Genomic DNA, 44642 nt, shown 5'->3' on the forward strand with positions numbered 1-44642 from the left:
TACGGGCATGGAAAGAACTGAATCCGGAAGGGAGCATCAACATACGGGATGTAGGCACCTCCCACATTCCCCATCTTGAGCAGGAAGTACTTGAGAAATTTTATACTTCCAGGGATACTTCAGACCGCCTAAAATTGTCTAATCAGTTGATAGCAGAATTATTCGGGTGTGATGAAATCCTTATCACAGTGCCTACGTATAATTTTGGTATTCCCTCCTCGCTAAAAGCGTACTTCGACCTGGTGTTGCGCACGGGTAAAACTTTCAGATACGACGAGGACAAAGCAATCGGCTTGCTTCAGAATAAAAAAGCATACATTCTCTCCGCTAAGGGGGAACCTAAATCAGATATGCCCAATCTAGTGGAAATGCATCTGCAGCAGATATTGAATTTTATTGGCATTAGGGAAATTTACTATTATTCATTGGACGGAACGGATGATAAAGAATCTGTCAAACAACAACTAAACCATCAAAAAGAATTATTTACGAACATCTTAAACAAATAAAAATGGAACAGGCAGAAAAAGCAATCGAAGCATTTGTAAAAGCTGGCGACAATCGTGATGTAGCAGCATTGGAAAGTATATTACATCAAAGCTTTCAGAATATACAGGATGGTTTTTTCGATGAGAAGGGAATTTTTATATTCTCAAAATCTGACTATATCGAACTCATCCGCACCAAGCGATTCGGAGGAAGCACAAGGAGCTTGATCATAAACAGCATAAAGCAATCCGACCATATGGCTATCGCACACACGACGTTGGAAAGTGAATCTCTTATCTTTCATTCATTGATAATATCTATTCGAGATAATGGGCATTGGAAAATATTAAATAACACACCTACAATCGAAGTAAAATAAAGAATAGCTGTGACTAGAATTTCTGTCCTCATTTTTAAATAAATAGCAAGTAGAGTTTTAAAAGCAGTCAAAATTACATTATTGGTAATAGGGGCTTCCGAAAGTATTGCTTTTTGGAAGTCCCGAATTTTAATATCTTAAATAAAAATGCTAGTTAATCAATCATTATAACAGAAGCGGCGGAGTTAAACATCTTATTCCGTCATCATACATATAAATGAATGGATAAATTTTACAACGAAACTTTGTATGAACTTGAAATAGCAATCACTTTATAGGTATGCTTATACTTTCTTCGGTGGAAGATCGAACGCAATGGCTTCATGCTCAAAATGCCCATTGTGTGCACCATCGCAAAACGGTTTGTTTTTTGAAAGCCCGCAACGACAAATCGAAAGTACCGTTCTACCTTGCAATCCGTAGGCATCCCCATTTCTATCTACTATTTCAAAATCGCCTTCTATCTTTACCGATCCGTTATTGTTTATTGTAAGTTTTGTTTTCGACATGTTAATTGTAATTATTCTGTTTTTCACAATAATAGCACAATGAAATGAATACTTCATGATTTCACTTCTATTTAGAAACGTTCCTTTTAACGATACCACGAAACTATCGTTTTTATCAACGACATATTCATTCCAGTAAAAATTATCACACTTTAATCACCTCAAAACTTATAGAAAAGAGGTCGGGTTTAGTACCAAAGAGATCACAAAAAGCTCATGCCCGGCTTACATCAACCTCTTTTAATCTAAACAAAAGGCATATTCTTTTTGCGCAGCCAATAAAAGCGCTGCGGCACTTCCTATCCAAACCGAATAATCGAGCGGTGCTTTCGGTCCCAAGGAGATTGTCATAGAGGCGGCAAAAACCAGTAATAGCAGGCTGCTTCCGTATGCGGCTATTTTAATTTTATATCCCACAATCAACATCAACGGAAAGAGTATCTCCAATCCTGTAGCAACATAGGCAGACAACGTACTCAGTACCTCCGGTAAGAAAAATGTTAACTTTCTGGTATAGGCTTCAAAATTAGCCATACTGCCCCAGGATGAATACTCCGCTGCCCAACATCCAAACCTATCTGCTACTGCGGAAAGCATTGTTATCGAAAGTGCCAATCTCAGAAATAATTGCGGAAATTTATGGGATACATTCATCATCGTTTCAATATTTAATCTAACACTAATTTAGCACTTTTCGTGCACTAAAAAATTGAACTGGTTCAAGATAATATGCAAAGAACACTGGCATGATTGTAGCTCTATCATTAAACAATATAGACAGGTTAAACAGCCAATGAACGACCAAACTCCAGCAATTTTCTTAGGTTCGAAAAGATCGTCCCTGGCCTCTGTAAAAAACAATATGAGGATATATTTACTTTTTCTTTTTTGCATCGGCAGTGCGTATGCACAGCCGGGGGGACAGATCACCGTAGGCTTTGCAGATCGCTATGATAGCCTTCCTACCCTAGATTTTAAGCCGGCAGCAGCAGATCGCTATGAAAAGCTCAGTGCTGCACCTCCCCTTGTACAAACAGGAGTTACCCTCAAAAAGAACGAGATCACTGTTCCCACAGCGCAAGGCGGCATTCTATTAAAACCTTATGACGATCAATCGCAGGGGGATGGATTCCGTGGATGGGAATATAAAGGCTACCTACCGATACCAAAGATGCATGCACTTGTTAGCCAACACGTATCAGAACATTTGGGATTTAGCGATATGGTGCTCTTGGACAGTATCTCGGCCACACGTTATGTCATTGCTTCAATCGGCGATGGTGCCGTTGAAGTGCCTATTCCATCCCCAAAAGGTCAATTTTTAGTTTATTATTACAATTATGTATACGAGCGCAATAGCTGTTTCGTCGGAGTTCTCCGCATAGCTGAGCCCAATAATTCGGCAGAGTTTCGCTTGGCCGAGCTGATGAGCTTTCAGACCAAAGACTGGGCCGTAAAAGATATCCGATGGATCGACGACCATTCTTTTATTGTAAAAGCCTATACGGTACAGAGAACAAGTACTAGTGAGAGAAAACAATACGCTTATTACCTAGCGAAGATTAACATCTAACCCATCCTCCATCCTATGCACCGACTATTACTATTTATCCTACTGGCGCAGATAGCCTGTCAGTCGCCCCAAAAAGAGGTACCGCAAGCCAAAGATTCCGTCACAACAGTCACAACAGATACCGTCCATTCTGTAGACAGCACGAGCGTGTCCAAATCCGATGACAGGGCTCTCGATATTATGCTGGCAGAGGATATCCGATTCAACGGTCAGTTGAAAAGGTTCTTCACAATGAGCGATTTTGAAAAAGTGTTTGGTACCCCCGATAGTGTTAAGCTGTTGCAAGACGAGGCTCCCTGTATCACGATTTTTGATACCGAAGCTCCCGATGACAAGTACCTGTACAAAGACGGTTCCCGCTTTGAAACGCACCAACAGCAAGTGGCCGTAGATGAATTCTGGTTCACCAACGACAATTACATCAGCTATAAGGGCATTCGAATAGATGGAAACACCACGGTCAATGCTATTAAAACGCTATTTCCGGATGCAGTAATGGGCAAGATAAACGAATACAGAGAAGGAGAATTGCAGTTAATGATACTAAAGGAAGATAAAGATGGAATTTCTGATGGACATATCAAGCTATTTTTTAAAGACGATAAAGTATATTTTATGCATTGGTGGTTTCCCTGTTAAAGCAATTACTGGTTTCATCAACACAGTTTATAGGCTTCAGGACAGCAGGCTTTTCAAAGCACTTCCTTTCAAATAGCATACATCCTTAACTTTCTAATATTTTCTGCGCCGCATCTAAAGTAGCCTTGTCCCGGGCTAAACATTTTAATAAGTTGCTCTCATTTTGAATAAGAATGATCGAATCCATTTCCTTACCGATCCATAGTTTATTCGGATACGAGAAGGGGTTCAGGAATTGGTTCCAATGTTCTTTAATTGGGACGTACAACCCATATCCCCAGATTTGCATCTCCAACTTGTCAACCGCCTGTTGCCATAGCCAGTCCACGTATTCCGTCAGTAATAAGGTCGAGATATCGAACTCATACGATTCCCAATTGTCTTTTACTTTGATTTGAGGAATAAAATCCGCGGCATTATTTACTTCATCCCTTTTCGCTCTAAATAGATCAGCACTTCGGGTATTGATAATAAATTCGACGCTATCATCCACCTCTTCTACCAGCAAGAAAAAGGGAAACACCTTCCCCGGAATAGCACCAGTGAAAGGTTTGAAACAATTTAACCAGTTTTTATTCCTTTCGTCATTTTCTTCCATGTCCAGATCGAAAAGCGTTTGGTATATCGTTGTCAACTTTATTTCCAATTCCCTGTTGGTCATATTCCTTGTAGCTATAGTTATAGGGTGTTTTCTATATCCTTAACACGTTTAAACACTTGGTGTTCGATAGAGTGGTTACTGGCTTTTATTTCCTTTCCGTTTTCATCCCAGTCGACCTGTCTTACTTTCAAGTGCAATTTGCCTTTAATGATTTGCAACTCTACGTAATCGTTCTCATGTTGCTTCGCCGGTATAACCAACAGCTCCCCTTTTGGTATTGCCCGCAGGGTACGCGCAGGAGCCATACCGTTGCCGATGTCCGTAAAAAACGCGTAATCCTTGCCTTCTTCAAACCGGATACGTACCGTATTGGTACCATATTTTTGATTGTACTGCCAGATACCTTCAAATGCTTTGCGCACAGCTAAAGGCATACGGTCTGTTTGTGCGACCGCAAAAGTACTTATTAGCACCATCCATAAACAAAATAAGGGCTTCATGATGTCTCGTTATTTTTCATGCAGCTCATACCCCAATGCACCCGACGGACATCGATCAATCTGTTCGATCAACTCCCTGGTAGAGGCCTGATCGGCTGTTATCCAAGGCTTTTCTCGAGGATGATACACTTTGGGGAGCGATTTGACGCAAACACCGGCGTGTATACATTTTGACGGTGTCCACAAGACCGTAATCTCTTCATTGGCAGTATATTTTTTAGTTTCTCCCATGACTGAAAATTTTAAAATGGACAACTTTATACTTTACTATAGAAAGTTACGAATTGTTCGCTTTAGAACAAAAATAAATCCTGAAAACCATCTCGATTAGGTATCACGTAGATCTACATCTCTTTTTTTTCCTTGTCTTTCTTAAAGATAAAATAGACCGTCATTAGGAAAGTTAAAATATATATGACCGCCAATGCAGGCTTTTCAAAGGTTAACGTTTTAAAATCAAATTCCTTGAAGATAGTTCCGCCTAAAACTATAGCAATTATAATCATCGGAAAAGAGTATACTTTTTTCGTGTCCATAAATCTAATAACTTGGTTATATGTAGACGCGAATTTATAAATTTATATTTGAATAAATGGAACGGTAATTGGTCTAAAGCACAGGTAAAAAATAGCTAACACATATGAACCTTTACGTATCATTTATCATCCTATTATTCGCGTTATGCTCCTGCGAGAAACCAGAAAAAGTAGATCTATCCACCTTTAAATTGAATGAATCCATCTATGGGTTATATAATGCAACCGATACCGCACTCATCGGCGTAGAAACCATTGAATATCCTTACGATCTTATTTTAGAAATCAAGAACCCGGGCAAGTATAGTTATGAGGGTATAGACCTCGGACAAAATCGAGTCCTATTTTTGATCAATTCCGAATCCCTGAAGACCGATAGCATAACCCGTTTCGGCGGGGCTCATTACGATATGTCCGTCATAGCCAGCGACCGTAAGCCGCTCCAAGAAAAGTTAATGTCCTACAGAGCCGACACTACAATATACGGCGTACGTATAGAAATGGAAAGTGAAGAACTCCAATCGACCCTGCTCAGCAAGCTAGAAACCAAATACGGCAAGGGCACCAAAAATCCAAATACAGATAACGGGTTATACTGGAATATCAAAGCCGACAACAAGTTCATTTTCTTTGCCCCGGATTACCACAGGTTGATCATTCTCAACAATACTCATCTGTCTAAGACCTGTTATTGGGACAGTTTCAATGGGATGATCGATATGGGCGGCTGCGATCAGGAAAAATACCTGCAGTCACTGGTTCGAAATGCGACCAAACCCGAAGACGTTAAAAACAAACCACAGATAAAAATCGATAAAAATTGGAACATCAACGGCTTAGTTGTTGGGACCTCCACCGAGGAAGACTTTACGAAGTCTACCTTACATACGGGCTCCGAACGAATGGAAGAATACGACGGGACGACAGCTGCACCAAAAGAAATATATTATCAGAATAAATACCATGATATCTTTTTCTTTTTCTCGCCTAGCAAATCCAATCCTGAAAATCTTAAAGAAAACAGTCTACAAGGGTATTCCATATCAGATTTCAAGAAGGTAAATGTTACCTTTGACAATCAATTAAAGCCAGGAATAAAGCGCGCAGACGCCATCAAACTGTTTGATCAGACAAAAATCCTAAATTATCAGGATCTTAAAATATCAAATTTCTTAGAGATAGATCATGCCCCTTATAAGATTACACTGACGTTTGATGAGAAGGATCAGATTTCGGGTATATTTTTTACAAAAAAAGAATAACTGCAATCCGTCTTTGCGAGAGGGAAGTTTTTTAGCAAACACAAAGGAGGTTCGATGACAGGATACGTCATTCCGCAAAAGCGGGACAGGCTCTCGCAGAGTCCCGAGTTTACCTCGGGAACCTTGTGGAGGACCTGTTCCGATACATCGGAAGGTCTACAAACTGTATAGGATTAATATATAGCTTTTAGATTATCTACGATGAGCCCTTCGGGGTTCCTCCACTTCGGTCGGAATGACGACATAGTTTGTAAACGGAGCTTGCGAGCTCACCGTAGGTAATCTGTCATTGGTAGGATCAGCCAGTAGGCGGAGACGAAGCAATCTTAAAAACGGCTGTACGATATAGGACTTATAGATCGGTTTGCTACGCATCTGCCTTCGGCGGTCGTAGCCTCGCGATGACGGTAAGCTGTTATCTTACTCGGAATGATCTAGTCCGTATTAGTCCTCCATATTCAATTTCCAGATCGATTTAATCTTTTTTGCTTCTACCGTAAACTCAAAAAAGAGCTTTTTATTTTCCCGAATGGTATTAAAGAAGTCCTCCTGCGTTTGCATCTCTTCGGTAAAATATTTGAAATCTTCCGACAGATCAAATCTTTGATCCACAACCGATACGCCTCCCACATCAAAGATAAACTTTTCCCGTTCGTTCAGCCCATTTTCATCACTGATCGAGGCCACTCCCATTTGTATATCCGCACAGTTAAATAGTAAACTTCTTTCCTTTCCCTCTTCCGTTAAACGCACATTCGTTACAAATATAATGCTGTCTTTTTCCATAGTTTTCTCGCAGGCACAGGCGCTTGTTTGTTGCTTAGTCTTATTCGGAGAACCACCTCCCTTACAGGCAAAAAATGTCAACAAGAGACCAGTATAAATTACAGTCTTCATAAACTAGAGATTCATTGGTGTTCAGACCAGTGTGTCAAATTCAACGTCAGCATAGCGTTTTTGGTATATCAATGGATCTATTCTTCCTCCCGACGCTAATGCGGCTAGCATTTCCCGCTGAAATACCACTTCTTTTTCGAGCAACTGATTCCAGTATTCCGGTTCTTCCGAAAAATTCTCGTAATAATCCAATGTGTTGATCATATCGAGAAACAGTTGTACTACCCCTTCCGTTGTGTTATTATCATCAATAGCATGATCAAAGGCATTTAATATATAAATCGGTATCTGCTCTAACTCCTCATAATCATCCGCATATTCGTCCAGCTCTTCCGTTCTTTTGACCATGATTTCTTTGTACCAGCATGTCGTTCCATTACGAATATCATCCAACAATTTGTCTTTATCTATAGGCGTATGCATATACGCTTCGATCACTGCGAGCGCTTCCGGCAGTTGGAAATAGAATTCCAGAGCTAGGAGTTTTAAGAACTTCTGCTGTTCAGCAGACAGTTTTACAAAACCGGTCTGTAAATCTTCGGTATGCCGGTGTATGTGTTGTACAATATCCATATCATTGCTATTTATGTGATATTTTTTCATCACTTATGATTACATGGTTACTATACGAACTAAGTTAATCCATTTTCAGTAGACATTATCAAAAAACTTACAATTGCTCTAAATTTGGTATTAGGTTTACCCCCAATAATTTTCCCTCTGATCGCGATAAATGCTTTCCACCTTTAAGGAATACAGGTCGAACTCCATCACGATAGAACAGTTTAGGGTTTATACGTCTGTCCTCCATAGTTATTATAATATCTCTTTTAGCACTAGCCCCGTTATCGCTATACAGTGTGAGCTTATACATTTTTTTCATAGAATGCTATCTTTAAAATTTAGATTATCCCCTTTTTAATCGGTATTGATAGCAACAAAATTAATGCATACGCCGTATTTTAAACTGGTAATAATAGCGCATTTATCAGTTAATAACACGCATAAATGGCATTTTTAGCGCACTATTGGGTAGTTGATACAATTATGCAAACAAAAATACACTTCTTAGCCAGCTCATTTATACCTCAATTAATATCTTTCGATATCCACTCCTTTGACCTGCTGCTGCGAGGGCGAGTAGCCAAATTGCTTCTTAAATACTTTAGCAAAATTAGCAGGATCATCATAACCTATAGCCCAAGCAACATCAGCAACGCGAGTACCCGATTCGAGCAAACCTTTTGCATAATTCATCTTAATGGTCCGGATAAACTCAGCCGGAGTTTTGTTGATAAGTGCTTTTAATTTACGCGTGATTTGGCTAGAGCTCAGACAGGCCACATTTGCGAGAAATTCGACATTCACCTGCTTACTTTCCTGATTCTCATGAATAGCCGCAACCAATTTTTCGATAAAATCTTTATCTTGTTTAGAGATACTTTTTTCCTCATCCTCCAGTAATACATCCTTATCACTATCCTTTATCAGTAAAGAAGTATAGTAGATCCTGAGTCTTTCTTTAAAAGCAAGGCGATTATGTACCCTAAGCCTTAATTCTGCAACAGAAAATGGTTTAAAGATATAATCATCGGCACCAAGATACAACCCATCTTCCTTTTTCGACTGATCTTTGATTGCTGTAAGCAATAGTACTGGAATATGAGATGTAGCTGCTGATTCTTTGACTGCCTTACAGAAGTCCAATCCGTCCATCCGAGGCATTCTGATATCACTTATTATTATATCGGGAAGCACAGCATTTGCCATTCTTAACGCGACCTCGCCATCAGCAGCCTCTAAAAAATGATAGGAATCCCCGAGCGATTCCTTTATAAATGTACGTATCTCTTCGTGATCGTCTACGAGCAGGACCACAGGCTGATCCATAGTACTTGCAACATCATTAAGGTTGCGCTGCATGGCAGGTTCCTGAGTTGTCGATATCCGCGAAAGTTCTGAAAATGCAGGCATTACTTCTTTCTTCTCTTCGACAGAAGTACTTCCTTCCGCCAACCAGACGTGGAATATTGTCTTACCGTCGGTTTGGCTCTCCACCTCGACACGACCACCATGGTAGTTCGCCAACTCTTTTACTAAGGAAAGTCCTATACCAAACCCTTTGAAAGAGGCCTCTCCCGGCAATTGATAGAATCGATCAAATATTTTGGATAGGTATTCATCGGCAATACCACTTCCGGTATTAGCCACCCAAATATGCAATAACTGGCATTCAAAATCTAAACCTACCTCAATTTCTCCTGTTCGGGGTGTATGTTTTAAAGCGTTCGATAGCAAATTGTACATGATGGCGGTTACAGCCTGCCGCGAATAGACAAACTGCTGACCCGCATACTCTCCAGCTGGTTTGGAGAATAAACTCTTAAGCTTAACCCCGCACCTATCCGCTTCCGATTCAAAACTTGTTACCTCCATCCTGATCAACTGGACGACTTCTCCCCGTTCGTAATGGAGGCTATAGTAACCGTCATCCATTTTTGAAAGTTCCAGTAACTGATCCACCAATTCCAACAAATGGGCACCATTCTTACTGATTTCGGCATACCTTGATTTATCGGCTGTACTCTTTTCGTCGGCCATCAATAATTCAATATGCCCATTTATTAGTGTTAATGGCGTACGAAATTCGTGTGATATATTGGCTAAAAATCTGGATTTCATCTCCTGATTGTTTATTGCTGCCTTCTTTTTCACTTTCTCTAAAGCAATTTTATGCTTCGAGCGTGCCGAAAGATAGCGCCACGATACCAAAGCAAAAAGAAGAGCCGATACAGCCAAAGCCCAAGCGACGTTACGCTGCAGCTGTCTATTTCTAGATGTTTCAATTGTTTTAGCAATTTGGTTTTCATATTCGTACTTCAATACAATCTTTTCAGCATTCTGCTTTTCTATACTGTCACGATACATGTAATACTTTTGTGTATTTAGATAGGCGTCTCGAAAGTTACCCAATGCGCTATCTATCTTCGCTAGTGCCTTATAAGAAATCAAATACGCCGATTTATCTGCAGTACGTGCGTTGAGCAAGATTGCAGACTCGATCCATTTGCTAGCAAGATTGTATTGTGTCAAATCCCCATATATACGACCTATCCAATTGGTAACAGTTATCCTATTTGATATATTCTGCGTGACCATAGGCTTATCTACCATAGATAAGAACTTCGCTAAGGCCGCTTTCTTGTCGCCCAACTCATAATCTATTTCAGCAAGCTGTTTGTAGGGGGTAAAAAAGCTCAAACCTGAGCTATCTACTGCTGCATATATCTTTATTGCTTGTTCACAATATTGCTTAGCTACCTCAAAATCCCTCTTCTTTCGTGCCACATTCCCCAAATTCGTATACGATTGTGCCACCCCCGACTGATTGCCCTCCCGTATATATGCGTTCAACGAGTTTGTATAAATATCTTTTGCTTTGTCGATGTTGTTAATCTCTGTGTAAACATGGCCAATCAGATTACTTGTCCATATCATGCCATCCTTATTTTGTATCCTCTTATAAAGCTCTCTCGCTTCGTAAAAAAGAGAAATGGCCTTACTAAAATTGGAAAATTCATAATGGATCAACCCCAAATTGGCACTTGTCCGTGCCATTCCCCAATAATTGTCTGTTTTTTTGTAAGCGTAATAAGCCTCATCCCAATAATCGAGCGCTCTTAGATAATCGTCCTGATGATAATAAAGATGAGCAATATTATCAGCCGAGTTTGCCACACCATAAGGATCAGCTTTTCTTCTTCGGATATCCAACGCCATTTCATGATTCAATAATGCAGCTTTTTGATCCTCTTTAGTCGTATATATATGTCCAAGTTGATCATAGGCCTCTGCTTCCGACAGCGGTACGTTTATCTTTCTGGCTAGCTGCAGCATTATTTTCAGATGCTCCACAGCTTTTTCCATTTCGCCTTTTTCTCGATACATATGAACAAAGTTTTCATAAGATTTTAAGAGACCGAACATATTACCGTCTCGTTCTGCCATCACTTTTGCTCTTGTAGTTATAGTTGTAGCAGAATCGTAACTTCGAATATGTACGTAGCGACGCGCAATTTCATTGAGCAACAAAACCTTATTGTGCTTATCCGCACTGCTTCTTAATAAGATGCGTAAGGAATCGATTTCTGAATACTGTAGTTTCTGACCATAAGCTTCTTTATCAAGAGACAGTATGATCATAAATACCAAGGCCGAAATACTATAAAAGGAATTTAAAACAAACATCAAAATTTAAAAACGGAATAACTTTATAGATTGCCATTAACCTCTGCAATCGGCTTAAGATATTGCTTTTATTTCGAATATTTACTCCTATTAGGGGGGACAATTTAGGGACAAATGAACAAAAGAGGCTTTAAACGCGCTCCGTATCACCGGAACGCGTTCTGATTTTAGTTAACTCCTCCTTACTTTCACCGCATTACCCCATCCACAATTAACAATTAACCATCAATAGTCAATTCCACATCCCTTCTCTTTACGGCTTCGATCAATAGCTTATAAATCCGGACGTAAGCCGATTTGGATTTTCGCAATTCGAAATCATCTTCCTGGTACACGAAAGAATCCCCGACTAATAGGCACCCCGCAGTATCTCCAAAATTGTTACCAATATGGATGTACACGTACTTAAAGTTTGGAATCCCCACTATTTCGATCATCCCCTGATGGAAAGTAGGGAATCGCCTCGTATAGCGGGCATGCATAGCCCCCAGCTTTCGAAGCCCAAGCCTATAGGATCCGGCAGGGATCGCTGTCGCACCCCAGATTTTGACATCCCGAACCGTATCCTCCAAGCCATAGCAGCAGAATACACCGTCCACGAAGATTTCAGATAAGGTGCTGTTCGCCCCCCGTTTTTCAGAACGTTTGACCAAAACCCTCATCTCTCCCTACCTCCATCCCCTTGTTCACTTGTTAACTCGTTAACTCGATCACCTTCCTCACTTCCTTCACCTTTCTCACCCAACTCACTTCTATCACCTCCATCACCCTCTTCATCTCCATCAATTGTCTTCTCCATCACCTTCTCTATGATCCCTAAACCGATAGCCACATATTTCAGGATCAGTAAAGCCTGACCCGGCAATTTCACAGGAGCCATTAATACCAATTGTACCGCCCCACTTATTTTTTTGATTATTTTGTTCATGATATTTTAAGTTATATGGTTACAGAGGTTACAAGGCTATGGAAGTTAAGATACCTCATAACGATGTAACCCCATTTTACCAAGAATCAAACTTGATCAGCTCCTACCCATCTTTCCTTCACACCCAAGAATCAAACTGGAGCTAATAAAGCCTTAGGAATAATGCGAAGCTTTGTTCCAGCTTTTGTGCTCTATTTGATTCGCACCTACTCTTATTCCCTTCACACCCCAGAATCAAACTTGAGCTAATAAAGCCTTAGGAATAATGCGCAGCTTTGTTCCAGCTTTTGTGCTCTATTTGATTCGCTCTTTATCTGGCTCTCAAACTCACTACCTCACTCCAATCGCCTGCTCCCTTCTTATTGACCGCCCGTACGCGCAGTTTATAGGTGACATCCCGCACAACCGGTGCAAACACATTCCCGCGGGTAGACCCCGTTCGGTAACTATCCTTCCAGACGGGATTACCCTGTTCATCATCGGCATCGGCGACCTGATACTCGTAGAGCAGCGCGTTGGGCACTTTATCAAAGGCCACTTTAAGCTGATCCTGTTGCAGGCCATCCATCAGCGCTGCATTCAGCACCTTGGCGGGCAGTGGCGTACTGACCGGATCCACTTCCAGGATCAGCCCCGAGCTCAACAAAGCCGACCGTGTACCGTCGCTCACCTGATTGACATAGAATGCGATCTTGCGCAGCATATCGCACACCTCCTTTTTGGAGTCGTTCTTTTGCGCAATCTCTACGAGGCTGCCCCCACGGCTGGCCTTCTGCCAGCGGCTCTTGTAAAGCTCAGCTCCTGTCTTCAGGTCAGCAATAGCTACCGGTAGGTCGGTGAATAGCGTATGTCCTTCCATACAGTCTACCACCTTACCGATTAGGGTACTGAACTCATCGTCTTTCAGTCCCGAATAGTCTAAAACTACTTTCTTCTTTCTCATTTTGTTCGATTTAAATGTTTACCATTCTCCGTTGTAATGCACTTCCGGACGAACATTACATGGGCAAACATAAGGGCGGATCAAAAGGAGGTCAAGAAATGGGACAAGACGGGACAAGCTCGGACAACAACTGTCCGAGTGTTCAAGAAAAACTTATTTTAAAACGACCTTTTAGGAAAAAAATAAAGATTGACAGGATAAGACAGATAACCCCAGAGATGAAGTTATACAAGCTTGAATAAGACGCCCTCTATTAGTTGAAATACGCTTTACTTAATTTTCATAATGCCAATCCGGGAATTATAAAAGTATTTTGGGTTGCTGTTTATCCGATAACATTCGCTACCTAAAGTCTTGAACCGTTGTCCATCCAGTTCGTAGTAAAAGATCTCCTGATAACTGGGTAGTCGTCCATTCGTCCATTTATAAACGATGCTTTCATCAAATTCGGGCAGCGCAGTTTTTAAATCTTCCACCTTTTGGTCTATCGCTGTAAATCCATTCTGGATTGTTGTGCTATCGGCTCGCTCTTTGACCGCATAAGTAGGCGCAAAGTACAGCATATTGTTTAAAAGCAGATGCTGGTTTTTATCGGCCAATATCTCCGAAGTCGAAGGTACTGTATCCAAGATATACGTTTTACCCGTATAGATATTCTTAAGCTGGAATTCATTCTTTATGGTGCTGATCCCCATACTTTTTTCTCCTTCCTCCGTCGCAACCTCCTGAACAACATGAAGTTGCTTTTTCGAATAATACAGCGAGTCGTTCCACATCCGTAGCGTATGCATGAGGGTCGAATCTATCTCCTCGACCACGTCAACTTTATTTGCGGCTATCAATTCGTCCAAAGTAGCCACATCGGGATGTTGATCTTCTTTGGGAGCAAAAGAGCAGGAAGAAATCGATAGGATAACGAATAACAGCGGAAAGGAAGAAATGATTTTTTTCATCGTTGGTTTATGGGGTTACGCTATACCTAAGATAATCCATTTTTAGCAGAGATCCGCAAAAAATTTACAATTGCCAAAAATATAGTATCTTAGGGTATCAAAATTTAAGCGGCAAAATGAATTGGGAAAACAATAAAAATCACGAAAAATATTCACATTGCTAATAGATGAAAGAATACAGGCCTATCTTTACAACCAACGATCTGACAACAGCGGAGAAATGGCGCAGGTTAAGAAAGTTTATTGAAAATTGGTATGATTTCGAAATACCCAATACCACGTATCAAAGCCAATGGATAGCACTTAAAAATTCGTTACCTTTTGCATTACCTCCATTTGCTGAACGATTTTTTAGCCTTGCCCATCAACTTCAAGATGTGGAGCACATATATCCTTATAGCGGACAAAAAACCAATAAATTTTCAAGCATTTTCAGGGATTGTCTTGATATTTCATTCCTCGAAAAACACGATGCTTTATCGCTATTAATTCAAGCGGAACAAGACACCTATTGGGCCATTAAAAGAATCGATTTTGAAGAAGAAAATCCACCAGTATATTCCTATTTCTTAAATTATGACGATGATACCGGGGATTTTGAACTGTACGGGACACCATATCCGTCCGTAACGTCATTTGTGCTAAAGCACATGCTTCTATATCTCCATAACTGCAGCAGTTTTGGCGTACAAATCGAAAATGTAGACCGGTTTAAAGAAAAAATCAAGTCCAGTTTTAAAAATCATATCATTTATGATGGAATAGAATTATTTGAAGACGAAAATTTGATCGCATTTATCGATGAGGACCTATTTGACGAAGGTAATTATTACTTCCGTTTACACTTGAAAGATAATCGAGAGATTGAAAGTTTACCTGAAGAAATCATCCACATCTTGAAAACTAGAAATGGAGGCTGGACTTCGAACAGATTTAATGGATACTGAAACCAATCCTACCCTACTTTGCAACGCTACAGACTTTGAGCAAATGACAATCAAGCAGATAGGCAAGACAAACCATCTTAACATCACAGATTCTATTAACAATGGATGCAAAACAATTATTTAGATTTTTTCACAGTAAATATGAGCTAACAAATTGGCTTAATGAGAATGGCGTATTAGCCCAAAGCGACGGCGATGTAAAATGGTTTTATTGTGGCATTAACGACGATTTTAAAGTGGAGCTTGTTGATCAAACGATACAAAATTTCTTTTCTGAAGATGAAATTTACTTATGCATTTCGTCAAGCAAAAGTTCAATGGTTTCTAAATCAAACGTAACTGCAGAAATTGCTAAAAATCTGCACAAGAAAGAAATCGGATTAATGGATAGTTCATTTACAAAAATGATGTTTTTCAATTCGTATGGCACATTTAAAAGTGGTGTGATCAGAGAATTTCCAGAAACATCTTCAAGACCTAATGGCCACCTTTTAAATGTAGCGTTTTTCGCAAACATTATGGATGAAAACACCAGCAAAGTTGCTAAAGCAATTAACAAGCATTTTGATCATTTTGAAAAAGCATTACACAAAGATTATGGCGGTGTGATGGAATATCTTTGGATAGATTTAGAGCTGGTTGAAAGTCACAAACCTTTTCCTTTCCGCTTTCAAAAGAGGGTAAGCAATCGTTCTTCCTACACCGAAATGTATTCCTATAATGTTGGTCATTACAGTATTCATCCAGATTATGAAAAATTGAAAGGCTTATCAACAGATGAAGAAATTTGCGCCTATGTATTTGATTTGCTGTATCAGTCCACTCAAATTTTAGCGGATAAACAAAAGAAACTAGGAGACTTTGATGCGACTAAATTCCGATTGGATTTTCTAGCGGCAAAAACTGCCATCGATAGTTTGTAATCGATAGCTATTCCTATCAAATAAATCGGCTTGAAAATTGCATGATCATTCAGTGTGCACCAATTGTAATATATTAGGGTATCAAAATCTAAGAGCAAAACAAATACATTGTTTATATGAAGAGAATCACCATATCGCTAGCGAAACTCAATAGAATAGCCAATAATTTAATCACATTTTATAAGAGCCAGTTTAACAGTCCTGAGGAAGAATATCAGGCCAATAAAAATGCAAAAGAACAGGTCGGACAATTAATCATCCACGTGAAGCGTGAGCTTGGATTATCCCGCGCAGCGCAACAGCAGGTCGTCAACGAAGCATTGATGTTATTGGCAAAAAGTACCGGCTGTGCAGAAGACGAACAGATAGCAGAAAATATGTTAGACAAGCTGCACCTCCAATCGAAAGTTATTGACCAGCAAGATCTTGACCGCTATTATGCATACAAGCAAAGCCGCTGGGATTAGATCGAAACAGGCACTTTTTGGAACCGGGATATTCCTTATCAAGACAGCATATAGTACATAATTGGATGGCCCTGCAGGATTAGATAGCAATATATGTCGTATGGTAGCCATAGAATGACGACAGCAAATCCCTTTCGCTTAAAGAGCGGCGGGTGCGCATAAGCCTTCAAGTGGAAAACCGCAAAAAGGGTTCGGTTATACCCGACAACCGCTCCCCTATGGTCAGCCCAAAGTATCCTCTTCTGCAAATGTTCCCTGCTTAAAAAGAAAAGCAGATCCGATACCGCAGGACGAAGCCTATCCCCGTTATAAACCGCTTGAGCATCTGCCATCCCTACAGCAACTTTGAGAAAGAAAAGTCTTCTTGTTTAATCAAGACTTCTCTACTTCGTAAAAAGTGTATCCAGACTGCCCAAACAAACCGCCTCCCCAAGGATTGATCATTGCCAACAGTGAAAAGGCAATCTGGAAAACCGACTGCAAATAACTACCCAGCTATCCTAAGGATCCACCGATCTTTTCTTCCGTTCCCATAATTTACTATACACCCATCCCCCTTTCCCCATGCGCTCGGCTTCGACCCCAAGCCAGTCCACCTCTGTTTTGAGGTATACAGGCCTCCCCCCTATTTTACCCGATCGCTGCAGCAGCTTTTTATCGATAGAACGGTAAAAGGTAGAACGCGCCACATCGAGCGCCCGCAGTACATAGGCAATAGGCACACACTCGGGTGGCTCGGGGAGCTGCGGCTGTATAGTCCATTCCGGAAATAGGCGTTTTAAAAGATTGATTAGTTGGTGTAGATCGTCTGTTGCGATGGTATGGATATCGTTGCGTTCGATCAGCAGCGATAGATGTTCGCCTATAGACAGGTCTTTGGATTCCTGCTCGTTAAATGAAGCGAGGATCAGTTCTTTAATATGTTGAAGGTGTTTTAAGATTAAAAATTTTGGCATTTTGTTTTTCATAGGGCAGGACATTGGGCAGTCCGATCGTGCATCAGCACGACCCCAAAAAGCTGCAAGGTAAATGATGCAGACAAAACCAATTAACCTCTTCTTAAACGGATAAATACAAGAGGCGACATTTAAATATAGTAAAAAAACTCTATATTAAATAGCTATTTAACACATCACTAAATCTTCACTTGAAAGCTTTACTTGCGGCTTATGGAGACTTTCAACAGCTGTTTTAACTTTTATAGCATCATCAGATGACAAAAAAACAGGAATTAAAGAATTCATTTCAATTTTTAACAATCTTCCGATAATAACAAGATCTCTTAGCGTAAAAGGTTTGATGCCGTTCATAAGTTCGGACATATGGGTTTTACTTTTATGTCCCAAGATCACCCCTAAATTCTCTTGTGTCAGATCCAAAGATTTAAGCTTTTTTCTGATGATATCCTTACGATTCGCTATAAATTGACGTTCAAATTCGGCGATTTTCCCAGCTTTTTCACTTTCCAATAATTGATCAGTGCTGATTACATCCACGTCATTCCATTCGCTGTTTTCGAAATCTACAATCAACTGGCGAAGTTTACTCCTTAGCTTTTTCAAATGGGGATTTTCCTTTGCCATTAAACGCAACTTTCGATCGGCTATCATTGCGCGCTCGTAATCCAACTCACTATTTAATTTTCCACTCTCCACTAACTTCTCTATATCAAAATGTGTTTTCATTGCTGTTATTTTATATACTCCCGCTGCCTTAACCACTTTTCAATGGTTGCTTTATTATTTTTGAAGATTGCTTCGTATTCTTGGTGAGTCCCTGCCCACACAATTGAAGCCAATCCCTCTTCATCAAGTTCAATCAATATTAATGTGCGATGAATATTTATATCAAAGAAATAGAACCCATCATTGTGTACACAATCTGCATCTCTGCGAAGCTCCATCAACTCTCTAATACCCTCACCACCAGCAGGATCAAAACTTTCAAGTTCTTCAATCAGTCGATCAATTTCGGCACCTAATTTCTTATTACCAATATTCTTTTTTTTCAACTTCATCAAAGTTGACTTACCTATGATCTCCATAGCATTATATTTACAAATATAATCATAAGTTCGGATTATAACCGAACTTTATAAAAAAAATAACTGATTTAACATTCCGCAAGAACAACTGTTCCTGCTGTTATCTTAGAGCTAGCCTTTACCATTAATCCTTCTCGATTGTCGTTCGTAAATTGGTTTATTACTATAAAAATAACAAAAAACTATATCCTATACAAATGCCTACCCCTGCACCAACAGCTTCTCCAAAAATGCCTTTCTAAAATTAGTACCGATCTTCAATTGCACCCCATTCTGCATGTTTACGGTGTTGCCGTCTACATGGTCGATATGCTCGATATGGATCACATACGACTGGTGGATACGGCAGAACTTAGTCGCAGGCAATGTCTTCAACAGTTTACGGAGCGAACTGTGGACCAGGAGGAACTTATCCGTATCGTAAATAACCCGCACATAGTTGCCCATACTTTCTATGTATTCAATATCCCGGATAGCGACCCGGATTATCCTCCCCCCTGTGGCTTCCTTGATAAAAATAAAAGTTATTTCCTGCATACCCCTAATACCCACAAGATGGGGAAAGTAGTGAGTTAGGCCGATCTGAAAAGGGGCAGATCTTTAGCTAAGCCCCAGCAGTAAGCCCCCCAGCACAACCGGCAAAAACTCGGGATTATTCAATAGCTGGGATTTGATATATTGATTCCCACGGGTGATGTAGCTATTTATCGTATTGTGCGATATCCCCAACTGCTCGGCGATCTCTTTATAGCTGTAGCCATCGATCTTATGCAGGCGGTATACCTCACGCTGCTTGGCCGGCATCTTATCCAATAGCCTATTTAACAGCTCCTCGTGTTCTTTTTGGTATATTTTGGATTCGATGTTGTTGTAGCCCTCCTCTAGGATCGGCAGCATGTGTGCTCGGTAAGTCCGATCATAAGCCGCTTTACGGAATAGTTTGTACGTATTATTGGTTGCTATTTTATACAGATAGGCCTTGAAAGACTGGTCCGGGTCGACTGCGTGCCGATTGGTCCATACCGCCATAAAGGTATCCTGCAGCACCTCATCGGCCAGCTCTGTAGATTTGAGCATATACATCAGATGTGCCATAATCACCATAGAATACTGGTTATACAGCTCCGTAAAAGCCTTATCATCTCCTTCTTGCAATCGCAACAGCAGCTCACGCTCTGATATTTTAAGGCTGGTTATCACAATAATCTATCTTGGACTTAAGTTCACAATTGGGTTATATACAAATATAAAAATAACAAATCGTCATTCAAACTGCAAACATAAGGAGCGTAAATGACTAAATTCTATACAACAATACAAGCAAATGAATAAATCAACTAAAATATTTTGATAGATGAAGTTTTTTATATAATCAGTTAAATCAATATTAAGACAGGTTTTCTATATCATCCTGATCTTTAGGTCGATTACTTTTCTTTTTAGCGGCAATGAGTTGATCTTTATGAAGCGTTCTAATCGATAAATCGTCGTCTTCGAAAACAATTGATTGATTATAATTGTTTGTAAAATCTAGTCCTTTAACTTTAACCATGATATCTATTGCGACAGGTGGTACACCAAAAGTAAATACATCCCAAGAAGGGTGGGATAAAAAGTTTTCCTCTGTCATATCAAATACTGGCATTCCAAATTCTAAGAAAGCAGCCTTAAGTCTATTGTAATTAGTTTGAGTTCGCTCAACCCAAATATCCATATCACCTGTAGTCCGTGAATATCCGTGTAAGATCACCGCAAAACCACCTACAAGAATATACCTAACCTGACACTTATTCAAGCACGATAAAAAATCTCTAAAATCTTCATTAAAAATATTGCCCATGCTTAACTTCTTGTTGAAGCAGAAAACTTAGATTTATCCATTCTAGGAGGATTATCAAACGGAAAATTAAAAGCTATACTATTCAAATAATATGCAACTTTTAACCTTTCCTTCCAATCTAATTTCGAATAGTATCCCCTATGATCAGATGCTTCTCTGGCAGTTTGCCCTTTAAACGCCGTTCTATCTAACCTGAATTTGTCCATATTCAAAGTTAAGCATTTCCATTTTCTTTTAAAAATTTCAAGTTTTGCAATGAAATCATGTCGTGATAGCATCTCTTAAACAGCATCTCCAAATAATAGTGTTTTTCACACAAGAAAAAATTAAAGAAAAAATTGCGTAGTCAAATAGCTTCATTTATATTTGTAGTCAAATGACTTCATAAATGAATTTAAGACGAGACGTGTTTCAAGCCATTGCAGACCCCACAAGACGGGCTATCCTGCTCTTGGTTACTTCGCAGGCGATGACTGCCGGTGCCATCGCGGCCAATTTTGATACCGCAAGACCGACCGTTTCCAAACACCTGCAGATCCTTACCGAATGCGAACTGCTTAAGCAGCAGCAAAACGGCCGGGAAATATATTATCACCTCAATGCAGACAAGATGAAAGAGGTAGCCGACTTTATCGAACCCTTCCGAAAAATGTGGGACGACCGGTTTAATAAACTGGAAGCCGTCATGAAGAACTATCAAAACAAGAAATAAAATGGAGCACAAAACAAAAGTCACTGCCGAAGATGGCAAACAGGACATCCTAATTACAAGAGAATTTGACCTTCCCTTAGAATTGCTTTTTAAAGCCTACGAAGAGCCCGAGCTTTTTGAACAGTGGATGGGAACCAAGGTGCTGAAAATGGAAAACAAAAAGCACGGCTCCTATGCCTTTGAAACTTCGCATGATGGTAACGTCGTTTTTAGTGCCAATGGAACCATACAGGAATTTATCCCGAATCAAAAGATCACCCGGACCTTTGAAATGGAAAATACGGGTTTTCCCGTTCAGCTCGAATTTTTGGAATTTGAAAGCCTAACGGACGAAAGAAGTAAACTGACCATGCACATCGTCTTTAAATCCCCGGCGTTCCGCAATCAGTTGATGCAGATGCCATTTGCACAGGGGCTGAATATGGCGCACGACAGACTACAAACAATCCTAGACCAACTAAAATAACGAATTATGCAAAAGCGCAACAAAATCATTTATTGGATTACCACTATTTTCCTTGCCGTGGGGATGACCGCAGGCGGTGTACAGCAAACTTTTCAAATCGGTGGTTACAATGAAATCGTCACAGGATTAGGGTATCCCTTATACCTCTTAACCATATTGGGCATCTGGAAAATTTTAGGCGTGATCGTTCTACTTGTTCCGAGACTCCCTTTACTCAAAGAATGGGCTTATGCCGGTTTTTTCTTTGCTATGTCAGGGGCGTTCATCTCCCATCTAGCGGTTGGACAATCCTTCGCAGAGGCTGTTCCTTCTTTAATTTTACTGGTGGTGACCGTTTTGTCCTGGTATTTTAGACCGAATGACCGTAAAGTTTCAATCAAACAGTTATAGCATCCGTACCTTTAATTAAGCACCTATATAGTATTCCATCTCCAAGTAGCGAATGATGCACTCAAGTAACAAACAAAAGTAGACAGTACGGCTACTTTGTCAACTTATATTATTTACTTTGTAACGGTCGTAACTGTTACGGCCGTTACAAAGTATAGTGCGTTATTAAATTCATGGAACAGGAAATAGTCAGGGACAATTTTAGCATCCGTAAACTGCAGGAGAGCGAAGCGCTTCTCTACAAATCCATACGATTAGAAGGGCTACTAGCCGAGCCCGATTTATTTCGCCCCAACAATCCGCCCGAAGCTGACCTTACGGACGAAGAATGGAAAAAGAAGGTCTCGACCCCTAGATTTGTGTTCGGTCTTTTCTGCAATGGGGCGATAATCGGCATGACCAGTTTCTTGTTAACGAATGAAGATGAAGCTTACCTCGGCCAATCTTATATCAAAAAAGAATTTAGAGGATTAGGTCTATCTTCCCTCCTTTATGACATCAGATTTAGCTGGGCGGATAAGCTCGGTTTAAAACGGTTGACGATCAGTCATAAGGCGACCAATACCATTTCCAGATCAGCCATCCAGCGCGCTGGATTTGTCTACACCCACACCGAGACCATTACTTGGCTCGATGGAACAACCGGCGACTCGCTGCTTTATGCATTGGACTTACAACAATAAAGGCTAGGGCAACATAACTTCTGTAGCGTCAAGCAGTTCATATAAGGTTCTTCTTAACCACTGGTCTGCATGTCGAGAGATCTGTAATAGATAGCCTCAGCCACATGTGCGAGTTCAATCTTTTCGCTGTCTGCAATATCGGCGATAGTCCGTGCTACTTTCAAAATACGATCGTGCGCTCTACTGGACAACCCATATTTCTGCATATGACCATATAGCAGTTTGCGTGCAGAATCATCCAACGTACAGATCTCCCTCACCAAGCGACTAGACATCTGCGCATTGGTAAATACACCGGGGCAGTCTACAAAGCGAACCTTTTGACGATCCCGCGCAGCGACAACACCTTTACGGAGTTCTTCAGAACACAGACCTTTATCTGCTCTTTCCATATCAAAAAAAGAGATCTGCTCCACAGCTAGCTGTATATCGATTCGATCTAAAAGCGGCCCCGATACTTTATTCATAAATTGATTTTTATATCGACTCGGCCCCGTGTATGGGTTCATCGCTGCGACCAACATAAAGTTGGCAGGAAAAGTCAGGGTCATCCGGGCTCGTCCAATCTGGATCTTTCGATCCTCCAAAGGCTGGCGCATGACGTCCAGTACAGACCGCCTAAACTCACCGAGTTCATCCAAAAATAACACCCCGTTGTGTGCCAGGGAAATCTCTCCGGGCTGCGGAATACTCCCCCCACCCACCAGCGCCACATTACTAATGGTATGATGTGGCGAACGGAATGGACGTTGGCTGATCAGCCCATTCAGTATATACGGATTATCCGACACACTGTAAATGCGTGTAGTCTCCAAGGCCTCCCCAATACTGAGCGGAGGTAAGATTCCAGGCAGGCGTTTGGCAAGCATCGTTTTACCAGCACCGGGAGGCCCTATCATCAAAATATTATGGCCACCTGCGGCAGCAACCTGCATCGCACGCTTGGCCCCTTCCTGCCCTTTAACATCGGCAAAATCCAGCTCAGATATCCTTTGATTTTTATAAAATTCATCCCGCGTATATATACAGACAGGTTCTATGACATGTGTTGATTGATTAAAAAACTGCACCACCTCCCGCAAATTCTTAACCCCATACACTTTTAGTTTGGACACCATGCCTGCTTCAGATTCATTCTGTTTACTGACCAACATTCCCAGAAAATCATCTTCCCTCGCTCTGATCGCCATAGGTAAGGTACCTTTGACAGGGAGTATCGATCCATCCAGCGCCAGTTCGCCCATCATAAGATACGCTGCAAGTTGCTCTGGTCTATTAATCTGTCCCGAAGCCGCCAATATAGCCACTGCGATAGGTAAGTCAAACCCTGCTCCTGTCTTACGGATATCCGCTGGCGCGAGGTTAATAACGATACGTCTTCTGGGCATCCGCAACCCAATACTGGATATCGCCATTTCAATACGATGTAGACTTTCCTTCACCACATTATCGGCCAACCCTACCAAGGTATAGTGGGTACCTGTAGTGATACTGACTTCGATTGTAATTGGAAATGCTTCCACCCCGTGAACTGCGCTTCCGAATGTTTTAACGAGCATAATGATCTTTGTTGGTCTATGGAGCAAAGCTATGGAGATACCCTGTTTCGAGCTGCAAATTAAACGGATACATACGTTTATAAACGTTTAATTACTTTCATATTTTTTTGTTACTTCCGTGAAAATGTTGCGTTTATATATAAATAGAATTATGTTAGTAATTGAAACACCAAGCTATGGAACGTTATTGCCTACATTGTAACACGGTATTACATGGCCGAGCCGACAAGAAATTCTGTGATGATTCCTGCCGTAGTACCTATTATTTTGAAAGTGGACGAACTGAAAAGGATATCGTACGCACGACCAATGCCGTTCTAAAAAAGAACCGACAGATTCTAAAAGACTTAACCCCCAACGGCAAAGTTAAGGTAGCTATGCATAAACTAACGGAACAGGGTTTTAACTTTGATTTTTTCACCGGCATTTACGAAACGAACAAGGGTGATCGTTATTACTATTGCTATGATATGGGATATCTTATTCTTAGTGAAAAGCTTATACTTTTGGTAACCAAAGATGGGTACAACAACTAAACATCCCCCCTACCCGCGTAGAAGAATTCGGCATGTAAAATATTGGAATTGAACAGGTATTGCATAATATACATGATTAATTTCTACTGCTAAATTCAGCAATATTGTGTTCAAAAGCATTCCCTTATACGTTTATAAACGTTTATTTACGCATATTAAAGAACTGTTATTCTGTTAATTGCATATTCTTGAAACGTAAACATTTCTAAATCGAATTATTAGGAACGATATTACCGCAGATGAAAAGCAACAGGCTTTACGTATTTCAAGAGCTTTACAAGTATTCTTTAATGAAAACCCAGGCTCCCCCACGTTATGATCTACTGATGACTATGATATACTCGTTAAAACGGGGCTTGTAAAAAAAAACCGACATCAAGGTGTCAAATTCAAACTAATAACCAACACAGGGGAAGCCGACAACCTGAAACCCAGAGTAGGCAAAAAACTAAATTTTAGCTTTTTAATCTATAAAAGCACCAAACATCATGAAATCACGTAGAATTACTCTAGTAGTTGCAGCAATTGCACTAGGTACGTTTAAACCTTTCTCTTTTGCTCCGGCGAATACCGAAGCAAAGTTTACCTTACAAGATTTTTATGTAAATACAGACGGATCAATTGGTGCTCCGTAGATCTGAGCATATACATCAGATGCTCCATAATAACCATTGAATACTGGTTATATAGATTCGTAAAAGCCTTATCGTCAACGTCACGAAGTTTTAATAGCAACTCGCTCGGGTATTTTAGAGCCGGTAATCAAAATAATCTATTTTTAATGGTTCGTGTACAAAACAATCATTTCTTTATCAGCGACGGTACCATTCCCATTATTTACAAGGGAAGTACTAATAATTGGATCGCTAGTAAGTATATGGAGGAAAAGGTCTATTTCTCGTTATTACAACCAATAGAAAATAATAAGTTTTTATTTCGAAGCCAACGTGCTGCGAACGGTGAAAATGTATTAGGGAAATTGAATATTAAAGACAGTACAACCTTTGAACTGTATGAGGATGCATTACAAAAACAGATCGACGGTGTGTTTGACACCGACGGACAACTAGTTACCGACTCTAAAACCAACCAAGGGGTTTATACCTATTACTATCGCAACCAGTATATGGTTTATCAAGCACAAAACAACAACTTTTCAACGGGAAAAACAATAGATACCACTACCCTTGCGAAGATTGAGATAACCACTTTAGCAAATGGTGAAAAAAAGATGGGCGCACCACCGCATAAAGTCAATTCGAAAACACACGCATACGATGGTCTGCTTTATATAAAATCGGAACTTATGGGTAAAAACGAACCACAAAGCATGTGGAAACAAGCAAGCATCATTGACGTGTATGGATATAACAAAAACGAGTATAAATACAGTTTTTACGCGTACGACCATAAAAAAGACAAAATCAAAGAGTTCGCAATAAATAATAACTATTTCTTTGGGCTTATCGGTAATTCCCTAGCAAGATATGTAATAAACAAATGAAAATTTATAGTTGATTGAGGCAGCAGATAAACGCCGGACTCATGCAGGGGCAAATTGTTTCCGGTTCTGCTTCCTTTTCTAAAATAATCATAACAATAAAAATCTATTGGCCGATAGCAGGGTAACGGTTGAAAACCTGTACAAAAGAGTAGACCACCAACTTAATTAATAATTAATATTATGAAAACAAATTTCAAAAAAGCCATCATGCCACTTGCAGTAGTGGTGTTGGGCGCAGCAGCAGCATTTGCAACAAATGCAGCAAAACAGAGTAACAAAGCAGGTGCTACCATGTGGGGCTTTCATTATGACAATACGAAACCAGTAGGACAAAGATGTGTGTCTTTAGAGGTTGACTGTAATCCTTTTGAAGGTGAAATATGTACTATAGCCGGTAAAACTTATTATCAATCACCTATCGAGGTCGGAGGACTGCAATGTTCTTTTGAACTACGTAAGAACTAGTAAAAAAGGGGCTGCTTATTGCAGCCCTTATTTTATCCAATCAGGTAATTTTTCATTTTTTAGGTGATAATCGAAATAAGACCTGATTTTTCTACTAACATCCAGTCTGTTATGAGTCTTCAAAATTTCATGTTTTTCTCCAGAATAAAAAATCAGATTTACATCTTTTCCCAAACGTTTCAGTGCATTGAACATATACATGCTTTGTTCCCAATTTACGGTATAGTCTTCCTTGCCACTGATGAGCAGTAATGGTGTTACTATACTCTTTGCATGATAGATCGGTGAATTAGCAATATAGTTTTCTGGTATTTCAAAGAAACTCTTTGCCATTCTGATCTGCTGCGATTCCGCCCGCCATATTTCAGGTCTTTGTGCTTCTTTACTATAAACAAAATACCTATTAACCAAATCAGAAACCCCAGCACTTGAAACAGCAGCCTTAAAACGATCGGTCTGAGTAATGATAAAGTTTGTCTGATAACCTCCAAAAGAATGTCCTATTATTCCTATGTGTTTCTGATCAATTGGAAACCTTGTAGCAAGTTCTTCCAATACATCATTTACAGATTTTAAAGCTGATTTACCGGGATTACCTACTTCATAAAATATATCGGGTTCTATCACGAAGTAACCCGCATCTGTATATTCCCTAAAGTTAATGGTGGTAGAATTTATTACAAAAGGTGATATATATCTATGCTGAGCAGGATATTTTTTTTCATAGATATTTACTATAGCAGGATATTTCTGCTTCGCAGAATAATTCTTAGGAAACCTTAAAATAGCACCACGAAGCTCCCCCTGCGTATTCTTCCAGCTGAAATACTCAGACATTACGTGTGATACATCCTCATCCCAACTGTTACTCTGATAGATTTTTTTTTCCTGCCTTTTCACCAGATCAAAGATGTATAGTGCCGGAGGTTGTGAAGCTTTTTGTTTAATGTACGTAATAAAATTTCCGTTCCTTAAGATATTGCTGTATTCGGCTTTATCTTCTAAAAGTGTTTCAGTTCCTTTTCCGGGCTTCCATAATGAAATTCCCTGTGTGGTATACATATCTGAAGTCCATTTCAACACCAGCCCATCCTTATTCTTAATTTCATTTACAGGGTACCAAGACCATTGCTTGGTAACAGATGTATAGTTAGATTTATCTATTCTATAACGTCGTTCCTCTTCCAGACCGTTAGTATCCCTATGTAATTTACCGGTTACAGTATTAAAGATCCATAAATCATGGGTATCGCTAAACAAAAGCTCGTTTTTACTATAAACTATGGGAACTCCGCTTAAAGCATCAGAAGTAAATTTGTAGAACTCGCTCTGATCATCATAAAATCTACCGCTTGATCCCAAATTTATATGCTGTCTGGTTTGGTCTTTATCATTGAAGTAATACCAGTTATTATTATAAAAATATACCAGAAAAGAAAATCCTTTAAAACTAAATACCGACCGGTTGTTTCCATTAAATCTACCTACAAAAGTACCGGGTTTATCTGCATAATCATATTTATAAACGCTGATATCCGGAAACAGCTTTGTCTGGTCATTGTTTCCAAATACTTCGTAACCGTAAACCTGATCATGCTCGTCAATCTTGAATTCCATCCAACTATTTTTACGATAGTAAGAAATCCACAAATTGTTTTTCAGGTCAGCTATGGCAAGTTGTGCAGGAGCCTGTTTTTTGTATTGTAACAACGGTACTTGTTCTTTAAGCGAGCCATACCAGATCTCTGCATCTGAAGTAGCAGTGGAATCTGTCTCAATAATTGGTTTTACACTTAAAGCGATGCGATCATTTCCTACCAATCGTGCTCTATAGAACAGCGTATCTAAAACAGTATTATCTGAACTATCATAGAGATCACGATTAAATACCTCTGATACACCTTCAATATCAACCTTGAATACCTTCAACTTTTTTTTATGAGTTGCCAGCAGGTACCAATTCAAATCTTTTTCCGGAAGCAAGATCTTTTTAAAATGTAATCCTGTACTATCTAGTGCAGCAACTGTGTTAAGTCTGCCTGTTTTTATGCTGAACACACCAAACTGTCCTTGATTGTTCAAAAAAAACAGTGTATTGTCTGATTGCCTGTAGTCATATAGTTCAACATCTTGAATAATTCGCTCCTTGCCGGACTTCAATTTTTTAACAACTACTACTTTTCGTTCTAAATCATCAAAAACCAATTCGTCTGTTTCAGAAATATAACCAATTAGCCGAGTATTGTGGAGTGTATCAACGCTTTTAAGGGTAAAGTTTACAATGTAACACTTTTTCCGCGGTCTACTCTCCAATATTGCAAACCTACTATTAAGAATCGTTTCATGTGCAATTTCACTAAAACTGTAGGTCTGTCGGTTACGGAGATCTTGAACAATAAACGTATCCCGTCCTTCAACAAACGACGAGAATCCTACTACAGATCCCGAAGCATCCAACTTCTTGTTACCAAGCTCTTCAAAGCTACCGGTTGTCTGCACCTGCCCCCATACGGGGCAGGACGCAAAAACCAACAAACTAACAATATATGAGAAAAGTATTTTCATGGAAATATAATTAGTAACCCGCATTCTGAGGCAATAGATTCGGATTAAGGGTTATTTCATTTTCAGGTAGCGGGTACATAATAAAATGCTGCTGCCAGCGAGGTTTTACTACCATAAGGTCTGAGAGCCTGTTTAGACGCTTCAAGTCATAAAAGCGATGACCAAATTCACAAAAAAACTCCATCCTTCTTTCCTTTAATATAGCATCTACTCCTTGTTGTACATTACCAAAATCCAGATCATCTAGCCCTGCCCTGCTTCGAATCACATTAAGCATTTCGCTTCCGTTCTGTAAATCTCCCTGCATCACAGCTGCTTCGGCAGCGATGAGATACATTTCCTCTAAGCGCAGTATCACTGAATACTCTTCAGAGGTTGCTGATGATCCCCGTACCTGATATTTGAATGCATGTGCATAACCTTCCGTTTCACCTACGTCTTGTACCCACTTTTGCCTGCGTTTGTCAGCAGGTTCAAAAGCATCAAGCAGTGATGGGTGTAACCTAAAAAACGGTGCTGGTACAGCTGTGAATATATGGTAAAAAGCTTCAAAGGTATTGAACCCGGGCATTGTAGGTTTAAGCTGCCATATAGCGCTTCTGCTTTCCTTTTTAAATACAACTTCCAATGGTTCAACCTTATAGTTCCCGTTAGCTATTACTAATTGTGCATAGGTACGAGCTTTTTCCCAGTTACCAGTATACAGGTGCATGCGTGCTAAAAGAGCATGAACCGTGCTTTGATTAATCCTGATCCTTTCAGGTCCCGGATACAGCATTATTAACAGCTTTTCTGCTTCTTCCAGATCAAGAACAGAGAGGTTCATAACTTCTGCTACTGACTGTTTACCAATTTTCGCATTTACCTTATAATTGGTAGACGATACAAAAGGCACATTACCAAAAGTCTGTGTCAGGTAAAAATGCATCAGTCCCCGTATGGCAAGTGCTTCACCTCTGAGCTGACTTCGGAGGTTTTCGGAAATTCCCGTAGAATTTTCCAGCGATTCCAGTATATTGTTAACTATGTAAATCTGTTTATATGTTTTATTCCATAACTGTCTTACCGCATTACTGCTGCTGGTTACAGAACCTTCGTAAAAATTCTTAAAATCTGTATTACTCCCAATAGTTGCTTCCAATTCGTCAGTATAGCATCCTGAAAGAATAGGATTTGAAGTTAGCATACTGCCGAAAAAACCATCTTCACCCAGCAGAATATAGGCACTGTTAACGGCTGCCACTGCCGTTTTTTCATCATTAAACGTCTGAACGGCATCCACCTGATCTTTTGGTGTATCTACCTCCAGAAAATCACTGCAGCCTGTAAAAAGTATACATAACGCAGCTATTAAAGTCATATTTTTTTTCATGAGACGCTTTTTAAAAATTAATATTTAATCCAAGTGCTATGGTTCTTAATGCTGGCAGATGCCCTGTTGCGGTTTCTGGATCGCTCCCTGTATAAGAAGTAAAAGTAAGCAGGTTATAAGCCTGCAAATAAGTTGATACCCTTACATTGCTTTTAACCAGTTCGGTAAAGTCATAATTCACTTGGAGTGATTTCAACCTAAGAAAAGATGCATCTGCAATAACCCCATCGCTCATCATAAAATTGTTGAATGCCTGTGTAGCTGCTCCGTTTGATTCAGTGGCAGGCTGCTGATAGAAAGCATCGGGATTTTCAGGAGAGAAATAATTTCCATCAATGCTTCTCTGGTTTATAGCAACACCCATCATCGCATGGCTCTGCTCAGGTGTATATGCTTTTTGTATAACAAATTGCCAAAGCATGTCCAGAGACCATTTATTAAGCCTTATCTGGTTACTGATTCCACCAAAAAGCGTTGGTGCAATATTTACAACTGTAGTACGATCGTTTACATCAATTTTGCCATCATTATTTACATCATCAAATTCATACAGTCCTGTTTCTTTATTCACACCCAGCAGACGGTACACTTTGCGGATACTGGTGGGTTGCCCGACTTCATACCTGTTGGCATAGGTGGATTCTTCCAGATTAGGAAAAGCGATTAGCTTATTTTTAGGAAGGCTCACGTTTACATCCGTTTTCCATGTAAAACCATCTTTTTCGATATTGACCGACCTCATTGTGAATTCCCAACCCCTATTTTCTACAGTGGCAGCAAGATTAGCCTGTAATGTACTGAAACCTGTTGTTCCCGGTAATGGTACACCAACCAGCTGGTTTGAAGATCGGTTACGGTACCATGCCGCTGAAGCTGCGATTCTTCCATTAAACAACTCCAGTTCCATAGCCGCTTCCAGCTTTTTATTGGTTTCCCAGCTGAAGTCAGGATTGTAGAGACGTAACGGATCCAAGGCTATCTGTCCGTCATATTTGTAGTTTGCCAGACCAAGCGTATTCAAGTACTGGTAATCGCCAATCAGATCACTACCCGATGTTCCATAACTTGCGCGCAGTTTTCCGAAACTTAACCAAGAACTGTTTTCAAAGAATTTTTCTCTGCTGAACAGCCATGCACCTCCAGCAGCGGCAAAATTCCCGAAGCGGTTATTTGCCCCGAAACGACTGGAACCATCTCTACGTCCCGTTATATTTACATAATATCTGTCATGCAGATTGTAATTAATCCTACCAAAAACCGCATTATACCTGTAAACAGTTTCTGTATCGTTGGTAATGCTCTGTATAGCTGCGCTTTTGATATTCATTATAAAATCGTTAGATATAAAGTTGCTTGCCTGAATTCCGAAATGGGTCTGTTTACGTTCCTCGAAGGTACTTCCTGTCAAAAATTCCCACTTTGAATTTTCAGAATATATAGAGTAATTCGCCGTTGGCTCAATGATCCAGTTATTTCGATTAAATTTTGATAACCTAACAGAAGAATTTTCACTTGTCATTCCCAATGCGGGGTTCATAACTGTTGAGGGCAACGTTCTTACTTCATTCACACCTGCATTGGTGATTCCGCCCTGTATACTTAAAATCAATTTACTAAAAGGTTTATACGAAAGTTTAACCAGACTGGTTAATTCGTCTGTATCCGACAAATATTTGGAATTTAGTTTAGCCAGCGGATTTTCAAAGGTGTTGTTTTCCCAATTAAGGTTTCCGTTTTCATCGTAAAGTGCAGGGGCGTTTGGTGCGAGATAGACAGCTGTAGCCAAATCTGATGCCATGAGATTATTTTTCTGCATGTTCTTTTGAATATTTCCCTGAAAATTAAACCTGCTGTCTTTAGACTGGTGGTTCACATTAAGTAAAAAGTTTGTACGCTTGTAGCCAAAGTCACCCGGAAATACCGTCCCGTCCTTTCTGTGCGAACCACTCATAAGGTAGGTGGTCTGCCCAGATCCGCCAGCAATAGAAAACTGCGTGTTTTGCGAGACCGCCTTACCTCCTATAAATTCCTTCTGCCAATCGGTATACCTGTTTGGATCCCATGTACCGTTGACATCGTAAGCATTGGCTGGATAATCTGTAATAGCGTCATTTTTATAAGCGTCACGACGCATCTTTAAATATTCTTCGGTATGCATAAGGTTCATGAATCTTGCAACCGTACTTACCGAGGTTACAGTTTGTACAGAAAACGTTGTTTTATCAGAACTTCCTTTCTTGGTAGTAATCAACACCACCCCGTTGGAACCTCGCGATCCATATATCGCGGTAGCATCTGCATCTTTCAGTACTTCGATACTTTCAATATCGTTTGGATTAATACCGTTCAAGGGACTTACATTACCTGAAGGCAGAATACCTCCCGAAATACTAAAATTTGATACAGATTGTGCTACATATGGTACGCCGTCAACGATATACAGGGGCGCATTTCCCTCGGTACGTAAACTGTTACGCCCCCTGATCTGTATATCGAAGCCGCCGCCGGGGGTACCGCTGCTCTGCGTAATGTTCACCCCTGCCATACGTCCCTGCATTGCGGCCAGCGGGTTGGCAACTGGTTGTTGACCAATTTCCTTACTGGTGATCTTTGAAATGCTTCCGGTGCGTTCTTTGTCTTTCACGCTGTAGTAACCGGCGTTCAGCAAGACTTCATCCATCTCAGATGAGCTTAAATTCATCGTTATCGTACCCAGATCACCATTGCCTGCGATTTCTTTGCTACTATAGCCTATATAACTAATCAGTAATTTAACTGGTCCACCTTGATGTTTTATTTCAAACTCACCAGCTTCATTGGTCATGACAATTATTTCTGACCCATGCACTCTGACGGTCGCCCCAACGAGTCTCTCTCCTTTTTCATTGACGACTTTTCCTCGAATAGGCTGCTGCTGCTCTTCTAAAGTCCTAGTTTCATTGTTTACCTGAATTTTTGAAGTTTTTGATTTCATGCGTATCACAATGGATTTGTCTTCTATCTCGAAGTCCAGCCCCTGTGGACCCAGTAGCCTATGTAAGGCTTCGTCTAGAGATGCATTTTTAATATTTACCGTCATGGGTTTCGTCTTTTGTAGCAGGTCGGTCTCATAGAGCACGATATGTCCGGTCTGCTTACGGATTTCGGTAAATGCCTTTTTAAGACTCAAACTTTGATGTTGCAGCGTGATGCGTTGCGCATAACTGGAGGCACTAACCTGTGCCAAAAACACCGTAAGAAGTAGCGTGGTTAACTTCATCATGAGGCAGATTTTTTTAATGCAATAGCTGTAGCTGCTATTGCTAAATAGATCAATAATTTTCATAAATTTGATTTGTTTTGATTTTTGCAATAGCTGCCTCTCTTCGAAAATTGTCAGCCCTTGCAAATGCGTTAAGTTTCTTTAGGAACTTGTGTCAAGACTTTAAAACCATTCCGGCATTTGTCGGGATGGTTATTATTACTTAGCTTCAGGTCACTTCATGACGGTGATCTTCCTCCCTTCGATTTTGAAATGTACACTGCCTGTGAGCTTTAGCTTATCCAACACCTTGCTGATCGCATCGTAACGGGATACGCCTCCCCCATAGCGCTTGGTCTGGTCAACACCTGGGGCATAGACCACCTCCACGTCATACCAGCGCTCAATCTTCTGCATAATGCTGTACAGCGGCTCGTCGTCAAACATCAGGTATCCATTCTTCCAAGCGATTGCCTGCTCGACGTCTACTTCGCGAATACGGATTTGTCCTTCTTTTAATACAGATTGTTGGTTGGGCTTCAGGATGCTATTATTGACCCGTACGGATCCCTCGACCAAGGTGGTAAGGGTGGTCTCCTCATTGTGATAACTACTGACATTGAAATGTGTACCCAAGACCTCGATCTTTTGCTGTGCACTCAGTACAATAAAGGGATGCTGCTTATCCTTAGCTACCTCGAAATACGCCTCACCCGACAGGCTGACCTCTCTATTTTTGAGGTTCACAAAACTGTTGGGATAGCGCAAGGTGGATTCGGCATTGAGTATGACTTTGCTACCATCTGGTAAAGTCAACCGATACTGTCCTCCTCGCGGTGTTTGCAGCGTAGCGTATTGTATATCCTTAGTTGCATCCAATATTTTTCTACCATCGGAATAACTCAACTCTGATCCGCTGGCAATGACACCATCCTGATCTGCCGAAAGCTCAATGAGGGTTCCATTGGATAACGTGATAGTCGCCCGATTGCCACCCGGAGCTACATCATCGCCATATATGCTAGTAAGCTTGGGTACTTGTGCTACCTGACTGGTGTTATACAGATATATCCCAGTAATTGAAAAGAAAAAGAGAACAGCCGCAGCTGCATACCACCATTTGAAAGGTTTAGCTTTCTGTGAGGGATTGATCTTCTGTTCCAGCTCCTTGCCTATCCGTGCCACACTATTGCGGACTTCTTCCTGATCTACGACATCGAGTATCGGTTTCTCAAACTGCTGCTCGATTAATTCGCGCAACTGCTCAGAGTCTTCATCGAGCTTGAAGTACGCTAATAGCGTATCCAAGTCCTCTTCGGAATACCTTCCTTCCAGATACCGCTGGAATAAATGGTTTATATAGGGGTTATGCGCTTCCAAAATCATCGGTTTTTTGTAGCTAATATCCATAAGCGGAGAAAAGTAGTGAGCCAAAATGTGAAAAAGTTAAAATTTAAAGAAACAGGCATCTAGCTATTTTATTTATCACCAAAATTCAGGCACTTATCAGGCCAAAACAGGCATCTGTGTAAATCTATTAGGTTTTATGAAAAGCTTTACACATCTTCAAATTTTTAAGCACAATACAGTTACCACCGTATGTTTTCAAAATGTGCTTAAATGAGGGACATCATTCAAACCAATGAAAATAGGCTGATCCACCAATTTGGTGGGGCAGCAAGCTTCCTATATAACGAAATATGATTTATAGAGAATCCAAACTGATCCGAATACGGGATGATTTTCTGCTCATCCTTTATTTTGAAAAAAGAACACAAACGACAAAACCAATTTACAAGGGAAAGGTGGCTTTTGCCTAGCAGTCCGGTACAGGCCGCCTTCTCTATTGTATCTGGAAACAACAACTTTTATTCCTGAACAATCATGGAAACAACACAGAATCAAGCTGCCCGGATTTTGACAAACCATCTGGGCAAATTTGGTACGGTACTACCACTGCACAAAGATTGGATCGAGCAGCATACCACCTATAAACTCTACCCCAAGAACACCTATATACATGAAGAAGGATCAACTGCGGAGCAGGTATTTTACATCTGCTCGGGCATGCTAGCTCGGGTACGGTATGAAGAAGATCCGAAGACCAAAAATCTCAAAAGGCAGATATTCTCCATAGGTCTCCCACAGATGGGGATGCTCTCCACCGAGCACCTGTATACGAAGAGTCCCAATATAGGGCATATCATCACGCTACGTCCCAGCCTAGTCGTCAGCATTCCCTATGCTAAACTGAAGGCGCTAAAGGAGAATGACCAGCTTTTTAATGCGTTGATGGCAGCGCTATCCAACAAAAAGAAACGACAGCTGAGCAAACTGCGCCGCATCGCCATGATCAAAGATCCGGCATCCATCTATATAGAGTTTACAAAGATATTCCCCGACCTGAACCAAATCCTCCTGCAGGAAGAAAAACAGGATCTGTTGCAGATATCGCGCAGTACGATCTGTCGTACCAATCGCTTTATGGTGACAGGCCGCAACCAACGTAAAGATTGTGTCCCCAAGGGACGCAGGCGGGGTAAAAAAAAGCAGCGACCTTTGAAATGAAAACATATAGTACAGGTAACATGAAACACAAACAACAACATCCTATGAAATTTGCGGTATTCCCGGGTAGGGCTATACCCTTCCGATACATCGGAACCGGTAGGCCCCAAAATCCCAGACCATCGTGGTATGCCACGCAACTAACAAAACAATCATCTATTTTAAAACAAATTAGGTATGTCTAAAATTTAGACAACCGCACCAAATAATTACAATATGGAAACTTTAAAAAGTAACTGGTTAGCAACTTCTTTATTATCTATTCTATTTTTAGTACTGGTATTATTTGTAGCGAACGCTACAGAGTCTAAAGAAACACCTAAAAAAGAAAAGGCCTTAACGACGGTAGTATTTCGATACACCCCTCCAGCGACCGATCCATACACGGAGGCAAATGTAAAGAACACGGCAAACTGGACACCGGCGCTATCGGCATGCCCAACTCCAACAGGTACGGAGGATGCTCCTTGTTCAATAGCTGTACCTCTTGCGAATACGGTAGGTGGAAACGGATTACAGATAGACCCTTTAAAAGTCAGCATACAGACGGAAGAAAGTAAAGACGAGGACACACATAGAGTGATGGAAGCTAGTGATGAGGAAGAATATCAAAGTCCAATTAACAAAACGCTCACACCATAAGTAGTAGATCGATTATTAAACAAAGCGGTTCGGATGATGATCCGAACCGCTTTTAGCTACTGTATAAAACTCACCAAATCAGTAGGTATGGGTACCAACGCACGCTTATCATTTGGAAGTAACTGATAGAGCTGTCCGTCTACTTTTCTGGTTACAATAATCTGATATCCCTCCTTATTAAGCCGCTTGATATCCGTAAGCCTTAATCCTCTGAAAAGTAAAGTTTTTCGTCGCTCCAATAATATAATTTGTAGCGCAGCTGCTTTGCTATCTGCCGTAAGCGGTACGAAGACCGAATTACGATTAAACCGGTAACTTAGTAAATGATTGAGCACCTGCATGGCATCAACCACCTTTTCTTCTCTAGCAAGACACTCTGCCTTGATTAAGTAAAGTTCATCAGAAGCTATACCTGAAAAAAAACGACTATTGGAATAACTGCCTTTGAACTGATAATATCCTTGTGTAGCGCGTAAAAAGGCTTGCTTACGAAGATCTGTGTCTTGGTAAGTCAGAACCAAATTGCTATCTACACGCCCTCCCCTGCCACCATTATAGAACGCTGCCTGTGAACTGTTCATATCGGAATGAAAAATAACTTCCCTATTATATCGGTCAAAAGTCTGCGTACGGGTCAAAAAAACGCCATCACTGGTTTTATTATAGTCCATCAAATCAGACTTTAGCTTTAAAGCCTCCGATGCATGATAACCTGCTTTTTCATAAAGACGCATGGATAAATAAGCGCGTGCCAACAATCCATGTACTGCTGCCTGAGACGGTTGTGTAGACACTGCAGCTACAGCGGGTAACAACGGAAGCGCTGCTTCTGCATCAGTAATAACCTTATAATAACCATCTTGGACAGAAGAACGCACACTAGGTGTATTAAAATCTGTATCTTCTTTTAATACAATACCGAGTTCGCTGGAAGCCGTCTCTGCATCATAGGCTGGTGAAAAGGCCCACAGCAGCTGCTGGAAATAATAGGATCTGTAAAACAATGCAGCTCCTTTTACTTTATCATAGGTCTCGCCATTCTCCGAGTTACGACCGATCTTTTGTAAACCTTCTAAACAATAATTAGCATTATAAATGGGCTGATACCCATTGGACCAATCGTTTGGATGGTTGTAAATTAATATATCCCATAGGTAGATACGTCGACCTTTATCGTCTAATGCGGCAAAATTTCCCGGAAGCATAAAGTAATCATCCGACCAATTTTCAACCATGGTAGGTGTTCGTTCTTGATTCATGCGGACAGCATCATTCAACAAAGCCTGCAGATCATCAAGCTGCACCGGCACGGCACGGCTATTGTTGCCCTTGAGGTCGAGGTAGTGTTGGCAGGACGAAAAGGCAACTAACAAGAGAATTGTATAAAATATCTTTTTCATATAGATTAATTATTAAAATGTATCATGCGCTTCTAAGCCAGCGCGGGGCACCAAACTTTTGCTTGATCAAAAGTTTACAAAAATCAAGACTGGGGTACTGTTACGCTAAAAGCAGTTTAAAGTCCGGAATGTATTTGAGCCGTTGCGCTCTGCTTCACTTCTTAAATCCATTCTTATCGGACTTCTTCTGCTTTCTTGACGCGACAGAACCCAAGGTCATATCTCCTTTATCAAAATCATATTAAAACTGTGCATTGATTCCAATGGTATACGTTTGTGATGGACGTGTGCTATACGGATAATCGGGATCGAGTTCATGTTTATTCGCTCGCCAAATGATACCGAGATCGGAGGCATTCAGAAACACACGGGTGGATTTGGGCATATATTTCGACTTGCTTTTAAACTGGTAGGACAGGTTGACAAATTGCAAACGTATATGGTCTCCCTTCTCAACTAAAACATCGCTCAAAGCATAAAAATTATCGCGGCCGCTCGTGATCGTAGATTCAAATGCCGGTACATCGGTTTTCCACTCATCACCGGGTTGCTGCCAACGCAACGCATAGTCGGCATGTCCGTACCCTCTATTGATGAGTGCTTCATAATGTATAGATTGACGTCTGAAATAATAGCCCGTACGGTACGTAACGTTAAAAGATAACCCGATATTAGCATAGCTAAACTCATTCCGCCAAGCTCCAAAAATAAAAGGTACTGCGGAGCCGATATATCGGGCATTGTTCGGGTCACCGTGCTGACGTACATCTGCCCGAATATCTTGGTACGCTATACTCTTCTCCCCGTTCAGATAGCCCTGCGGATTACCTTTATCATCGAGGCCTGCCCAACGGTAGCCTCCCAAAGCGTAGAGTGGCATACCTTCAATAGGATTAATGGCCGAACCATCTCTCTCGATCAAACGATCTATATCCGAGCGTTGTTGCGTAGATGTAAGCTGATATCGCTTTGTCTTATTGCTGTTATAGTTAAAAATAAAATAACTTCCCCAGTGGAGTCGGCCTCGCAAGGGTATAATATTCAACTGCATATCAATACCTCTACCAGCTAAATCTGCCGTATTCATCATTACTGTGGGGTTTACACCCCATGTGGTATAGTCGAATAATGCAGACCCATAGAGATCGGTCGAAGATTTCCAATAATACTCGACGGTACCGGATACTCGGCTTTGCAGCATCTTAAAATCCAAACCTATATTCAGCTGCCGTACCTGCTCCCATCGTAAAGATGGATTATTGAGCGAACCTACACGCGCTGTGCGCAGTGAGCCTAAAGCAGCCTCACCATTACTATATGCCGCTATAGGAAGCGCCGTACGGCTCAGGTCTACATTGCCGGAATAGCCCAACGTACTGCGCAACTTCAGATGATCTATAAAATCAACCTTGAAAAAGGATTCCTTAGAAAGTTCCCAACCGAGACCTATAGACCAAAGTGGTTTCCACTTGGCATTGGTTGTCAATCCGTAAATATTGGACCCGTCGCGCCTTAAGCTGCCACTCAGTGAATAGCGATCTTTATAACTGTAATAGGCGTTCCCATACAAACTGACAAATCGATTAACGATATCTGCATCGGTCTGTGATCCACCCGGAATAAGCGCTATCCCTGCGGGTTGTAAAGCATAGGCGGTACTATGATTGACCGCAACCCGCGACAAGGGATCGTGATTATATCCATAGATCCACATTTGTTGTGAACCACTCTTTACTTCGCGCACCTCAAAACCCAACATGCTACTAATATGATGCTTACGCCAAGCCTTGTTAAAGTTGGCTTGTGTACGAAACTGTTGTGAACCAAGGGATCGATCCTGAAGAATCAGTCTATCGCCTAGCGGTACAGGGTAACTAAGACTGCCTGTCTGCGGATTGACCTGTGTAAAACGGTTGATAAGATCACGCATCACGAAGCTATTACGATCATGAACTGTCTCAGCATCCAGTCTTTGCTGTTGGTACTGATAGTATGCATTCAGACCAAGTCCCTGAATAGGCCGTGCCTCCAACTGAAAGCTACCGATGAGCTCATGAACACCTTGAGAAAACTGTTGTAGATCGCGTTCGGCAATAGGGTAATACCGCCAGTCCTGCAAACGTCCGCCACCAGCCGTATCGAGGAATATCGAACTAAATCCCGTATAGACTGCAGCAGGAAGTCCTTGCTGGTCGTAAAGCGATATATAAGGAACATTGCTACGGCTACCCACGCGACGCAGCTCATCTACGGTGGGGACCGCCCCATTATTTGCAGATCTGGCATTAACCTGTGCATCTACCGTTGACGACAACCATGGCGTAATCTTCAAGCTGTTGGATAACCTTAAATTAATCCGCTTAGACCTGTTGGAATACGTATCATTATCTTGGTTAAGATTGGCACCCAAATTCCAATGCTGGGTGCCCGACCCACCACGGATACCCAGTGCGTATTGTTGGGTACTACCCCGTTTTAGGAAAGCCTGTTGGTACTGTTTTAAAAAATCACTTTGCTCATATCCCCGAATACGTGATTCGGCCTCGACAGTGCTGAGCATACCTTTTTCTTGTCTATACAATATATCGACAACGGGACTTAATGCCGGATACTCCAGACTCTGAATATCTGCCTTAAATACTCCTCTATCATAAAGTAAACGTTCAACAGCAATATAATCCTTATTGTCCATGGTACGTAATGGCGACAGATCGGGTATTGCTGTAATCATCGTACTAGCTCGTACATCGATCTGCACAGGCTGATTGAACCGACCGCGTTTGCTGGTGATGACGATGACACCATTGCCACCTCGGGCACCATAGATGGAGGTCGCCGAAGCATCCTTAAGGATGGTCACCGACTCGATATCATCGGGATTGATATTGTCGATATCGCCCTCGTAGACAAAATTGTCCAATACGATCAGCGGATCCAGTGGCCCATTTATGGTGCTGTGCCCACGCACCATGATATTGGTCTTGTTCTGTGGGTTGCTATTGTTCTTGCCGACGTTGAAACTCAGTCCATTGGTCACGCCATTAAGGCGTTGCAAGATATTTGTACCGTTCTGCATCTGTAGCATATCCTTGTTGATGACCGTCACGGAGCCATTGACTTCATTAGGTCTGAGACTTTGGTAGCCTGTATGGACCAGCACCTCCTCAATCTGCTGCTCGGCCGATTGGAGGATGATAGGTATAGTGCTTTCGATTTGGCCTACCGCCACGCGCTGTGTGATATAACCTATACGGCTAATGGTCAGGGTATCGGGTAGCGCGACCTGCAAGGTAAAGCGACCGTCCTTGTCTGTAGCAATCTCGTTGCCTGTTTTCAAACTGCGTATCGAAACAGCACGAACGGCACGGTTTTCGACATCCACAACCAGCCCTTTGCTAATGGTGGTCTTCTGCTGTCCTATTCCCAGAATAGGACAGAGCAGAAATAGGTAGATAATAAATAATATTTTGTTCATAATTGGTTTGTTTTTAATGTGCAATCGGTTTCCACTGTGCATAGTCTGGTATGACATCCAGCTTGCCCTCCAATAGTAAGTGGTAGTCTTCCTCTTTGAGCATACCCGCCTGCGAAATCCCGAAGAAACACCCGTCTTTGATCCAGATGGATGGCCCGAGGCTATACTTGCCATTAAAGAACAGGTGCGCCAAGATAGAAGTCGCGGGACCGATAACCTGTGTGCTTACGTATTCCTTTTTGCGTGCTTCGGGCATAGCGCGGTGTGATTCGAAAGACGCATACAGACCGAGTAAAGTAAAATTGCTGTTCTCCTGTTTGGCTAGCGCCTCCCACTTGTTCATCGAGGCAATGCAGGGCGCACACCACTCTGTCCAGAGATCCAGAATAATCCATGGCTTGTCCATACAGCTCCGTAGGGTAATCGTATCACGGGCGTAAGCATCATTGACCACACGCAGCGGCATATCCAATACCGCATCAGGCAGCCTCTCCCCGATCTGTATCTGAGGCAGCATGTCGGGATCTACGTTAAATAGCTCTTGCGGGAATTGGGTATAATCAACCTTAGGATATTTTGCCTGCTCTCGGGCTATAAGATTTGCGGATTGAATAGGCTTGACCGTAACCGAGCGGTATAAACTAAAGTCATATGACCGTTTAAAACCTTGGTCGGCAGTCCCGAATTGAATTCGAGACTGCGCCAAGGCAGAACCAAACAACACACAGAATGTTATTATTAAAGCTGTAGGCAGTAGACTGTAGGCTTTAAGCTTTACACCGCTCGCACCTTTGCCAACGATAAGTTTTTTTATCAAGCATAAGAGAAATCTAGTAACAATACACGTCACCCTGAGCGAAACACAGTGGAGTCGAACGGGTCTAAAGATATGGCTTTTAGATCCCTCCACGTCGGTCGGGATGACGAGATAGTTTACAAACCGAGCTTGCGAGCTCACTGTAGGTAATCTGTCATTTTCTATTGGGCGATTCGAAAGGTCTTTGTCACGGAAACTTGTCCCGATTTTGTATCGGGATAACTTTGTTACTTTGTCACTCTGTCCTTTGGGCAGTCCTCTCCCACCCCTAAAAAATTGTTTCATTTTTTAAGATTTTAAGTAAATTTTAGCAACATGTAAAAGGTTCCAATTGCGCGCTATTGGTTACATCCACAGGTTACTGATAAATAAAAAATTGATTCTTGAAGTCGGAAGGCTCTTCTTTAGGTTTTATACTTGGTTGCTGAGGTTTATAATGGAGCACTTTACCGAGCAGTGCAGACAATCCGCCTACATCTTGCCCCGAGCTACTCAGGTGCAGAGATAATGTTTTTGAGAAGTTCTCGTTTTGCTTTCATTATAGCTTCGTAAGTTTATAATACTTTATTAAGCTTTAGAGGAATATATAATGTAGGCTCCCTCTGTACGCTCGACACCCCCTAGGAGAGGTAGAAGCAAAGCTTCTAAGCATGTGTACAGAGAGAGCCCACATATTGAAATCAAAGATACAATATTGTGGGCATTTTCTCACTGCCGCTTCACATGCTTTAGATTTCCTAGGTCCGTCGAGCAAAGCTTCTTAGTTCAAAAAATGCAAGCTCACTAAATGATGAGCTTAAACAAATATACAAACTATTATTAAATAAGACAAATATGTCCTAATATTTTTCAGATTAATTAAGGAGTTTCGATTAATGGCACAATCACAATATCGAGATCAAGAATACCTAGTAAAATTAGGAAACCATATCAAAGCTATTCGCGAGAAAAAAGGTTTGTCTCAAGAAGATCTTGCTGAGTTATGCGATGTCGATACCAGACAAATAGGTCGTATTGAACGAGCCGAAACCAATTCTACTATTTCAATTCTAAAGAAAATAGCAGACAAACTTAATATCAACATTTCACAACTATTAGATTTTTAAGAGCACTTTCTAATAATACTGTTAATGTGTGCCCTGTTCAATCTAGATTTCTAACGTTTAAGTCTGAAAACAAGAACTCTTATGAACAAAATTGACCTAGATATAGCAAAGATAATTGCCCCCTGCTCGCGCGAGCGTCCTCGCTCCTGTGTTAACTATTAAAAGTGCGTACCTTTGCTAACTAACTAACTAACTAACTAACTAACTAACTAACTAACTAACTAACTAACTAACTAACTAACTAACTAACTAATAGCTTGATATTATGTCCCGTAAATACAGATTCCACCATATCGAAGGCTTGTATTTTTATGAACCCCAGGGGATCTTGTTAAATCTTTTAAAGTGTATACATCCACGTGACTCCGGAAAGAGATTGAAAACTATCCACAGGAGAGCCGTAAGGAATGGCTGCTGTGGATGATGAAGCGGGCCATTAAGGATACGAGCGAGGACGCTCGCA

At 41.0% G+C, this 44642-nt stretch carries 47 protein-coding genes (1 of these 47 cut by a window edge); 19 read left to right on the forward strand and 28 right to left on the reverse strand.

The window, feature by feature from the left end; all coding sequences use genetic code 11:
- On the forward strand, positions 1 to 509 hold the 3' portion of the coding sequence (locus B5X76_RS12895; RefSeq protein ID WP_079643521.1) for an FMN-dependent NADH-azoreductase. It extends 76 nt beyond the left edge of the window; the window shows 509 of its 585 coding nt (coding positions 77-585); its start codon lies beyond the left edge, outside the window; the stop codon is at positions 507 to 509.
- 2 nt (positions 510 to 511) lie between these two features.
- Positions 512 to 868, forward strand: a complete 357-nt coding sequence (locus B5X76_RS12900; RefSeq protein ID WP_079643522.1) for a nuclear transport factor 2 family protein — start codon at positions 512 to 514, stop codon at positions 866 to 868.
- 284 nt (positions 869 to 1152) lie between these two features.
- Here B5X76_RS12900 and B5X76_RS12905 read toward each other — a convergent pair whose 3' ends face one another.
- Both B5X76_RS12905 and B5X76_RS12910 read right to left on the reverse strand, forming a co-directional pair.
- Positions 1153 to 1377 carry a CDGSH iron-sulfur domain-containing protein gene (locus B5X76_RS12905; RefSeq protein ID WP_038696638.1) on the reverse strand — a complete coding sequence of 75 codons (225 nt, stop codon included), beginning with the start codon at positions 1375 to 1377 and terminating at the stop codon, positions 1153 to 1155.
- Between the two features lie 240 nt (positions 1378 to 1617).
- Positions 1618 to 2034 carry a DoxX family membrane protein gene (locus B5X76_RS12910; RefSeq protein ID WP_079643523.1) on the reverse strand — a complete coding sequence of 139 codons (417 nt, stop codon included), beginning with the start codon at positions 2032 to 2034 and terminating at the stop codon, positions 1618 to 1620.
- A 205-nt stretch (positions 2035 to 2239) separates the two neighbouring features.
- Here B5X76_RS12910 and B5X76_RS12915 point away from each other — a divergent pair, with 205 nt between their 5' ends.
- A complete protein-coding gene (locus B5X76_RS12915; RefSeq protein WP_139375305.1) occupies positions 2240 to 2950 on the forward strand; it encodes a hypothetical protein in 711 nt (236 codons plus the stop codon).
- 15 nt (positions 2951 to 2965) lie between these two features.
- The gene (locus B5X76_RS12920; RefSeq protein WP_079643525.1) at positions 2966 to 3589 is read left to right on the forward strand and encodes a hypothetical protein; all 624 of its coding nucleotides are present in this window, start codon (positions 2966 to 2968) and stop codon (positions 3587 to 3589) included.
- Between the two features lie 85 nt (positions 3590 to 3674).
- Here the strand turns inward: B5X76_RS12920 and B5X76_RS12925 are convergent, their stop codons facing one another.
- The 3 genes from B5X76_RS12925 to B5X76_RS12935 are packed head-to-tail and all read right to left on the reverse strand — an operon-like array spanning position 3675 to position 4921.
- A complete protein-coding gene (locus tag B5X76_RS12925) occupies positions 3675 to 4250 on the reverse strand; it encodes a hypothetical protein (protein WP_079643526.1) in 576 nt (191 codons plus the stop codon).
- Positions 4251 to 4267: 17 nt separating this feature from the next.
- A complete protein-coding gene (locus B5X76_RS12930; RefSeq protein WP_139375306.1) occupies positions 4268 to 4690 on the reverse strand; it encodes a hypothetical protein in 423 nt (140 codons plus the stop codon).
- Between the two features lie 9 nt (positions 4691 to 4699).
- A complete protein-coding gene (locus B5X76_RS12935) occupies positions 4700 to 4921 on the reverse strand; it encodes a (4Fe-4S)-binding protein (RefSeq protein ID WP_079643528.1) in 222 nt (73 codons plus the stop codon).
- 409 nt (positions 4922 to 5330) lie between these two features.
- On the opposite strand from B5X76_RS12935, the gene B5X76_RS12945 reads away from it, so the two are divergent.
- Positions 5331 to 6488 carry a hypothetical protein gene (locus B5X76_RS12945; RefSeq protein ID WP_079643530.1) on the forward strand — a complete coding sequence of 386 codons (1158 nt, stop codon included), beginning with the start codon at positions 5331 to 5333 and terminating at the stop codon, positions 6486 to 6488.
- A gap of 192 nt (positions 6489 to 6680) precedes the next feature.
- Here the strand turns inward: B5X76_RS12945 and B5X76_RS21715 are convergent, their stop codons facing one another.
- From B5X76_RS21715 to B5X76_RS12990, 9 genes are all read right to left on the reverse strand, one after another.
- Positions 6681 to 6863, reverse strand: a complete 183-nt coding sequence (locus B5X76_RS21715; protein WP_139375307.1) for a hypothetical protein — start codon at positions 6861 to 6863, stop codon at positions 6681 to 6683.
- Positions 6864 to 6932: 69 nt separating this feature from the next.
- Positions 6933 to 7385 carry a hypothetical protein gene (locus B5X76_RS12950; RefSeq protein WP_079643531.1) on the reverse strand — a complete coding sequence of 151 codons (453 nt, stop codon included), beginning with the start codon at positions 7383 to 7385 and terminating at the stop codon, positions 6933 to 6935.
- Positions 7386 to 7406: 21 nt separating this feature from the next.
- Complete coding sequence (locus tag B5X76_RS12955) at positions 7407 to 7988, reverse strand: hypothetical protein (RefSeq protein WP_079643532.1); 582 nt, start codon at positions 7986 to 7988, stop codon at positions 7407 to 7409.
- A gap of 67 nt (positions 7989 to 8055) precedes the next feature.
- Complete coding sequence (locus B5X76_RS12960) at positions 8056 to 8268, reverse strand: hypothetical protein (protein WP_079643533.1); 213 nt, start codon at positions 8266 to 8268, stop codon at positions 8056 to 8058.
- A gap of 209 nt (positions 8269 to 8477) precedes the next feature.
- Complete coding sequence (locus tag B5X76_RS12965) at positions 8478 to 11633, reverse strand: tetratricopeptide repeat protein (protein ID WP_079643534.1); 3156 nt, start codon at positions 11631 to 11633, stop codon at positions 8478 to 8480.
- Positions 11634 to 11851: 218 nt separating this feature from the next.
- On the reverse strand, positions 11852 to 12295 hold the full coding sequence (locus B5X76_RS12970; protein WP_079643535.1) for a DUF5675 family protein: 444 nt from the start codon (positions 12293 to 12295) through the stop codon (positions 11852 to 11854).
- A complete protein-coding gene (locus B5X76_RS12975) occupies positions 12292 to 12561 on the reverse strand; it encodes a hypothetical protein (protein WP_079643536.1) in 270 nt (89 codons plus the stop codon). Before B5X76_RS12975 ends, B5X76_RS12970 begins: the two co-directional genes overlap by 4 nt.
- A gap of 310 nt (positions 12562 to 12871) precedes the next feature.
- Complete coding sequence (locus tag B5X76_RS12980) at positions 12872 to 13504, reverse strand: fibronectin type III domain-containing protein (RefSeq protein WP_079643537.1); 633 nt, start codon at positions 13502 to 13504, stop codon at positions 12872 to 12874.
- A 269-nt stretch (positions 13505 to 13773) separates the two neighbouring features.
- Positions 13774 to 14457 carry a hypothetical protein gene (locus tag B5X76_RS12990; RefSeq protein WP_079643539.1) on the reverse strand — a complete coding sequence of 228 codons (684 nt, stop codon included), beginning with the start codon at positions 14455 to 14457 and terminating at the stop codon, positions 13774 to 13776.
- 167 nt (positions 14458 to 14624) lie between these two features.
- Between B5X76_RS12990 and B5X76_RS12995 the strand changes: the two genes are divergently transcribed.
- The 3 genes from B5X76_RS12995 to B5X76_RS13005 all read left to right on the forward strand — a co-directional run bounded on the left by B5X76_RS12995 (position 14625) and on the right by B5X76_RS13005 (position 16794).
- Positions 14625 to 15404 carry a hypothetical protein gene (locus B5X76_RS12995; RefSeq protein WP_079643540.1) on the forward strand — a complete coding sequence of 260 codons (780 nt, stop codon included), beginning with the start codon at positions 14625 to 14627 and terminating at the stop codon, positions 15402 to 15404.
- A 101-nt stretch (positions 15405 to 15505) separates the two neighbouring features.
- On the forward strand, positions 15506 to 16327 hold the full coding sequence (locus B5X76_RS13000) for a hypothetical protein (RefSeq protein ID WP_079643541.1): 822 nt from the start codon (positions 15506 to 15508) through the stop codon (positions 16325 to 16327).
- A 116-nt stretch (positions 16328 to 16443) separates the two neighbouring features.
- Complete coding sequence (locus B5X76_RS13005; RefSeq protein WP_079643542.1) at positions 16444 to 16794, forward strand: hypothetical protein; 351 nt, start codon at positions 16444 to 16446, stop codon at positions 16792 to 16794.
- Positions 16795 to 17294: 500 nt separating this feature from the next.
- On the opposite strand, the gene B5X76_RS13015 is transcribed toward B5X76_RS13005, so the two are convergent.
- From B5X76_RS13015 to B5X76_RS13040, 6 genes are all read right to left on the reverse strand, one after another.
- Positions 17295 to 17750: a hypothetical protein gene (locus B5X76_RS13015; RefSeq protein WP_139375308.1), complete on the reverse strand. Its 456-nt coding sequence runs from the start codon at positions 17748 to 17750 to the stop codon at positions 17295 to 17297.
- A 168-nt stretch (positions 17751 to 17918) separates the two neighbouring features.
- Positions 17919 to 18479, reverse strand: a complete 561-nt coding sequence (locus tag B5X76_RS13020) for a transcriptional regulator (protein ID WP_079643573.1) — start codon at positions 18477 to 18479, stop codon at positions 17919 to 17921.
- Positions 18480 to 18484: 5 nt separating this feature from the next.
- Positions 18485 to 18838, reverse strand: a complete 354-nt coding sequence (locus B5X76_RS13025) for a type II toxin-antitoxin system HigB family toxin (RefSeq protein ID WP_079643545.1) — start codon at positions 18836 to 18838, stop codon at positions 18485 to 18487.
- 201 nt (positions 18839 to 19039) lie between these two features.
- Complete coding sequence (locus tag B5X76_RS13030; RefSeq protein WP_079643546.1) at positions 19040 to 19375, reverse strand: LytR/AlgR family response regulator transcription factor; 336 nt, start codon at positions 19373 to 19375, stop codon at positions 19040 to 19042.
- A 63-nt stretch (positions 19376 to 19438) separates the two neighbouring features.
- The gene (locus B5X76_RS13035; protein WP_176141064.1) at positions 19439 to 20038 is read right to left on the reverse strand and encodes an RNA polymerase sigma factor; all 600 of its coding nucleotides are present in this window, start codon (positions 20036 to 20038) and stop codon (positions 19439 to 19441) included.
- 187 nt (positions 20039 to 20225) lie between these two features.
- Positions 20226 to 20678 carry a DUF6036 family nucleotidyltransferase gene (locus B5X76_RS13040; protein ID WP_079643548.1) on the reverse strand — a complete coding sequence of 151 codons (453 nt, stop codon included), beginning with the start codon at positions 20676 to 20678 and terminating at the stop codon, positions 20226 to 20228.
- Between the two features lie 388 nt (positions 20679 to 21066).
- Between B5X76_RS13040 and B5X76_RS13050 the strand changes: the two genes are divergently transcribed.
- The 4 genes from B5X76_RS13050 (at position 21067) to B5X76_RS13065 (ending at position 22929) form a co-directional block, all read left to right on the forward strand.
- Positions 21067 to 21390: an ArsR/SmtB family transcription factor gene (locus tag B5X76_RS13050; RefSeq protein WP_079643549.1), complete on the forward strand. Its 324-nt coding sequence runs from the start codon at positions 21067 to 21069 to the stop codon at positions 21388 to 21390.
- A gap of 1 nt (position 21391) precedes the next feature.
- Complete coding sequence (locus B5X76_RS13055; protein WP_079643550.1) at positions 21392 to 21856, forward strand: SRPBCC family protein; 465 nt, start codon at positions 21392 to 21394, stop codon at positions 21854 to 21856.
- 6 nt (positions 21857 to 21862) lie between these two features.
- Entirely contained in the window at positions 21863 to 22246 is a 384-nt protein-coding gene (locus B5X76_RS13060; protein ID WP_079643551.1) for a DoxX family protein, read from the forward strand.
- A gap of 173 nt (positions 22247 to 22419) precedes the next feature.
- Entirely contained in the window at positions 22420 to 22929 is a 510-nt protein-coding gene (locus tag B5X76_RS13065; RefSeq protein ID WP_079643552.1) for a GNAT family N-acetyltransferase, read from the forward strand.
- Between the two features lie 53 nt (positions 22930 to 22982).
- On the opposite strand, the gene B5X76_RS13070 is transcribed toward B5X76_RS13065, so the two are convergent.
- Entirely contained in the window at positions 22983 to 24488 is a 1506-nt protein-coding gene (locus B5X76_RS13070) for a YifB family Mg chelatase-like AAA ATPase (protein WP_079643553.1), read from the reverse strand.
- A 176-nt stretch (positions 24489 to 24664) separates the two neighbouring features.
- On the opposite strand from B5X76_RS13070, the gene B5X76_RS13075 reads away from it, so the two are divergent.
- From B5X76_RS13075 to B5X76_RS13085, 4 genes are all read left to right on the forward strand, one after another.
- Positions 24665 to 25024, forward strand: coding sequence for a hypothetical protein (locus tag B5X76_RS13075; RefSeq protein ID WP_079643554.1), 360 nt, complete (start codon positions 24665 to 24667; stop codon positions 25022 to 25024).
- A 488-nt stretch (positions 25025 to 25512) separates the two neighbouring features.
- Positions 25513 to 25659 carry a hypothetical protein gene (locus B5X76_RS22005; protein ID WP_176141065.1) on the forward strand — a complete coding sequence of 49 codons (147 nt, stop codon included), beginning with the start codon at positions 25513 to 25515 and terminating at the stop codon, positions 25657 to 25659.
- A gap of 146 nt (positions 25660 to 25805) precedes the next feature.
- On the forward strand, positions 25806 to 26528 hold the full coding sequence (locus B5X76_RS13080; protein WP_079643555.1) for a hypothetical protein: 723 nt from the start codon (positions 25806 to 25808) through the stop codon (positions 26526 to 26528).
- A 180-nt stretch (positions 26529 to 26708) separates the two neighbouring features.
- Positions 26709 to 26993, forward strand: coding sequence for a DUF6520 family protein (locus B5X76_RS13085; RefSeq protein ID WP_079643556.1), 285 nt, complete (start codon positions 26709 to 26711; stop codon positions 26991 to 26993).
- Between the two features lie 27 nt (positions 26994 to 27020).
- Here B5X76_RS13085 and B5X76_RS13090 read toward each other — a convergent pair whose 3' ends face one another.
- The 4 genes from B5X76_RS13090 to B5X76_RS13105 form a co-directional block, all read right to left on the reverse strand.
- Positions 27021 to 29558, reverse strand: a complete 2538-nt coding sequence (locus tag B5X76_RS13090; protein ID WP_176141066.1) for an alpha/beta hydrolase family protein — start codon at positions 29556 to 29558, stop codon at positions 27021 to 27023.
- A 10-nt stretch (positions 29559 to 29568) separates the two neighbouring features.
- The gene (locus B5X76_RS13095; RefSeq protein ID WP_079643558.1) at positions 29569 to 30930 is read right to left on the reverse strand and encodes a RagB/SusD family nutrient uptake outer membrane protein; all 1362 of its coding nucleotides are present in this window, start codon (positions 30928 to 30930) and stop codon (positions 29569 to 29571) included.
- A 10-nt stretch (positions 30931 to 30940) separates the two neighbouring features.
- Positions 30941 to 34192 carry a SusC/RagA family TonB-linked outer membrane protein gene (locus tag B5X76_RS13100; protein ID WP_176141067.1) on the reverse strand — a complete coding sequence of 1084 codons (3252 nt, stop codon included), beginning with the start codon at positions 34190 to 34192 and terminating at the stop codon, positions 30941 to 30943.
- 213 nt (positions 34193 to 34405) lie between these two features.
- Entirely contained in the window at positions 34406 to 35605 is a 1200-nt protein-coding gene (locus B5X76_RS13105; RefSeq protein ID WP_176141068.1) for a FecR family protein, read from the reverse strand.
- Between the two features lie 450 nt (positions 35606 to 36055).
- Here B5X76_RS13105 and B5X76_RS13110 point away from each other — a divergent pair, with 450 nt between their 5' ends.
- Both B5X76_RS13110 and B5X76_RS13115 read left to right on the forward strand, forming a co-directional pair.
- Positions 36056 to 36739, forward strand: coding sequence for a Crp/Fnr family transcriptional regulator (locus B5X76_RS13110; protein ID WP_079643561.1), 684 nt, complete (start codon positions 36056 to 36058; stop codon positions 36737 to 36739).
- A gap of 216 nt (positions 36740 to 36955) precedes the next feature.
- Positions 36956 to 37381, forward strand: a complete 426-nt coding sequence (locus B5X76_RS13115) for a hypothetical protein (RefSeq protein ID WP_079643562.1) — start codon at positions 36956 to 36958, stop codon at positions 37379 to 37381.
- A gap of 56 nt (positions 37382 to 37437) precedes the next feature.
- Here the strand turns inward: B5X76_RS13115 and B5X76_RS13120 are convergent, their stop codons facing one another.
- The 3 genes from B5X76_RS13120 to B5X76_RS22010 all read right to left on the reverse strand — a co-directional run bounded on the left by B5X76_RS13120 (position 37438) and on the right by B5X76_RS22010 (position 43358).
- A complete protein-coding gene (locus tag B5X76_RS13120; RefSeq protein ID WP_079643563.1) occupies positions 37438 to 38781 on the reverse strand; it encodes a RagB/SusD family nutrient uptake outer membrane protein in 1344 nt (447 codons plus the stop codon).
- A 241-nt stretch (positions 38782 to 39022) separates the two neighbouring features.
- The gene (locus B5X76_RS13125) at positions 39023 to 42256 is read right to left on the reverse strand and encodes a SusC/RagA family TonB-linked outer membrane protein (RefSeq protein WP_176141069.1); all 3234 of its coding nucleotides are present in this window, start codon (positions 42254 to 42256) and stop codon (positions 39023 to 39025) included.
- Positions 42257 to 42269: 13 nt separating this feature from the next.
- Entirely contained in the window at positions 42270 to 43358 is a 1089-nt protein-coding gene (locus B5X76_RS22010; RefSeq protein WP_176141070.1) for a TlpA family protein disulfide reductase, read from the reverse strand.
- A gap of 590 nt (positions 43359 to 43948) precedes the next feature.
- On the opposite strand from B5X76_RS22010, the gene B5X76_RS13130 reads away from it, so the two are divergent.
- Positions 43949 to 44179, forward strand: a complete 231-nt coding sequence (locus tag B5X76_RS13130; RefSeq protein WP_079643565.1) for a helix-turn-helix domain-containing protein — start codon at positions 43949 to 43951, stop codon at positions 44177 to 44179.
- The last annotated feature ends 463 nt before the right edge of the window (positions 44180 to 44642 follow it).

The sequence above is a fragment of the Sphingobacterium nematocida genome, from assembly GCF_900168125.1.
GTDB classification, from domain to species: domain Bacteria; phylum Bacteroidota; class Bacteroidia; order Sphingobacteriales; family Sphingobacteriaceae; genus Sphingobacterium; species Sphingobacterium nematocida.

Coding starts and splice junctions, on each gene's coding strand:
- B5X76_RS12980 (WP_079643537.1), bottom strand. CDS start 13,504: ATGAGAAAGAAGAAAGTAGTTTTAGACTATTCGGGACTGAAAGACGAT.
- B5X76_RS12915 (WP_139375305.1), top strand. CDS start 2,240: ATGAGGATATATTTACTTTTTCTTTTTTGCATCGGCAGTGCGTATGCA.
- B5X76_RS13015 (WP_139375308.1), bottom strand. CDS start 17,750: ATGCCAAAATTTTTAATCTTAAAACACCTTCAACATATTAAAGAACTG.
- B5X76_RS12995 (WP_079643540.1), top strand. CDS start 14,625: ATGAAAGAATACAGGCCTATCTTTACAACCAACGATCTGACAACAGCG.
- B5X76_RS13060 (WP_079643551.1), top strand. CDS start 21,863: ATGCAAAAGCGCAACAAAATCATTTATTGGATTACCACTATTTTCCTT.
- B5X76_RS13025 (WP_079643545.1), bottom strand. CDS start 18,838: ATGGAGATCATAGGTAAGTCAACTTTGATGAAGTTGAAAAAAAAGAAT.
- B5X76_RS13065 (WP_079643552.1), top strand. CDS start 22,420: ATGGAACAGGAAATAGTCAGGGACAATTTTAGCATCCGTAAACTGCAG.
- B5X76_RS13095 (WP_079643558.1), bottom strand. CDS start 30,930: ATGAAAAAAAATATGACTTTAATAGCTGCGTTATGTATACTTTTTACA.
- B5X76_RS12930 (WP_139375306.1), bottom strand. CDS start 4,690: ATGAAGCCCTTATTTTGTTTATGGATGGTGCTAATAAGTACTTTTGCG.
- B5X76_RS12970 (WP_079643535.1), bottom strand. CDS start 12,295: ATGAGGGTTTTGGTCAAACGTTCTGAAAAACGGGGGGCGAACAGCACC.
- B5X76_RS13110 (WP_079643561.1), top strand. CDS start 36,056: ATGGAAACAACACAGAATCAAGCTGCCCGGATTTTGACAAACCATCTG.
- B5X76_RS12905 (WP_038696638.1), bottom strand. CDS start 1,377: ATGTCGAAAACAAAACTTACAATAAACAATAACGGATCGGTAAAGATA.
- B5X76_RS13005 (WP_079643542.1), top strand. CDS start 16,444: ATGAAGAGAATCACCATATCGCTAGCGAAACTCAATAGAATAGCCAAT.
- B5X76_RS12935 (WP_079643528.1), bottom strand. CDS start 4,921: ATGGGAGAAACTAAAAAATATACTGCCAATGAAGAGATTACGGTCTTG.
- B5X76_RS13070 (WP_079643553.1), bottom strand. CDS start 24,488: ATGCTCGTTAAAACATTCGGAAGCGCAGTTCACGGGGTGGAAGCATTT.
- B5X76_RS13040 (WP_079643548.1), bottom strand. CDS start 20,678: ATGGGCAATATTTTTAATGAAGATTTTAGAGATTTTTTATCGTGCTTG.
- B5X76_RS13120 (WP_079643563.1), bottom strand. CDS start 38,781: ATGAAAAAGATATTTTATACAATTCTCTTGTTAGTTGCCTTTTCGTCC.
- B5X76_RS12975 (WP_079643536.1), bottom strand. CDS start 12,561: ATGAACAAAATAATCAAAAAAATAAGTGGGGCGGTACAATTGGTATTA.
- B5X76_RS12990 (WP_079643539.1), bottom strand. CDS start 14,457: ATGAAAAAAATCATTTCTTCCTTTCCGCTGTTATTCGTTATCCTATCG.
- B5X76_RS13115 (WP_079643562.1), top strand. CDS start 36,956: ATGGAAACTTTAAAAAGTAACTGGTTAGCAACTTCTTTATTATCTATT.
- B5X76_RS13085 (WP_079643556.1), top strand. CDS start 26,709: ATGAAAACAAATTTCAAAAAAGCCATCATGCCACTTGCAGTAGTGGTG.
- B5X76_RS12925 (WP_079643526.1), bottom strand. CDS start 4,250: ATGACCAACAGGGAATTGGAAATAAAGTTGACAACGATATACCAAACG.
- B5X76_RS13125 (WP_176141069.1), bottom strand. CDS start 42,256: ATGAACAAAATATTATTTATTATCTACCTATTTCTGCTCTGTCCTATT.
- B5X76_RS13050 (WP_079643549.1), top strand. CDS start 21,067: ATGAATTTAAGACGAGACGTGTTTCAAGCCATTGCAGACCCCACAAGA.
- B5X76_RS13000 (WP_079643541.1), top strand. CDS start 15,506: ATGGATGCAAAACAATTATTTAGATTTTTTCACAGTAAATATGAGCTA.
- B5X76_RS21715 (WP_139375307.1), bottom strand. CDS start 6,863: ATGCGTAGCAAACCGATCTATAAGTCCTATATCGTACAGCCGTTTTTA.
- B5X76_RS12945 (WP_079643530.1), top strand. CDS start 5,331: ATGAACCTTTACGTATCATTTATCATCCTATTATTCGCGTTATGCTCC.
- B5X76_RS12965 (WP_079643534.1), bottom strand. CDS start 11,633: ATGTTTGTTTTAAATTCCTTTTATAGTATTTCGGCCTTGGTATTTATG.
- B5X76_RS13020 (WP_079643573.1), bottom strand. CDS start 18,479: ATGAAAACACATTTTGATATAGAGAAGTTAGTGGAGAGTGGAAAATTA.
- B5X76_RS13030 (WP_079643546.1), bottom strand. CDS start 19,375: ATGCAGGAAATAACTTTTATTTTTATCAAGGAAGCCACAGGGGGGAGG.
- B5X76_RS12910 (WP_079643523.1), bottom strand. CDS start 2,034: ATGATGAATGTATCCCATAAATTTCCGCAATTATTTCTGAGATTGGCA.
- B5X76_RS13055 (WP_079643550.1), top strand. CDS start 21,392: ATGGAGCACAAAACAAAAGTCACTGCCGAAGATGGCAAACAGGACATC.
- B5X76_RS13075 (WP_079643554.1), top strand. CDS start 24,665: ATGGAACGTTATTGCCTACATTGTAACACGGTATTACATGGCCGAGCC.
- B5X76_RS22005 (WP_176141065.1), top strand. CDS start 25,513: ATGAAATCACGTAGAATTACTCTAGTAGTTGCAGCAATTGCACTAGGT.
- B5X76_RS13080 (WP_079643555.1), top strand. CDS start 25,806: ATGGTTCGTGTACAAAACAATCATTTCTTTATCAGCGACGGTACCATT.
- B5X76_RS12960 (WP_079643533.1), bottom strand. CDS start 8,268: ATGAAAAAAATGTATAAGCTCACACTGTATAGCGATAACGGGGCTAGT.
- B5X76_RS12900 (WP_079643522.1), top strand. CDS start 512: ATGGAACAGGCAGAAAAAGCAATCGAAGCATTTGTAAAAGCTGGCGAC.
- B5X76_RS13130 (WP_079643565.1), top strand. CDS start 43,949: ATGGCACAATCACAATATCGAGATCAAGAATACCTAGTAAAATTAGGA.
- B5X76_RS12955 (WP_079643532.1), bottom strand. CDS start 7,988: ATGAAAAAATATCACATAAATAGCAATGATATGGATATTGTACAACAC.
- B5X76_RS12950 (WP_079643531.1), bottom strand. CDS start 7,385: ATGAAGACTGTAATTTATACTGGTCTCTTGTTGACATTTTTTGCCTGT.
- B5X76_RS12920 (WP_079643525.1), top strand. CDS start 2,966: ATGCACCGACTATTACTATTTATCCTACTGGCGCAGATAGCCTGTCAG.
- B5X76_RS13090 (WP_176141066.1), bottom strand. CDS start 29,558: ATGAAAATACTTTTCTCATATATTGTTAGTTTGTTGGTTTTTGCGTCC.
- B5X76_RS13100 (WP_176141067.1), bottom strand. CDS start 34,192: ATGATGAAGTTAACCACGCTACTTCTTACGGTGTTTTTGGCACAGGTT.
- B5X76_RS22010 (WP_176141070.1), bottom strand. CDS start 43,358: ATGAAACAATTTTTTAGGGGTGGGAGAGGACTGCCCAAAGGACAGAGT.